A 57,671-nucleotide genomic window follows, 5' to 3' on the forward strand; every position below is an offset into this window, starting at 1 on the left:
ATACCCACGTCTTCAATCCCGTTGATCAGCACGATGTCGCCGGCTTCCGCGCCGTCCGACATCACACGCTCCAGACCGCGGAACGTCAGCACCTGATTGATCTTGCGCTTGAGGACTTCGCCTTCCGGACCAAAGCGCATCACCACTTGCTGACCCGGCTTGATGCGACCGCGCGTAATACGGCCAATACCGATACGGCCAACGAACGTCGAGTAGTCGAGCGAGCTGATCTGCAGTTGCAGCGGGGCGTCGACATCGGCTTCGCGGACCGGCACGTGTTCGAGAATCGCGTCGAACAGCGGGCGCATCGTGCCTTCGCGCACATCGGAGTCGAGGCTCGCGAAACCGTTCAGGGCCGACGCGTAGACGACCGGGAAGTCGAGCTGCTCGTCGGTGGCACCCAGCTTGTCCATCAGGTCGAACGTCTGGTTGATCACCCAATCCGGACGCGCGCCCGGACGGTCGATCTTGTTGACCACGACGATCGGCTTCAGACCGAGGCCGAGGGCCTTGCGGGTCACGAAGCGCGTTTGCGGCATCGGGCCTTCGACGGCGTCGACGAGCAACAGCACACTGTCGACCATCGAAAGCACACGCTCCACTTCACCGCCGAAGTCCGCGTGTCCCGGCGTGTCGACGATGTTGATGTGCGTGCCTTCGTATTCGACGGCGCAGTTTTTGGCGAGGATCGTGATGCCGCGCTCTTTTTCAATGTCGTTCGAGTCCATCACGCGTTCAGCAACTTGCTGGTTTTCGCGGAAGGTGCCCGACTGGCGCAGCAGTTGGTCGACGAGCGTGGTTTTGCCGTGGTCGACGTGCGCGATGATGGCGATATTACGGAGAGCGCGGGTCATGAAGAGGTGCTCGAAAAAAGCCTTTGGAGAATCCGCGATTCTACCACTTGCGCGTGTCTTACGTCATGGTCTTTCTGCAATGCAGCAACGGCCCCTGCGCGGGAACGTCGACGGCGTCGCATTCATCGAGATGCCACTCCCCTGCCATACCCCCTCGCCCCCCGCCACACATCCATTTAGAACGTTAGCTCCAATTTTGGTCGAAATATTTGCCTAGTCAACTATTGCATGGCCTTGAAATTTATTAAGTAACCGCTATAATCGTGACAAGTCAACTATTGCAGCAGCACGAAAATGATCGATCCGTCCGCTTCCTCTTCCGATGCCGCGCCGACGTCGCCGCCGGATGCCCCCCAGAGCGATCCTCCGCGCTGCGCCTACGACATCGACAACTCGCTGGGGTATCTTGTCTCCCGCGTGCGCCAGTTGATCCTGGCAGAGCTGACCAACGAAACGTCGCAATACGGCTTGACGAGCACCCAGGCGACCATGCTTTACAAGGTGGCCACGGGCAAGAGCAAGACGGCGGCCGATCTGGCTCGCGACTACTGTATCGACGCGAGTGCGGTGACGCGTCTTCTCGACCGGCTTGAAGCGCAAGGCTTGCTCGTGCGCGAGCGCAGCAAGATGGATCGCCGCACGGTGAACCTGAGTGCGACCGAAGCCGGATACGCCATGGCCGACCGGATGCCGGACATCTTCGTGCGTGCCGCCGATCATCTGATGCGCGGGTTCTCCGTAGAGGAAGTGGGTTTCCTGAAGAGCCTGCTGCGCCGCGTGATCGCCAACGGCGAAACCGGATGACAACGACGGCCCCCAGATTCCCCCAAAAAAGCATGTCGAGTCCACTACTCCTGGTACTCGCCATCACCCGGTTTCCGATTATTGTCGGTGCCTAACGTCACTCGTAAAGGCTTTGCGATGAAAGTGGCCTCACCGTTCCTCCCGCATCTGCGGGCCCGCTCCATCATTTCCGCCGTCTGCCTGGCGGCGATGACACTGGGGTTTGCCGGTTGCGCGAATTTTGCCGGCATCCACAGCGACAAGCAGATCAGTACCCCCGATCAGTATCAGACCCAGCGCAGCCTGCCCGCCGAGGGCGGCCAGTGGCCCGGCACGGATTGGGCACAGCGGTTCGGCGATCCGCAACTCGTCTCGCTGATCGACGAAGCGCTCGCCGGCAACCCCGATCTGGCCATGGCGGTCGCTCGTCTGAAGGGTGCGCAGGCGCAGACCGAAGGCGCCGCGGCCGCGCTGCTTCCGGCAGTCAATGCCTCGGGCAGCATCTATCGCGAGAAATTCACCGAAAACACGATCTACCCGCCGGGCTATGGTGGCACGTGGTTCACGCAGGGCGACTTGACGGCCTCGTTGTCGTGGGAACTCGACCTGTGGGGCAAGAACCGCTCGGCACGGGCACAAGCCACGTCGGCCGAACGCGCCGAAGAAGCCGAAGACCAGGAAGTGCGACTGGCGCTGGCCACCGCCGTGGCGCGTTCGTATAACCAGCTCGCCCAGCAATATGCACAGCATGACGTGCTCGATCGCATCGGCAAGCAACGCCAACGCCTCGGGCAACTGACGTCAGACCGTGTGCGGGCCGGTCTCGACACGCAAGTCGAGCAGAAGCAGGCCGAGAGCAACACCGCCGACATTCAGACGCAAATCGCCCAACTCGACGGCCAGATCCTGCTCACCCGCCATCAACTTGGCGTGTTGCTCGGCAAGGGGCCGGATCGCGGTCTGGCCATTGCGCGTCCGACGCTCGCGCAACTGGCGACACCCGCCCTGCCCGACAACCTGCCGCTCACGCTGCTCGGCCGTCGCCCCGATATCGTCTCGGCCCGCTGGGGCGTGGAAGCGCAGCTCAAGGGGATCGACGTCGCGAAGGCTCGCTTCTATCCGGACGTGAACCTGAACGCCGCCTTTGGCTTTTCCACCTTCGGACTGGGCAAGCTGATCGATCCGACCAGCCAGAACATCCAGTACGGTCCGGTCATTTCGCTGCCGATCTTCGATGGCGGGCGCCTGCGCGCCAACTTGAAGGGGCAGTACGCGGCCTATGAAAGCGCGGTGGCGAACTACGACTCGACGCTGAACAAGGCGCTCGGCGACATCGCGGATCGCATGTCGTCGATCCGCTCGGCGGACAAGCAAATGGTCTCGCAACGTGTGGCGCAAGACGCCGCGCAACGCGCCTACGACCTGGCCATCGACCGTTACAAGGCCGGTCTCACGCCGCAGTTGACCGTGCTCGCCGCCGAGTCGTCGCTGCTGGCGCAGGAACAGGCGCGCGTGAATATCGAAAGTGCGCGCCGCGACCAGCAGATCGGCTTGATCAAGGCGCTCGGCGGTGGCTTCGACGCCCAGGCGGCGGGTCTCGTCGTGGGGCAGGAACGCCCCGCCAAGGCCGAAGGCGACGCGGTGCAGACGCACTGAGCGGGCGCCGCACATCACACAGAACAGACAAGACAACGTCAAAGCACATTAAGAGATTAGTACGGAGCGAATGATGAGCGAGAACCAACAACAAACGCCTGCCCAGCCGGCTCAGGCCAATGGCAAGCGCCGCCGCATGATGCTGACGCTAACGGCCGTGATCGCGATCGCGGCCATCGCCTACGGCGCCTATTACGGGCTGTATGCGCGCTTCTATGAAGACACCGACGACGCTTATGTCGCGGGCAATGTGGTGCAAATCACCCCGCAGGTGCCGGGGACCGTGACCGGCGTGAAGGTCGACGACACGCAAATGGTCAAGGCAGGCCAGCCGCTGGTCACGCTCGACCCGACCGATGCCCGCGTCGCCCTGCTGCAAGCCGAGGCCAATCTGGCGCAAACCGTGCGTCAGGTGCGCACGTACTTCGTGAACAACGACGCCTATGCCGCCACCGTGGCCATGCGCGAATCCGAATTGGCCAAGACGCAGGCCGACGTGAAGCGCCGTGAAATGGCGATTGCGACGGGTGCCGTGTCGCGCGAAGAACTCGCCCACGCCCAGGACGCCGTGAAGACCGCACAGGCGTCACTCGAGCAAGCCCGCGCGCAGTGGGTGTCGAACCGGGCGCTGACGGACAAGACGTCGGTGACCACCCATCCGAACGTGCAGCAAGCCGCCGCCAAGGTACGCGCCGCGTATCTCGACTACGCCCGCACGTCGATCCCGGCGCCGGTCGACGGCTACGTGGCCAAGCGTTCCGTGCAAGTGGGTCAGCGCGTGGCGACGGGCGCGCCGCTCATGGCGCTGGTGCCGCTCAATCAAGTCTGGGTCGATGCCAACTTCAAGGAAGTGCAGATCGCGCATATGCGCGTCGGCCAACCGGTGACGCTCACGGCGGACGTGTACGGCTCGTCGGTGGAATACAAGGGCACCGTGGCGGGCTTCTCGGCAGGCACGGGCAGCGCGTTCTCGCTGCTGCCGGCACAAAACGCGACAGGCAACTGGATCAAGGTCGTGCAGCGTTTGCCGGTGCGTATCGCACTCGACCCGAAGCAGTTGCAGCAACATCCGCTGCGTGTCGGCCTGTCGATGCAGGTCAAGGTGGACGTGCGCAATACGGACGGCAAGGAACTGGGTGAAGCGCCGGCGCTGCCGGTGTACGCCACCGATGTGTACGACAAGGTGGGTCATGACGCCGACGACATCGTCGCCAAGATCATCACCGAAAACGCCGGTGCCGCGGCTGCCTCAGGCGCAAACGGCGCCAGCGACACGCGCAACCAGCCGGCTCGCGCACGCCCCCTGTAAAGCGGAGGGGGGTGGCCCCCACCCCCTTTGACATCTCATGGCAACTCAAAACGCTCCTGGCCCCCTGACGGGGAGCCAGTTGGTATTCGGCACCATCGCGTTGTCGCTCGCCACGTTCATGAACGTGCTCGACACCTCGATTGCCAACGTATCGATTCCCGCCATCTCCGGCGACCTTGGCGTCTCGTCGAGTCAGGGGACGTGGGTGATTACGTCGTTCGCCGTGGCCAACGCCATCTCGGTGCCACTCACAGGCTGGCTGACCGAGCGCTTCGGCGCGGTGCGGCTGTTCATTTCGTCGATCCTGCTGTTCGTGCTGGCATCGTGGCTGTGCGGCATGGCGCCCACGCTCGAATTCCTGCTGGCGGCCCGTGTGTTGCAAGGTGCGGTGGCCGGTCCGATGATCCCGCTCTCGCAATCGCTGCTGCTCTCCAGCTATCCGAGCGCGAAGAGTTCGATGGCGCTCGCGCTATGGGGCATGACGACGCTGGTCGCCCCCGTGATGGGCCCGATTCTCGGCGGCTGGATCTCGGACAACTACCATTGGCCCTGGATCTTCTATATCAACATCCCGGTCGGCATTGGCGCCGCTTACGCCACTTGGCTGATCTATGCCAAGCGTGAAACGCCCACGCAACGCAAGCCGATCGATACCGTCGGGCTGGCCTTGCTCGTGTTGTGGGTCGGGTCGCTGCAAGTGATGCTGGACAAAGGCAAGGAACTCGACTGGTTCAATTCGTCGACGATTGTCGTGCTGGCGCTGGTGGCGTTGGTGTCGTTCTGTTTCTTCGTCATCTGGGAAATTACCGAGGAACATCCGGTGGTCGATCTGACACTCTTCAAGCGGATCAACTTTACGGGTGGCGTGGTGGCGATCTCGGTGGGTTACGGCCTGTTCTTCGGGAACCTGGTGATTCTGCCGCAGTGGCTGCAGATCCATCTCGGCTATACCGCGACGGAGGCCGGCCTGGTGCTGGCACCGGTGGGCCTGTTCGCCATCCTGCTCTCGCCAGTGATCGGTAAAACGCTGCCCAAGCTCGATGCCCGTTGGGTCGTGACCGTCTCGTTCCTGCTGTTCGCGCTGGTGTTCCTCATGCGTTCGCACTTCAATACGCTCGTCGATACGCGCACGCTGATGATTCCGACGTTCCTGCAGGGCGTGCCGATGTCGATGTTCTTCATCCCGCTCACTGCGATCATCCTGTCAGGGTTGCCGCCGAGTCGCATTCCGGCGGCGGCGGGGCTGTCCAACTTCGTGCGGATCACGTGCGGTGCGGTGGGCACATCGATTGCGACGACCATGTGGGAGAACCGGATCACGCTGCACCATGCGCAGTTGACGGAGCATTTGACGCCCTACAACCCGACGTACAACGCGTCCGTGCAGACCCTGAATCAACTCGGCATGAGCACACCCCAGGCCAACGGTTACATCGACCGGCTGGTCACGCAGCAATCGGCGATGCTCGGCGCGAACGATATTTTCTGGATCTCGGCGCTGCTGTTCGTGCTGATGATCTCGATGGTATGGATCACGCGGCCGATGAAGGGGGGCGGCGGTGCCGACGCTGCGGCCGGCGCGCATTGAAGCGAAGTCTTCCCCAGTGTCTGGCCCTGCCCTGTGCAGCCGGACACCTCTCGAACCCCGCTGACGTTAGCGGGGTTTTTTTTGGCCACGCCGACGATGCGCGCAACACATAACAGTGAGGTTGATTCGCGACGCGCGTCGGCAACGACCACGCAATCGAAGTATGATGGCGCACTGCCCGACGCGATACCGGAATACCGCACGACGCTCGGGAATGTCACGTCCCCCAGCCAAAACCAACATCATGACGACCCCGCAGAACCCGAACGAACGCTCAGAAGTCACTTTCCGCTTTCTGGCCGAGCCGGCCGCCGTCAATTTCGGCGGCAAGGTGCATGGGGGCTCGCTGATGAAATGGATCGACGAAGTGGCCTATGCCTGCGCAGCCACCTGGTCGGGTCGCTATTGCGTGACGGTCAGTGTCGGCAACATCCGCTTCCGCCGTCCGATTCTGGTGGGCAATCTGGTGGAACTGCGTGCGCGTATCGTGGCCACCGGGCGCACCAGCATGCACATCCATGTCTCGGTGCACGCAGGCGACCCCAAGTGGGGCGAGCTGCGTCAGACGACCGATTGCCTGATGGTGTTCGTCGCCGTCGATGAGAGCAATCACCCGGTCGGCATTCCGTCGTTCGAACCGAAAACGGACGAGCAGAAAGCGTTGGCCAAGTACGCGATGGACGTCAAGGCAGCGCTCGACGCCATCGTGGAACTCAAGCCGGAGAACGTCGCCCACTGATGTCGACGGCGGTCGCCCGACCGCTGAATGGCGCGAGGGGCGCCCCTCGGGAACCGACGAGGCGCGCGAGCATGCGCCTCATCGCAACATCGGCTGGCCGCGACTGAACGGCGCCGACTGCGCTTGCTGCGATGACGTCGCTTACTGGGTCTTCAACAGCCGTTGCGGTGTGAGCAGCGCCTCGCCATCGAGTCGCGCAACGCCGAGCAACCGCACGGCGGCGTCGCCATCGGCTTCGGCATACACCTTCACCTCGATCGCCTCGGACGCCCCGGCGCACGCGCGCAGCGCCTGAGGACAGCGCGCCTCGTCCAGACGCAGACGTTGTCCGTGGCTGAAGCGCCTGGCGAGCGTTTCGTCGAGCCAGATCGTCGGCAGCGTCTCGAGCAACGCATCGACCGGTGCCAGCCTCTGCACACGTTGCGCGTGATCGAGCGCCCCCAAATCTCCCAGCGTCACGGCGCCGTCAAGCGTGAGCGGACCGACGGCCGTGCGGCGCAGCGCGCGCAAATGCGCGCCGCAGCCCAGCGCCTCACCGATATCTTCGGCCAACGTCCGCACGTAGGTGCCTTTGCTACAAGTCACGCGAAACGAGAACTCGGCGACGGCCGGCAACGCGCACGCTGTCATCTCCAACGCGTGAATCGTGACCGCACGCGCTTCGCGCTCGAGGGTCTGCCCCGCGCGCGCATATTCGTACAACGGCTTGCCGTCTCGCTTGAGTGCCGAATACATCGGCGGCACCTGCGAGATCGGGCCCGTGAAGCGTGGCAGCACCGCGCGAATCGCCGCTTCGTCCACCGTCACAGGGCGCGTTTGCAACACCTCGCCCTCGGCGTCGCCGGTGGTCGTGGTCTCGCCCAGACGCACCAGCGCTTCATAGGTCTTGTCGGCTTCGAGCAAGTCCTGCGAGAACTTCGTCGCCTCGCCGAAACAAAGCGGCAACAGACCGGTCGCCAACGGATCGAGCGTGCCGGTATGCCCCGCCTTCAACGCCTGTAACAATCGCTTGGCCCGGATCAGCGCGTCGTTGGACGACAGGCCCAGCGGCTTGTCCAGGAGCAACACGCCATCGAGCGCGAAACGGGGAAGTTTTTGGCGGGGTGCCTGCGAACGCGGGTCCGTCATGATGCGCAGAGTGCTTGAGAGAGTCTTGTGGGATACAACCCCTGGCACTCATCGCAAGTGCAAAGGTCGTGCCATACCGCCGGGCCGGCCCATCGGGCAGCCCGGCAGGGGGCATCGTCAATCGACGGACTTGCCGTCGTCTTCCTTGTCGCTGTGCGCGTCGTCTTCGACGACGCCGTCGTTCGCTTCGTCTCTCGCTCGCGTCGCGTTAGCCGTATCGATCAGTCGCGACATTTCGATCGCACGTTCGATCGACTGGTCGAAGTGGAAATGCAACGTCGGCACCGTGTGGATGTGCAGCCGCTTGAACAGCAGATTGCGCAGGTAGCCCGCTGCCTCGTTGAGCGCCTCGCCGGTCGCCTTCGGCTCACCGGTCAGCGTCGTGAAAAATACCTTTGCATGCGCATAGTCGGGTGTCACTTCCACGCTTTGCAGCGTCACCAGACCAATACGCGGGTCCTTCACTTCGCGCTGTATCAACTCCGACAGATCGCGCTGGATCTGATCGTTGATGCGAAGGTTTCGACCCGGAACGCCACGTTTCTTTGCCATAACATACTCGCTAGTAATGCAATGGCCCACGCCACCGGTTTCCCGGCCTGGTGGGCCATTCCACATTCATTGTGCAAATCGCGTTACAGCGAGCGCGCAACTTCCGTGATTTCGAACGCTTCCAGTTGGTCGCCTTCCGTGATGTCGTTGAAGTTCTTCACCGACAGACCGCACTCGAAGCCGGACTTGACTTCCTTCACGTCATCCTTGAAGCGCTTGAGCGAATCCAGCTCGCCCGTGAAGATGACAACGTTGTCGCGCAACACACGCACATGCGACGAACGCTTGACGAAGCCGTCCAGGACCATACAGCCGGCCACCGTACCGATCTTCGGCACACGGAACGTCTGACGCACTTCGACCGTACCGGTGATCTCTTCCTTCTTTTCCGGCGACAGCATGCCCGACATCGCCGCCTTCACTTCATCCACAGCATCATAGATGATGTTGTAGTAGCGAATATCGATACCGTTCGACTCGGCCAGCTTGCGTGCCAGCGCATCGGCGCGCGTGTTGAAGCCGATGATGACTGCCTTCGACGCCGTCGCCAGGTTGACGTCGCTTTCGCTGATGCCACCCACGGCAGCGTGCACGATCTGCACACGCACTTCCGGCGTCGAGAGCTTGTTGAGCGACTGCGCCAACGCTTCCTGCGAACCCTGCACGTCGGCCTTGATGATGAGCGGCAGCGACTTGACTTCGCCTTCGGCCATCTGCTCGAAAATGTTCTCGAGCTTCGCGGCCTGCTGCTTGGCCAACTTCACGTCGCGGAACTTGCCCTGACGGAACAGCGCGATTTCACGCGCCTTGCGTTCGTCCTGGACCACGAGCACTTCTTCACCCGCGCCCGGCACTTCCGACAGACCCTGAATTTCCACCGGGATCGACGGACCCGCTTCCTTCGCGTTCTTGCCGGTTTCGTCCAGCATCGCACGCACACGGCCGTAGGCCTGACCGGCCAGCACCATGTCGCCGCGACGCAGCGTGCCCGACTGCACCAGAATCGTCGCTACCGGACCCTTACCCTTGTCCAGCTTCGCTTCGATCACGATACCCTTGGCCGCGGCTTCCGCCGGCGCCTTCAGCTCCAGCACTTCGGCCTGCAACAGCACGTTCTCGAGCAGATCGTCGATGCCCGCACCCGTCTTCGCCGACACCGGCACGAACGGCGATTCGCCGCCGTATTCTTCCGGCACCACGCCCTCGGCCACGAGTTCCTGCTTCACGCGGTCCAGGTTCGCATCCGGCTTGTCGATCTTGTTGATCGCCACCACGATCGGCACACCGGCGGCCTTGGCGTGCGCAATGGCTTCCTTCGTCTGCGGCATCACACCATCGTCCGCCGCGACCACGAGAATCACGATGTCCGTGGCCTGCGCACCGCGAGCCCGCATGGCCGTAAAGGCTTCGTGACCCGGCGTGTCGAGGAACGTCACCGTACCGCGCGGCGTATCGACGTGATACGCACCAATGTGCTGCGTAATACCGCCGGCTTCACCCGCCGCCACCTTGGCGCGACGGATATAGTCCAGCAGCGAGGTCTTGCCGTGGTCGACGTGACCCATCACCGTCACCACCGGCGGACGCGGCAGCGCTTCGCCTTCCGTCGCATCGTTGCCCAGCGCCAGCAGCGTTTCCGGATCGTCCAGCTTTGCGGCGATCGCGCGGTGGCCAAGCTCCTCCACCACGATCATGGCCGTTTCCTGATCGAGCACCTGGTTGATGGTCACCATCTGGCCCATCTTCATCATCAGCTTGATGACTTCCGAGGCCTTCACCGACATCCGGTGCGCCAGATCGCCCACGCTGATCGTTTCCGGTACGTGAACATCACGCACGACCGGCTCGGTCGGGGCCTGGAACGACGAACGATCATCCTGCGAATGACGGTCGCCACGACGGCCGCCACGGCCACCGCCACGCCAACCATCCGAACCACCGCTCGTGTCGCCGCGCGTCTTCATGCCGCCGCGCTTGTTGCGGTTATCGGCATCCTTCTGCCAGGCGCCCGGCTTCTTGTCCTTCTTGTCGGCGGCACCCGCGGTCGTCGAGGCCGGGGCGGCTGCCGCCGGCTTCTTGTCCGCCGGCTTGGCCGACGCGGCACCTTCCGGCTTGGCCGGCTTGTGCAGGGTACCCTTCGCTTCCGGCTTGGCTGCAGCCGCCGGCGCGGCAGGTGCCGGCTCCGGCGCCTTGAGCACGCGACGCGGCGCGTTCAGCATTTCGCGAATGGCACGCGCTTCGGCTTCTGCCGCCGCACGGCGCTTGCGAATCGCTTCCTCTTCGGCACGAGCCTTGTCGGCCGCCGCGCTCGCCTTCTCGGCGGCCGCGCGCGCTTCCTCGCTGGCCTTGCGGGCCTGCTCGCGTTCGGCTTCGGCCTTGGCCGCTGCCGCCTTCTCGGCTTGCTCGGCCTTTTCGGCGTCGGCCTTGGACACCTTCTCGGCTTCGACGTCGACCTGGGCCTCCGCCTTCGCTTCGGCCTTCGCCTTCTGTTCGTCGGCCGCCTTGGCCGCCGCGGCGCGCTCCGCTTCCTCGCGCGCACGGCGCTCGGCGGCTTCCTTCTCTTCGCGCTCGCGACGCTCGGCTTCCTCGCGCTCCAGTTGTTCCTGGCGCAGCTTGAGCTCAGCCGCTTCCGCCGCCAGACGCTCCGCTTCGCGACGCGCGTCTTCTTCACGCTGGCGCAGGGCTTCGTCTTCGGCGGCAGCCGCCGCGCTCTCCGCGCCTTCCGCGACGTCGTCACGCTTGACGAAGGTGCGCTTCTTGCGCACTTCCACCTGAATCGTGCGCGCCTTACCGGTCGCGTCGGCTTGCTTGATTTCCGAGGTCTGGCGACGCGTCAGAGTAATCTTCTTTTTGTCGCCGTCGCCGGCGCCGTGCGAACGGCGCAGGTGCTCCAGCAGACGGGCCTTGTCGGCTTCCGTCAGGGAATCGTCGGCGCTGAGTTTTTCCACGCCGGCGGCTTTGAGTTGCTCCAGCAACACGCCGGCCGGCATTTTGAGTTCTGCAGCAAATTGGGCTACGTTGATGCTCGCCATTCAAACCTCTTCAAGCAAGGCCAGGCGCCTTGCGGTTAACTTCAAAGTTCACTGTTCCATATACATGCCAGGGCAGGTCATCATTGGAACCAGTGCTCTCGCGCTTTCATGATCAGGGCTTTCGCGGCTTCCTCGTCGACGCCGGTCATCTCGGTCAGTTCGTCGACGGCCAGCTCGGCCAGATCATCGCGCGTCTGAATTTCGTGCTCGGCCAGTTGGGCCAGCAACTCAGGCGACATACCGTCGAGGCTCTTGAGATCGAGCGCAACGCCCTCGACTTTCTCCTCGGTGGCAATCGCCTGTGTCAGCAGGGCGTCGCGCGCACGATTGCGCAGTTCATGCACCGTGTCCTCGTCGAACGCTTCGATCTCGAGCATTTCGTTCAAAGGCACGTAGGCGATCTCTTCCAGGCTCGAGAAACCTTCCTCGATCAGAATGTCCGCCATTTCTTCGTCCACATCGAGACGCTGCATGAACAGCGAGCGCAACGTGCCACGCTCCTCGTTCTGCTTCTCGGCCGACTCGTCCGGCGTCATGATGTTGATCTGCCAACCGGTCAGATCCGATGCGAGTCGCACGTTCTGACCGCTGCGACCGATCGCCACCGCCAGTTCGTTCTCGTCGACGACGACGTCCATGCTGTGCTTTTCTTCGTCCACGACGATCGACTGCACCGACGCCGGCGCAAGCGCGCCGATCACGAATTGCGCGGGGTCTTCCGACCACAGCACGATGTCGACGTTCTCGCCGCCAAGCTCGTTACGCACCGCCTGCACGCGCGTGCCGCGAATGCCCACGCAGGTGCCGATCGGATCGATACGCTTGTCATACGCCACCACGGCGATCTTGGCGCGCACACCCGGATCGCGAGCGGCCGACTTGATCTCCAGCAGACCTTGCTCGATTTCCGGCACTTCCATGCCGAACAGTTCGATCAGGAATTCCGGCGCCGTGCGCGAGAGCTCGATCTGCGGGCCGCGCGCCGTGCGGTCGACCTTCGCGATGTACGCGCGGACACGGTCGCCGATACGCAGATTTTCCTTCGGGATCAGTTGATCGCGACGCAGCAGCGCTTCGACACGCCCCGACTCGACGACCAGGTTGCCCTTGTCGAGACGCTTGACCGCACCGGTCATGATCTTCTCGCCGCGATCCAGGAAGTCCGTGAGGATCTGTTCGCGCTCGGCATCGCGGATGCGCTGCAGAATCACCTGCTTGGCCGCCTGCGCACCGATACGACCGAATTCGACCGACTCCACGGGTTCTTCCACGAACTCGCCGATCTCGATGGACGGGTCGTCTTCCTTGGCTTCGAACTCCAGAACCTGCTTGTCCGGCTCTTGCAGGCCCGCCTCGTCCGGCACCACGACCCAGCGACGGAAGCTCTCGTGCTCCCCCGACTCGCGGTCGATATGTACGCGAATGTCGACGTCCTCGGCATAGCGCTTCTTGGTGGCCGAGGCCAATGCTGCTTCAAGCGCGGCGAACACGACGTCCTTGTCGACGTTCTTTTCGCGCGCGAGCGCATCGACCAACAGCAATACTTCGCGACTCATCGTTTGCGACTCCTAAAATCAATCTGCGGCACTAGGCGCGCACGGTCAATATCCGCGAGGGTGAAGTCGAGCAGCGCCGGGCCGCCCTTGCCTTCGAACTCCAGGCTCAAGTTCTCACCTTGCGGCGCCTGCAGGATGCCGCGAAACTGCTTGCGACCTTCCAGCGGCACACGCAACGTAAGACTCACTTCCGCACCGGCAAAACGCTCGAAGTCACGCAGCTTGCGCAGCGGACGATCCAGCCCCGGTGACGACACTTCGAGTCGGTCGTAATTGACGTTCTCGACCATCAGGACATGCGAGAGCTGACGGCTCACCGTCTCGCAGTCATCGATCGCGATGCCTTCCGGCTTGTCGATGTACACGCGCAGCAAACCGCCGCCGGCGCGTTCAATATCGACCAGCTCGTAACCCAGGCCTTCGACCGTGGTCTCGATCAGTTCTGGCAATTGCAACTTTGCTCACCCTAGAAAAACTCGCGCGCATTAGCGGCGCCCGACAGGTCTGCGCGCCCCGCATGGGGCGCCGCACGATACCGGCCCTCGATCGTCCGGGCCGGCGTACCCGTGTCGGCACACCCACTCCCGAACGCGGCGGCATCGGCCGCGCGCAAAACGCTCGCGGCAAAAAAAAATGGGCGAAACGCCCATTTCTTACAGCCTCATTGCGCATGAGGTGCGTGCCGCAACAGGAGTTGCTGCACGCGGACCAGCTTATTCATTGATTTTATATGATTTTGGGCCGATTTGCAACGCTTGGCACCCCCAAAACCCGTCGGACAGGCGCCCTTGCCGCGTTGCCGCATGCAGGATGGACCCAACGAACGAATGTCCCCGTTATTTCGGACGCCAGGCCAGGGGCAACACACTGGCGCCCCTGCCTGCCGTCGTCCGCCCTGGGGGCGTTCCAACGAAATCAACGTGAACGGTTGCCGCCGCGATTGCCACGGTTGCCTTGATTGCCACCACCTGTATTGCCGCCGCCACTTCCACCCGCACGGTTGCCGCCACGACTGCGATTACCATTGACGTTACCGTTGCCGCCACCGTTACCGCCGCGCGACTGACCGCCAAAACCACCGCCGCCCGCCGACGAATTCCCACCGCCGAAACGTCGTCCCTCGCCTCGCGGCGAAGGCGTTTGCCCCGGGTAGCCGCCGCTCGGGCCAACGAAGGCCGTCAGCGGATTGGGCCGGGGACGACGCGACTGGCCCGGCTCGCGGCTGAACACGCCCAAGGCCGTCTGCATCGGGTCCGGTTGACGGCGCGGCTCTTTCGGCGCGCCGGCTTTGCCGCCACGACCACCCACACTGCCCTTGTCGTCCGAGCCGGTGCCCGGCATCTTCATGCCGACCGTCGCGAACAGGGAGCGCACCTGCGCCTCGTCCAGCTCTTCGTAACGGCCGCGCTTGAGACCGCGTGGCAGCGTCAGCGGGCCGTAACGCGTACGGATCAGACGACTCACCATCAGGCCCGCCGCATCGAACATGCGACGCACTTCGCGGTTGCGGCCTTCGGTCAACGCGACGTGATACCAGTGATTCGACCCTTCGCCACCGCCGTCCTGCAACCGCAGGAAATTGGCTTTGCCGTCGTCCAGCTCGATGCCGCGCAGCAGCTGCTGACGCGACGCCTCGCTCAATTGCCCCACGGTACGCACGGCATATTCACGCTCGATGCCATAACGCGGATGCATGAATCGGTTCGCCAGATCGCCCGACGTCGTGAGGATCAGCAAGCCTTCCGTGTTGAAGTCCAGGCGCCCAACGGCGAGCCACTTGGCCGTCTTCATCGGCGGCAAGCGGTCGAATACCGACGCACGGCCTTCCGGATCGGAATGGCTGACGATCTCGCCCGACGGCTTGTGATAGAGCAGCACGCGCGGCGGTTTGCTCGTGATGCGACGCTTGACGAGCTTGCCGTTGATGCGGACCTGATCGGTCGGCAGAATGCGCTGACCGATGTGCGCGGGCTCGGCGTTGACCGACACGCGTCCGGCGAGAATCAGCTCTTCCATCTCGCGACGCGATCCCATGCCGGCCTCGGCCAGCACTTTGTGCAGCTTGGGCGCCTCATCGTCCGGCGACAGGACACGACGGTCGGCCGGGCGGCGGCCGCGCTTGGCAGCCGCCTTGGCATCGCCTTCGGACTCGTCGCTATCGAAGCCACCCGACGTCACGAACGCGAACAGATCGTCGTCACCGCCCTTAGGCGCCTTGCCACCCTTGCCGCCCTTGCCGCCACCGACGCCTGCGCCGCCCCGGGCACCGCCCGTCGACTCCTTGCGGCCACGGCCCTTGGCACCCTGCGGCGCCCTGCCTGTCGGCGTCGCACCATGACCGCTGGCTGCGCTGCCATCGCCTTGCGCCGACTGCGCCGGCGGCGAGGACTGTGCGGCACCGTCACGCTTGCCGCTACGCGGCTTACGGGGTGCGGCATTGCGGCCTCGCGCCTGAGCGGCCGACGGTGCACCGTCGGCGCCCAATGCTTGAGCTTGCGGCGCATCGCCGTGCGGTTCCCCGCGTGGGGCGTCCGACGCGGCAGATTCACCTGCGCCGCCGTCCTCGCCTTCACGCTTGGATTGCTGAGCCGCCCGACGGCGGGCAATCAGACTGCGCGGACCACGGCGCAAGCCGCGGCGCGATGCTTTTTCGTCGCCGCCCTCGCCTTCCGGCGCACGGGCTTCGGCACCAGCATCGCGTGCGTGCAGGTCCTGGGATTCTTCGATTTGTTTCAACACAACCTCATTGGAAAACGGGATCGTCGCGGGCAGGCGTAAATGGCTGCCCCGATCCGTGTTCGCACCATGAATGCGCGGCAAATGCTTGCCGCGACTTCGTTCTTATCGCTAACGGCCCTGCTGGTGCGCGCGACGCGATGCGCCGACGCCTCAGGTGCCCGTGACGAGACTCTTGTCGTCCCCGTCGCTCTCGTCGTCATCTCCCTCACCGGACAGGGGCTGCCCGGTGGCGGGTTCGTTCGCTGCCGAGTCGGCAGCGTGCGGGGAAACCTCTTGTGTTACCGACGCCGCGGGATCTGCCGCCGACGTCGCTACATCCTGCGCATCTTGCGGCGGATCGTCGCCGACCGACACCGCAGACTCCGATTCTTCGGAAAATTCCTTGTCCTGCGCGACCTCCACCGACATTGCGGCACTGGAGGACACCGGCCCTTGATCTGCCTCGCCGTCGCCAGACTTCGCTTGCGTCGCATCGTCATGCACCGCGTCGACCTGCTCACTGACGTGCGCCGCGCCCGCGAGTTCCGCGAGCGATGCCCGTTCAGCGTCTACCGGCTCAATCTCCGCCGGCGCCTCGACCGGGACTGTCACCCCATCGTCGCCTTCGCCTTCCGCCATCACGGCGTCGAGCAACGCGTCTTCCGTCGGCCCGTCGCCCTCGCCCGGCGGCGGGCGCTGATCTTCGGGCAGCCCTTGTGCAAGCGGCAGGTCATCGGCACGCGCTTGCGCCAGACGTGCCAGCGCTTGCGCATCGGCGACAGGCACGTCATCGGACATCGCGTCATCCCCCGCGTCGGCCTCGGCACGTTCGCCGAATTCGATGTTCTGCTGCGCGAGCAAGTCGATCTGCGCCTGTGCGGCCGGATCTTCGAGCGGCGGCAACGCATCGAGCGCCCGCAGCCCCAGATCGTCGAGAAAGTCCTTGGTCGTGGCGTACAGACCCGGGCGTCCCGGCACATCTCGATGCCCGATCACCTCGATCCAGCCTCGATCCTCGAGTTGCTTGATGATCTGTGTGTTGACCGTCACGCCGCGAATCTCCTCGATATCGCCGCGCGTGACCGGTTGACGGTACGCGATGATCGCCAGCGTCTCCATCACCGCTCGCGAATACTTCGGCGGCTTCTCTGGATTCAGGCGATCAAGGTATTCACGCATGCGCGGACGGCTCTGGAAACGCCAGCCGGTGGCCAACGCCACCAATTCCACACCTCGGCCATCCCATTGCACGCGGATTTCCTCGAGCAGCGCGCGCACCGTGTCGCCAGACACGGCGTCATTGAAAAGCTTGCGCAGATCGCCGACCTTGAGCGGCTCCTGCGCGCAAATCAACGCGGTCTCGAGGACGAGTTTCGCCTCTTGGGTATTCATGTGCGACTAAGCAGACCGGGGGCTTGGCGACCCGGTATCAGGAATAAATGGATGCTTGGAACACGAGAAACGGTCGTAACCGCTTCGCATAAGCGCGCGCCCGATTGTGTTCGGTCGTAGTGACGGCGGCGCGACCTGAATGCTTCGAAACGACCTGCCGGGAAAACGCCCAGGCCGATTGTGCGGCGAGACGGACGTCCGGTATGTGCGCAATTATTACTGAAACACCGACGCCCGTAAAGCCTCGTCGACATTCCGACGTGCGGAAAGGGAAAACGATAGGTCAACGCACCATGATAGACTCTCCAAAAAACTTCAGGGGCCCTCATGACCACAGAAAACGGTCGCACTCCCATCGCTCAGCCCCGCTGTTCCACATGTTCGCTCGGGCAATTCTGCTTGCCGGTCGGCATTCCGGAACCCGAGCTGGAACGACTCGACGCACTGGTAAGCGAGCGCCGCCGCCTCAAGAAAGGCGACGTGCTGTACCACGCGAACGACGATCTGCACGCTGTCTACGGCATTCGCTTCGGTTCGCTCAAAAGTTGCGTCACGGCCCCCGACGGCCGCGAGCAAGTCGTCGGCTTCCACCTCCAGGGCGAACTCATCGGCCTTGACGCCGTGGCCGACCACCATCACCCGAGCACCGCCATCGCGCTCGAAGACAGCGAGCTGTGCATCGCCCGCTTCGGCGAACTGGAGACGTTGTCGCGTCAAGTGCCATCGCTCCAACGCCAGTTGCACCGCCTGATGAGTCAGGAAATCCGCAACGAGCACCAGCAACTGCTCGCGCTCGGCACCATGCGTGCCGAGGAACGTCTGGCCGTCTTCCTGCTCAACCTGTCCGAGCGGCTGTCCGCGCGCGGTTACTCCGCCCATGAATTCGTGCTGCGCATGAGCCGCGAAGAAATCGGAAGTTTCCTCGGCCTCAAGCTTGAAACCGTCAGCCGCCTGTTTTCACGCTTTGCACAAAACGGCATGATCGAAATCCGGCAGCGCCACGTCAAGATCATCGACGCCGCCGCGCTGCACGAACTCGCCGGCGTTCCCTGCTGACACCCGCCAACGGGGACGCACGAGCGTCCCCGCAGCCGAAGCTCCCGCCAGTGCGCCGTCACCCGCCATCCCTGCCTCGGATGTTACCGATACGCTAACGGCCCCGCCCCCGCGTCGTGTTGCGCCAGATCAAGCGTCGCGCGCGATGGCGCGATTTTGCCCTCCCGACGTTCGACAAGCCCCGGCAAACGCTCCATAATCGGCGCGTTCTCCAGGCGCCCCCATTGCCTGGCGCTCCACCCCGTCGGAGGCTGCCGTTATGCCCGCTGCCATTTTTCTAAGTCCGGAAGACGCCGAGCACGCCTACTACGAAGCGCTGCGCGCCGGCGATACCGATACGCTGATGGACGTCTGGTCGGAAGACGAGGAAATCGTCTGCATTCACCCGGCAGGGCCCCGCCACGTCGGCCCGGCGGCGGTTCGCGAGAGTTGGCAGCAGATCCTTGCCAAGGACGGATTGCACGTCACGGCCAGTCATCTCCAGGTAGCGCGCAATCCGCTGTGCGCGGTCCATAACGTGCTGGAACAGGTACAGGTCGAGACCCGTCCCGAAGCCCGTTACGCCTTCGTGCTCGCCACGAACGTTTACATGAAGGAAGCCGATGGCTGGCGCCTTGTGCTTCACCACGCCAGCCCGGCGATCGGTCACGAGGACGCCGGCGCACAACTCACGCGGCCCCATCACCTTCACTGACGCTTCGTCGCGTTACGGCCTCGATAGGCCAGCCGATGGGTCGTCGCCGTCATCCCAATACGGCGCCGGCCCAAAGCGCGCCTGCAGGAATTCGATCAGCGCATGGGTTTTCGGCGGCACGAACGCCCGGCTCGGGTACACGGCCCAGATCGCCACCTCCTCCGCGAGCGGATAGGCGGGCAACACCGGCACCAGCGCCCCGCTGCGCAGATGCGCGCCGACGTCCCACGTGGACTTGAGCGCAATGCCCAGGCCCGCCAAAACCGCGTCGCGCAGCACTTCCCCGTTATCCGACGCCAGACGCCCGCCGACACGCACGCTCAGCGGACCACCGGGCGTCACGAACCGCCAATCGCGCTGCTCCCCCAGGATCAGGCAGTCGTGCGCGGCAAGCTCGCCTGGGTGCTTCGGCGCGCCGCGCGCCGCGAGGTACGCGGGCGACGCACACAATGTCCGGCGATTCGGGGCGAGCTTGCGAGCAACGAGCGTCGAGTCACGCAACGCCCCGACGCGAATCGCGAGATCCATGCCGGCCTCGATCAGGTCGACAACCCGATCCGTGAGCCGGAAGTCCAGCGAAATCCCCGGATAGCGCGCCAGGAAGGCCGACAAGGCGGGGGAAACATGCTGACGCCCGAACGACGAGGAGCATGACACCCGCAAACGCCCCTGAGGCGCTGCGTGCCCCTGCCCAACGCTTGCCATCGCTTGCGCCTCGGCCGCGAGCAAGGTCTGCGCGTCTCGCAGAAAGGCTTCCCCCTCTTGCGTGAGCGCCACCCTGCGTGTCGTCCGATGCAGCAACCGTGCCCCGAGCACACCTTCGAGTTGTGTCAGGCGCGTACTGGCCGTGGCCGGAGACAGCCCTTGCTCGCGCCCCGCGGCCGACACATTCCCGAGCGCCGCCACGCGCACGAACAACGCCACGGTATCGAGATCCAATGCCATTTGATGGAATCTCCAAAAGATCTTTTCCGCATTATGCGAATTATCAAAGCAATCGACTAGCCTTAGTCTCTCGTTATCGCATCGGGGGTGTCGCCGGCGCACTGCCGGCTGCGCCCCGCCTATTCAGGAGAAAACAGATGAAAGCCGTCGGATTGACCCATTACCTGCCGATTGACGACCCGAAGTCGCTCGAAGACATCGAGCTGCCGACGCCAACACCCGCGGGGCGCGACCTGCTGGTCAAGGTCGAAGCGATTTCCGTGAACCCGGTCGACACCAAGGTTCGCGCCCCGAAAGATAAGGTCGAAGCCACGCCGCGCGTATTGGGGTGGGATGCGGCGGGCACCGTCGCAGCCGTCGGCCCGGACGTCACCCTCTTCAAGGTTGGCGACCCGGTGTACTACGCGGGCAGCATCACGCGCCCAGGCGCGAACAGCGAGTTCCATCTTGTCGACGAACGCATCGTCGGCCACATGCCCACGTCGCTCGACTTCGCGGGCGCCGCTGCTTTGCCACTCACGACGATCACGGCGTGGGAAGCCCTTTTCGACCGCCTTGGCATCGCTCCCGACGGCGGCGATGAGGGCAAGTCGATCCTCATCGTCGGCGGTGCCGGCGGCGTCGGCTCGATTGCCATTCAGCTCGCGCGACGCCTTGCCCATCTGCACATCGTCGCTACCGCGTCGCGCCCGGCATCGGCCGACTGGTGTCGTCAACTCGGTGCGCAACACGTGATCGACCATACCCAGGACATTCCGGCGCAGCTGCAGTCGATCGGCATGCCACAGGTGGATTTCGTACTGTGCCTGAACGACACCGACGCGCATTTCCCCGCCATGGCGCAGGTCGTCGCCCCACAAGGCAAGATCTGCTCCATCGTGGAGAATGCGGGTCCGCTCGACATCGGTCTGCTCAAAAACAAGAGCGCCACGTTCGTCTGGGAGTTCATGTTCACGCGCGCCATGTTCGCAACGCCGGACATGATCGCGCAGCACACGCTGCTGACCGAAGTGGCACGCCGGGTCGATGCAGGTACGCTGCGCACGACGGTGGGCGAGGTCCTGGGCCCGATCAACGCGGTGAACCTGCGCCGCGCCCACGCGCAGCTCGAAGGCGGACGCACCATCGGCAAACTCGTGCTCGCCGGATTCTGACCGGCGCGCAGGGCGCGCATGGTTCCCGCCGTGCGCGCCGGCAACGAAAAACGGCGCTTGCCCTTCACAGGCAAGCGCCGTTTTTATGCGCTCTCGCGGCAGTACCGCCCGCCCGTCAATTGCCCGACGGCAGCGTGCCCTCGGGCAGCGCGAGCGCCTCGGTCGGATGCACGATCTCGCCGCCCAGCGCATTCACCCCGGCAATCAGTCGCTCGAACGCCGCGCCAACCAGTGCGGGGTCGCCCTTCACGCCCAGGTCGATATGTCGGCGCGCGTAGATCGCGCCACGTTGCGCGTCGCCCACGCTGGGCAGACTGAACACTTTCACGCCGCCATATTCGGCTTCGATGGCCTCCATGAGCGGCGTCAATGTCGACTCGGCCAACCCGAACACCAGCACCGATCGCTCGGCGTGCTTCGTCAGGTGATGCAACTCGGCGTAGTCCGTGTCGAGCACCCACGCCATCATCGGCCACGCCATGACCGGGAATCCCGGCATGAAGTGATGCCGCTCGACCGAGAACCCCGGAATCTTGTTGTAGGGATTCGGCAGCACGCGCGCGCCGACCGGAAACTCGCCCATCTTCAGACGATGCCGGTTATCGGGCTGGCTCATGTCCGCACGTCCGTCGGGACTGGTGTCGGCGATGCGCTCCATGATGAGCGCCTCGGCTTCCGGCGTGAGCACGAGCGGGACATTGAGTGCCGCCGCGGCGCACTGACGCGTGTGATCGTCGGGCGTCGCCCCGATGCCGCCGGTGACGAAAACGATATCCTCGCTCGCAAACGTGCGTCGCAGCGTGGCCGTGATGCGCTCAGGGTCGTCACCCACATATTCGGCCCAGCCGAGTTGCATGCCGCGCTCGGTGAGCAGTTCGACGATCTTGGGGAGATGTTTGTCTTGACGGCGCCCGGAGAGAATCTCGTCGCCGATGATGATGATGCCGACCGCCATGATGCTTCCTTTATCTTGTCGTCAGGGCCTGGGGGGGGGGAAGCGCGCGGCGCCGCCCGGCGGCAGCGCGCAGTCACACGATTGTGCCACTTTCACGGCGAACCGTTCGACGACCCTCGCCCCGGCGGCAACGCAGGCGGCAGGTCCTCGCTCTCTCGCGACGGCGGGCTCGCCACAGGCAACAGCGTTGCCCCGAGCATCGGCTCGTGACGCGCCGCCTCGGCCGCGCGCAATCGCGACAATGCCCGCAGGCAATAGTGCGCGAACCACAACGCTGAAAATATGAAGATCACCACGTACAGCCAAATCGCCAGCAGCGCGATGACCGGGAACATCACGATCATGATGACCGACGACACCCACAGCAGCGTCGGCAATGAGCCGAGCAGCCCGGTTGCCACGCCGATTACCAGCAGTGGCAGACGCCGCTCGCGCACGATCCGGCGACGCTCCTCGGCGCTCGCGTGATACGCCAGCGCGTCGTACGTCATTACGCGATACGTCAGCCAGCCCCATAACAACGGCGGCACGATAGCGAAGAACGGCGGCACGAGCCACAGCGGCAGCGTGAGCAGCGCGGCGACGAGAAAGACCACGGTGGCGCCCAGCGACTGACCGAGACTGCCCCAGAACGAGCCGCCCTGCCGCGCTTCCAAATGAATGTAGTGGCGACGCGAGAGGTGACGCAACACCGCGGGCATCGACCACCCCGCGATGAGCAGCAGCGCCGTGACCACGATCAGCGGGATGAGCAGCGCGACGAGAATGAACGGCGCGAGCGCCATGCGCACGCTATCGATGCCGAAATAGCCGAAGAAGCGGTAGATCCATTGCGTGAACTGCCACTGTTCGAGCCAGACGCGCAGAAAATCGGTGAACGGCACCCAGCCGAACCAGATCACGGCGCCCCAGATCAGGCCGGAGACCACAAAGGGCATGGCGGTGAGCCACAGCATGCGCGGATGCAACAGGCTCACGAGCGCGCGGCCCAGCGCGCGAAGAATGTCATTCATGCAGTATCGATACGGTCGGTGCCGTCAGGACGAGAATCGGAATCCATCGCGTTGAGGAACGTGCGCCCCGAGCGGAGACGCTCGGTCGGTGTGACGCCCTCGTCGCGATGTCCCGATGTTACAGCACCGGGGCGCGGTCGAAGAAATAGATCCCGTGAGGGGATCGTCCGACCGGAATGGTGTTGATCAGCTTGCGCTGCGTCATATCGATGATGCCGACCTTGCGGGCCCAACGGAACGTCACCCACAGCGTCTTCCGGTCGGCCGAGAGTTCCATGTCGTCCGGTCCCGGCAGCAGGCCGGTGATGTTGCCGACGTTCGTGAGCGCCTCCTGATCGACGATGCTGATCGTGCTCGACACGCGATTCGAAATCAGTACGTGCCTGCCATCGGCGAGCGATCGGAAGTTGTGCGCCCCCTTGCCCGTCGGGATCGTCTTGATCACCTTCTGATTGCGCCAGTCGACCACGGCGGCATAGTCCGCGCCGGTCATTCCCACGAGCAGGTATTTGTCCCCCGGCGTGAGCCACACCCCTGCCGGACTGTCGCCCACCTTCATCGTCCAGAGCACTTTCTGAGTGGCCAGATCGATGGCGGCGATCTCGTTGGACTGCTGCAACGAGATAAAGACAAGTTTGCTGTCCTGCGTGAAGACCAGGTGGCTCGGCATCTTCTTGAGGGGAATGCGCTGCGCCACGCTCAGGTTCTTGCCGTCATAGCGATACACGTCCACGCGATCCAGTCGCAGGGCGTTGGCGACGAACCACTTCTTGTCCGGCGAGAAGCCAATCTGGTAGGGGTCCTCGACGTTCTCGATCTTGCGCTGGACCTGTCCCGTCTTCGGGTCGAGGAAGATGAGGTTGTTGCCGACCGAATTCGCCACGATGAGCGACTGATTGTCGGGCGTGGCCATGAGATGATGCGGCTCCTTGCCAACCGGGAACGTCTGGATGACCTTCTGCGTCGCCTTGTCGATCAGGCTGACGCTGGCGTCGGCCGAGTTGAGCACGACCACGACACTGTCGGGCGCCGGCGCCGCAGCCGTGGCCGGCGCAGCGAGCGCCGCCAGACCGAAGGAAGCCACCAGACCGGCAGCGATCAGCAGTCTGCGCATTGCAGCGTCTCTCGGGAGAAAATTAGGCAGGAAAAGTGGCGAAAACGGCGCGTGGACCGCCCGTTCTCGATACGTCGTAGCGACTCGCCATTGTAGGCCGGGAACACCCCGTCAACGCGCGTCCGGCGCACCTTTTTTTACGTATCGAAACATAATTTCGACACTTTCTGACGTAGCGCAAACCGGCAAGCGGATGTCCCATCGAAATGGTGTCGGGGGTTGGCGTCGGGGCCGAACGCCGTCATTGCACGCGTGGGTTGGCATCCCCCGAATCAGCTTGGTCGCCAAGTCCGCGACGCTCGCCGGGATCAACGAGATCGCAGCGCTCGCAGCGCTCGCAGCCATCGTTGCGCACGACGGCCGCGCCCTCAGCACGTCAGCGCTGCAACGCCTCCCAAACCTTGTGCAGACGCTTGACCGACACCGGCATGGGCGTGCGCAACTCCTGCGCGAATAGCGAGACGCGCAACTCCTCGAGCAGCCAGCGGAACTCCTCGAGTCGCGCGTCGCCCTGATCGCGGCGTTGCGACGTCGCCCGCTGCCAGTTCTGCAGCAACGGCCCCAGTTCGCTCATGGCGCGGGCGTCGCGGGTCGGATCCGCCTTGAGCTTGTCGATACGTCCGGCCATCGCCTTCAGATAGCGCGGGAAATGCGCCAGTTGCGCGTACGGCGTGTCGATCAGGAACCGCTTGCCGATCAGCCGTTGCAACTGTGCCGTCAGATCCGCATACGCCTGCGCGAACGGCTTGGCCTGGGTCAGCTTCTTCTGCAAGGTCGCGTACTCGGTGAGAATCTGTCCGGCCAGCCGCGCGATCTCCTGCGCGAGCAGCGTGAGGCGTCCCCGCCCCTCGTCCTTGCGCGCGACGAACGACGCGTTATCGCTCGGCCAAGGCAACTGAAGGCACGCACGCTCCAGCGCCAGATCGACGATCTGCTCCCGCAGTGCTTCTTGCGTCCCCAGGTTCATGTACTGCATCGCCATCTGCTGCAGGCCCGGGATGTTCTTCTCCAGATACTTCACCTGCTCGCGCAGTTGAATCGCGAAGAGCCGACGCAGACCCGCGCGATGCTGCCGTTGCGCTTCGTGCGGATCGTCGAACACTTCGAGATCGCAGTGATCGCCGCGCTCGACCAAGGCCGGGTAGCCGAACAACGTCTGACCGCCGCGACGGATTTCCAGCATCTCGGGCAGTTCGCCGAAGCTCCACGTCGTGAGGTTGTCGTAGCGGCCGGGCTCGACAGCGGCCGCTGAAGGCGCTGCCTGCGTGCCCGCCCGTCCCGCACCACGCGCCTCGCCGCGCGCCGCCGGCGACGTCGTCGCCGATGCACCATGTGCGTCGGGCTCGACGGCGGAACCACGGGTCGGCGTCGCGCCACTCTTCGCCGCCAACTGCTGAAATGTGCGCTGCGCCTGCTGACCGAGTTCGGCACGCAGTTGCGGGAGATTGCGTCCCATGCCGAGTTGACGCCCGTGTTCGTCGATCACCTTGAAGTTCATCGACAGGTGCGCCGGAAGCATTTCGAACTTGAAGTCACTGGACTTGAGCATGACGCCGGTCTGTTCGCGCGCGTCGGCGATGAGGGCATCGAGCAGCGCGCCCTGTCCGAACGTCGCCCGGTCGACGAAGCCGGCCGCAAACTCGGGCAACGGTACGAAGTGACGCCGCAGCTTCTGCGGCAGCGACTTCATCAGCAGGTGCGCCTTCTCTTTGAGCATGCCCGGCACCAGCCATTCGCAGCGGCGCGCGTCGACCTGATTGAGCGCGTAGAGCGGCACGGCGAGCGTTACGCCATCGCGCGGCGAGCCCGGTTCGAAGTGATAGCTGAGCACCATGTCGATGCCCGCAATGGCCGTCTTCTTCGGGAACAAGTCGGTCGTGACGCCCGCTGCCTCGTGACGCATCAGATCGTCGCGCACGAGGTAGAGCAGCTTCGGCGAGCCCTTGGCCGTTTCGCGATACCAGTGCTCGAAGCTCGCGCCGTCGTAGAGATCGGCGGGGACATGGGCATCGTAATACGCGTAGATCAGTTCGTCGTCGACAAGCACGTCCTGGCGGCGCGACTTGTGTTCGAGCTGCTCGATGTCGGCGATCAGCTTGCGATTGTGGGCGTAGAACGGGAGCTTGGTCTCCCATTCGCCTTCCACGAGCGCACTGCGCAGGAAGATTTCGCGGGCGCGACGCGGATCGCGCGGGCCGAAGTTCATCCGTCGGCGCGCATAGATCGTCAGGCCATAGAGCATGCCGCGTTCGTACGCCACGACTTGCGCGGCCTTCTTCTCCCAATGCGCGTCGGAGAGCGACGTCTTCACCAAGTGCTTGCCGACACGTTCGATCCACTCCGGCTCGATCCGGGCGATGCATCGTGCGTAGAGCCGGCTCGTCTCGACGAGTTCGCCGGCCATCACCCAGCGCCCGGCCTTCTTCACGAGCGACGATCCCGGCCAGATGTGGAACTTGATGCCATGCGCGCCGAGGAAATGCGGATCGTCGTCGGCCTTGCAGCCGATGTTGCCGAGCAGGCCCGCGAGCAAGGCAAGATGCACCTGCTCGTAAGTCGCCTCCGACGCGTTGATGCGCCATCCCTGTTCGCGCACGACGGTGAGCAACTGGCTATGCACGTCGCGCCATTCGCGCAGGCGCAATTGCGACAGGAAGTTGTCGCGGCAGGCTTGTCCGAGCAGCCGGTTCGACTTCTTGTGCGCGATCGCCTCTTCGAACCACTGCCAGATCTTGAGCCACGAGAGGAATTCGGAGCGTTCGTCGGCAAACTTGCGATGGGCGTTGTCGGCGGCGTCCTGCGCTTCGAGCGGGCGGTCACGCGGATCCTGCACGGCCAGCGCACTCGCGATGATGAGGACTTCGCGCAGCGACTGCTGGTCGCGCGCCGCCAGAATCATGCGGCCCACGCGGGGATCGAGCGGCAGACGCGCCAGTTCGCGCCCAAGCGGGGTGAGCTGGTTGGTGTCGTCGACCGCACCGAGTTCGCCCAACAGTTGATAGCCGTCGGCAACGGCCCGGCCGGGCGGCGGTTCGATGAACGGGAATTCCTCGACCTTGGCGAGCCGCAGCGACTGCATGCGCAGAATGACGGCGGCAAGCGACGAGCGCAGGATTTCCGGATCGGTGAAGCGCGCGCGCGCCTGGAAGTCGGCTTCGTCGTACAGACGAATACACACGCCGTCGGCCACGCGGCCGCAGCGCCCCGCGCGCTGGTTGGCGGCGGCCTGCGAGATCGGCTCGATCTGTAGTTGTTCGACCTTGTTGCGGTACGAGTATCGCTTGACGCGCGCGGTACCGGCATCGACCACGTAGCGAACACCCGGCACCGTGAGCGAGGTTTCCGCCACGTTGGTGGCCAGCACGATACGGCGCGCGTTGGACGGTTTGAACACACGCTCCTGCTCGGGGCCCGAGAGCCGTGCGAAGAGCGGCAGAATTTCGGTGTGCGGCGGATGATGCTTGCGCAACGACTCGGCCGCCTCGCGGATTTCGCGCTCGCCGGGCAGGAAGACGAGCACGTCGCCGGCGCCTTCGCGGCACAGTTCGTCGACGGCGTCGACGATCCCGTCCATCAGGTCCCGTTCGCGATCGCGCGCGCTGGCGCGGCTGCCTTCGCGCCCCAGCGCGTTCGCGATGCGCGCATCGTCCTGGATCGGGCGGTAGCGCACTTCAACGGGGTACAGGCGCCCGCTCACTTCGATGACCGGCGCTGGGCGCAGGTGGTCGCCCTCGCCCGTGCCGAAATGGCGGGCGAAGCGATCGGCGTCGATGGTGGCCGACGTGATGATGACTTTCAGGTCGGGCCGACGCGGCAGCAACTGCTTGAGGTAGCCGAGCAGAAAGTCGATGTTCAGGCTGCGCTCGTGCGCCTCGTCAATGATGAGAGTGTCGTACGCGCGCAACAGCGGATCGGTCTGCGTCTCGGCGAGCAGAATGCCGTCGGTCATCAGTTTGACGGACGCGCCGTGGGACAAGGTGTCGTTGAAGCGCACCTTGAAGCCGACGATGTCGCCAAGCGGGGTGTTGAGTTCGTCGGCGATGCGGCGCGCGGTGGCCGACGCGGCGATCCGACGTGGTTGGGTGTGGCCGATCAGGCCGGTGCCGCCCGCGCCAAGCCCGCGGCCGAGCGCGAGGCAGATTTTGGGAAGCTGAGTGGTCTTGCCCGAGCCGGTCTCGCCGCTCACGATGACGACCTGATGGCCGGCGATGGCGCGCGCAATCTCGTCGCGCCGGCCGGAGACGGGCAGCGCCTCGGGAAAGACGATGTCGGGAAGCGGATTGGCGGCGGCCTGGCGCGCCGCGAGGCGTTCGGCGTCGCGCGCGGCGCGCTCGGCCGGCGTCGTGCGTCGCCCCGCTGCCGGGTTCGGGCCGCCGGCCTGCCCCGTGTTCGCGGGTTTGGGCAGCCTGGCGGGCTTTGGAGTCGACGCGGTGACCGTGGGTTGGGCGCGCGTATGCCCCGGAGCCATCACTTTCGGCTTCGGGGGCGGAGATTGTCGATTTCGTTCATCACTTGCCATGGGCGCGCATTATATAATCTGCGGATGTTTGCGCACGTACACTCATGCTGACCGAACCCGACCCCGCCCTACAAGACGAAGAGACCGCCCACCAAGCCCAGTTCGTGGACTGGCTGCGATCGGTCGCCCCTTATATCCATGCGTTCCGCGACAAGACCTTCGTGGTCGCCTTCGGTGGCGAACTCGTCGCGGCGGGCGGACTCGACACCCTGATTCAGGATGTCGCGCTGCTGTGCGCGATGGGCATGCATATCGTGCTGGTGCACGGTTCGCGACCGCAGGTCGAGGAGCAGATGCGCCTGCGACATATCGAGTCGCACTTCGCCCAGCAGTTGCGCATTACCGACGCGGCCGCGCTCGAAGCGGTGAAGGAAGCGGCCGGGGAACTGCGGCTGGACATCGAAGCGTCGATCAGCCAGGGGCTGCCGAACACGCCCATGGGCAATGCGCGCATCAGCGTCGTGTCGGGCAACTTCGTGACGGGGCGCCCGGTGGGCATCGTGGACGGCGTGGATTTTCAGCACACCGGCGTGGTTCGCAAGGTCGATGCCGAGTCGATTCGCCTGTCGCTGGCGAGCGGCAAGATCGTGCTGCTCTCCCCGCTGGGCTTCTCGCCGACCGGTCAGTCGTTCAATCTGACGATGGAAGATGTGGCGTCGTCGGCGGCCATCGCGCTGCGTGCCGACAAGCTGATTTTCATCACGGAAACGCCCGGCGTCATGAACGAGTACAACGAGTTGCAGCACGAACTCACCCTCGAAGACGCCCAGCGCCTGCAGTCGCAAGGTACGCTCGACCGCGATTCGGCGTTCTATCTTAAGTACGCGACGCGCGCCTGCCGGGCGGGTGTCGGCCGTGCCCACATCGTGCCCTTCGCGCTCGACGGCAGCATGCTGCTCGAACTGTTCTCGCACGACGGCGTGGGCACCATGATCTCGTACGAGAACCTGGAGAGCCTGCGCGAAGCGACGATCGACGACGTCGGCGGCATTCTGCAGCTCATCGAACCGCTGGAGGCAGACGGCACGCTGGTGCGACGCGGTCGCAACCAGCTGGAGCGCGACATCGATCACTTCTCGGTCATCGAGCACGATGGTCGCCTGTTCGGCTGCGCGGCACTCTATTCGTATCCGATGGAACGCATCGGGGAGATGGCCTGCCTGACCGTCGACCCGGAAGCGCAAGGCTCCGGGGACGGCGAACGCCTGCTCAAACACATCGAGCAACGCGCCCGTGCCCGCGGTCTGGATCGCCTGTTCGTTCTCACCACGCGCACCGAGCACTGGTTCCTCAAGCGCGGCTTCGTCAAGGCAGGCGTCGACGATCTGCCGGCCGACCGCCGACGCCTGTATAACTGGCAACGCCGCTCGCTGGTGCTCATCAAGAAGCTGTAACGAAGGGCAGGCAGGCGGCGCACGCCCAAGGCCCCCTTGTGTCTCGCGCCGTTGTCCCCATCTACCGCTCTCGGCCGCAGCGCGCTTTTTCGTCGCATGTCGATTCCCCCAAAGGGTTTCGACTCAAGCGCCCAACATTCATTCACGCCCCAACCAGATCACGAAGGAGTTCCCCATGGCTCGCATGATTCAATGCGTCAAACTCGGCAAAGAAGCCGAAGGTCTCGATTTCCCCCCCATGCCCGGCGAACTTGGCAAACGCCTCTGGGAAAGCGTCTCGAAAGAAGCCTGGGCCGGCTGGCTCAAGCAACAAACCATGCTGATCAATGAAAATCGCCTGAATATGGCCGATCCGCGCGCCCGCCAATACCTCGTCAAGCAAACCGAAAAGTATTTCTTCGGAGACGGCGCCGATGTCGCTCAAGGCTATGTGCCGCCGCCCTCTGAGTAAGCGCCTCCCCCCCGACGGATCGGGGCCCCTTTCCGCCGCTCAGACATAAACCCAACTCGCTGCAGAAAGGGGCCCCGATCCGTCCCCGCATACGCCCTATGGCACCATGCCACCGGCGTCGGGAAACAGGCAGGCGAATAGGCTCGTATGCTTTTTTTCTCGATTGGGATCTGCTGGATGTGCTGGTCAGGCGGGCGTCGTGCCACCCACGGCCGCCTTGCCAGCCGAAGCCGCTCCGCAGTGGTGGCAGAAATGCGCGAACGCGTTTTTGCGCGCATCGCACACACCGCAATGGTCAAACAGGCAAATGCCACAGTGCACGCAGTAATCGCGATTCGGATCGTCCAATTTCACCGGACGCTCACACCCCGGACACACCGACTTCGCCAACCGCGCCTGCGCCAGATCGTACGACAACGTCTTGCGACGCTCTTCGTCCGGTAACTGCTCCTCCGCCCTCTGCCTCGCCAGGTATCGCTGCAACGACACGATGGCGTAGCGTCCGATCATCACCGTGAGCACAATGCCCACGAGGTACCGCACATATCCACCGTAGTCCGGCAAGTACGGCACCAGCTCTACGAAGAACGCAAACAGCGCGAAGAAGATGAAGCCCCACACGAATGGCCACCACGTGCTTTTGCGCTGGCGCACAAAGAGCCATCCCGCCACCACCAGCAATGGCAGCGTAAGCGCAAGCCGAATGCCGAATACTTTCAAATCCTGCGCACGCTGGATCGCCGCAAGCTTTTCTCCCGCCGCCGTGTTCAGCGCATAGCGCGCCATGCGCGCCGACTGCACCGCGCGCTGGGCATCCAGCTGTTTTGCCTCGAGGGCATCGACTTGCGTCTGGACGTCGCGCTGCGCCGCCTTCAAGGCATCGAGCGCCTGCGTGCGCGCAACAAGCTCCGTATCCTGACTGGCCTGCGCCGTCGCCGTACGCGTGGCCACCCAATCGTTGAACGACTCTCGCGCACTGCGATACGCCGTACTCCGCGCCTTGAGCTGCAAACGCGCCGTCTCCAACCGGCTCTCGACATCTTCGAGCTGTGTCTGCGCCTGCTTGATGGCGGCGTCGGCACCGGCCGCCTGCCCGCGATCGACGAACGAGTCGAGCGTCGGCGCAGGCGCTACGCCCGGCAATTTGTCGACGACGAGCCCGCCCAGGCCAATGAGGAACGCCGCAAATAACACGGCGATCAGCCACAGGCCACGGCGGAACCAGGTTTCGGGAAGACGACGCGATCCAGCCATCCTGCCCTCCCGGGATCAGTTGTGGTAGTCGAGCGTGCGCACGCCTTGCGGCGTACCCATGAGCGTGATGTCCGCGCCGCGCTGTGCGAAGAGCCCTACGGTCACGACGCCCGGGATCTGGTTGACCTGCGCCTCGAACGCCACCGGATCGAGGATCTGCAGCCCGTGGACGTCAAGAATCGCACACCCATTGTCGGTCATGTACGGGCTGCCGTCGGCACGCACCCGCGCCTGCGGCTTGCCACCCAGCGCCGTCAGCGCACGGGCGACGCTCGCCTGCGCCATCGGGATCACTTCGACCGGCAGCGGAAAGACGCCAAGCACGGCAACTTCCTTGGACGCGTCGACGACGCACACGAATTCCTTCGCCACCGAGGCGACGATCTTCTCGCGCGTGAGCGCCCCGCCGCCGCCCTTGATCATGTGGCCAAGCGCGTTGATCTCGTCGGCACCGTCGACGTAGACCGGCAGGCTGTCGATCTGGTTGAGGTCGAAGACTTCGATGCCATGTTTGCGCAGACGCTCGGTGCTGGCCTCGGAACTGGAGACGGCACCGCGATAGCGGCCCTTGTGGACGGCGAGCGCGTCGATAAAGCAGTTCGCGGTGGACCCGGTGCCCACGCCGATCACGCTGCCCTCGGGCACGTGCTGGTTCACATAGTCGGCGGCGGCCTCGCCGACCAAGCGCTTGAGTTCGTCCTGGGTCATGGGGATTTCCGGCAAAGTTTGGTAAAGTCGGAAGTTTACCGGAGTCAGGCGGGCCGCGCCGTTTTTCATCGCCCGGTCGCATCCCGGACTTCATGTCACGCAGTGCATTTCTCGCAAGGCCGCTCTCATGAATCAGCTCGACCAGCTCAAACGCCACACGATCGTTGTTGCCGACACCGGCGACTTCCAGGCGATGGACGCCTACAAGCCGCAAGACGCCACGACCAACCCGTCGCTGATTCTCGGTGCCGTCCAGAAGGACGCCTACCGCCCGATGCTCACCCGCATCGTCAGTGAACACCGCGCGGAATCCACCGCGGAGATCATCGACCGTCTGCTGATTGCCTTCGGGCGGGAGATTCTGGACATCGTGCCGGGTCGCGTGTCGACGGAAGTGGACGCGCGACTGTCGTTCGATACGGCCGGCACGGTGGTCCGTGCGCGCAAGCTCATCGCCATGTATGAGGCGCAAGGCATCGAGCGCGACCGCGTGCTCATCAAGATTGCTTCGACGTGGGAAGGCATTCGCGCGGCCGAGATTCTCGAGCGCGACGGAATTCGCTGCAACATGACGCTGCTGTTTTCGCTGGTGCAAGCGGCGGCCTGCGCCGAGGCAGGCGCCCGGCTGATTTCGCCGTTTGTCGGTCGAATCTACGATTGGTACAAGAAGTCGGCGGGTGCGAACTGGGTCGAGGCGGACAACGCGGGAGAGAACGATCCGGGCGTGCGCTCGGTGGCCGCCATCTATCGCTATTACAAGCACTTCGGCCATGACACGGAAGTCATGGGTGCGAGCTTCCGCTCGACCGGGCAGATCCTGGCATTGGCAGGCTGCGATCTGCTGACGATCAGCCCCGCCCTGCTCGAACAACTCCGCACGACACAGAGCGAAGTGCCTCGACGGCTCGACGCGAAGGACGCCCGCGCCGCGAGCATCGATCGCGTGAAAACGGATGAGCCGTCGTTCCGCTTTGCGCTCAACGACGATGCCATGGCGACCGAAAAACTCGCGGAAGGGATCCGCGCGTTTGCCGCCGATGCGATCAAGCTGGAAGCGCTGATCGACGCGGCACGCTAAACGACCCCTGCGACGTGCCCGGCAATCTTGCGCCGGGCGTCGCTGGCCTGGCTTCGCGCCGCTGACCTCACGTCCTTGACGTCGTCCCCTCGGCGTGAAGTCGCTCACTTCACGTTTGTCACTTGGCGCCTTTGGCCGCCACTGCGCGCTGGCGTACCGCTTCGTACAGGCAGACGGCGCTCGCTACCGAAACGTTCAGGCTTTCGCAGCCGCCCGCCATCGGAATACTCATCAGCTCGTCGCAGTGCTCGCGCACCAGTCGGCGCATGCCCTCGCCTTCCGCCCCCATGACAATCGCCATCGGTCCGGTGAGCTTGGTGCGGTAGATGTCGGCAGGGGCGTCGTCGGAGGTGCCGACCACCCAGATACCACGCTCCTGCAATTCCCGAAGCGTGCGCGAGAGGTTCGTCACCATGATGTAAGGCACGGTTTCCGCCGCACCGCTGGCCACCTTGGCGGCGGTCGCATTCAGACCGACGGCGCGGTCTTTCGGTGCGATGACCGCGTGCGCCCCGGCCCCGTCGGCCACACGCAGGCACGCGCCGAGGTTGTGCGGATCGGTCACGCCGTCGAGCACGAGCAGCAGCGGCGGCCCGGAGATGCCATCGAGCAATTCGTCGAGGTTCAGCGCCAGCGACACTTCCTGAGCACGCGCAACCACGCCTTGATGGCGCGACGAACCGGCCATGCCGTCCAGGCGCTTGCCGTCGGCCTGAATGACCTTGACCTTTACGCCCGGGGCGCCCTTGAGCGACTCAACGTGCTTCAGGAAGTCCGTCATGCGGCGATCGCGCCGGCTCGGATCGTAGTAAATCTCTTCGACGCTACCGGCATCGTGGCGCAGACGCGCCGTCACGGCATGAAAGCCGAACAGCAGTTTCAATTGACTCATTTCACATCCTCAAAATAGCGTGTGCCGGCACGGCCGCCGACAACGGGCGCCGCACAAAGCACGACGGCGGCGGAGCCCGCATGGGCCACCGCCGCCGCAATCCATCGCGGACCCCTGTTGCCGGTCACCGCCGGCACAAGGCGCCCATCTTACTGCAAACCCTCCGCCGCGCTGCGCGAATCAACGACGCGGCTTCTTCGCCGGACCTCCTGGACGCTTCACCGGCGCCTTGCCGCCTCCCGACTTCGCTGGCGAGGTGGCGCCTCGCTCAGCCCGCTCAGCCCGCGCGGCATTCACTTTTACGGACTTCGGCTTGGCGGCGTGCTTGCCCGCCGGGGCCAGTTGCACGCCGTTGAGCAGCGCACCGCCCTTGGGCATCTGGCGAATGCCCGGCCGGGCTGCGGCGGAACCCGCCGAACCGGCCAGTCCTGGCGCACCGGCGGCGGGGGCCGGCACCGGTGCGCCGCCGCGCTCGGTGCGACCCGACGTTTTCGCCAGCGTGCGCGCGTTGACTTCGCGCACAAGACGGAAGTCGATCTTGCGCGCGTCCAGGTCTACACGGCTCACCTGCACGCGCACGCGGTCGGTCAGTCGATAGCGGATGCCGGTGCGCTCGCCGCGCAGTTCGTGGCGGACTTCGTCGAACTGGAAGTAATCGCTGCCGAGCTCCGTGACGTGCACGAGGCCTTCGATAAAGAGATCGTCGAGCTGCACGAAGATGCCGAACGAGGTGACGGCGCTGACGGTGCCGCCGTACTCCTCGCCGAGCTTGTCGCGCATGAAGTAGCACTTGAGCCACGCTTCGACGTCGCGCGAGGCTTCGTCGGCACGACGCTCATTCGCCGAGCAATGCAGGCCCAGCTCGTCCCAGATGGCATCGTGCTTCTTGGTGCCTGCGGCCTTCTTGGCTTTCCCGGCGGCGGAGTCGTCGGCCTTCTGGAGCTTGCGCGCGTGCGGCGAGAGGCCGGTCGTCATTTCCACACCCGCCGGGACTTCGGGCTCGTACTTCTTGCCCGCCAGAATCGCCTTGATGGCACGGTGCGTGAGCAGGTCCGGGTAGCGGCGAATCGGGCTGGTGAAGTGCGCGTAGGCGGGATACGCCAGCCCGAAGTGGCCGATGTTGTCCGGACTGTAGACGGCTTGCTGCATCGAGCGCAGGAGCATCGTCTGGAGCATGGGTGCGTCGGGGCGCGACTCGATCTGCGTCATCAGGTCCGCGTAATCGGACGTTGCAGGCTCGTCGCCACCGCCGAGCGACAGCCCGAGCGTCTTGAGGAACGTGCGCAGCACCTGGAGTCGTTCGCCCGACGGACCGGCGTGAATCCGGTACAGGCCCGCCTGCTTGTGACGCTTGAGGAGGTCGGCGGCGCACACGTTGGCCGTGAGCATGCATTCCTCGATGAGACGGTGAGCATCGTTGCGCGTGCGCGGCAGGATCTGTTCGATCTTGCCTTGCGCGTTGCAGACGATATACGTCTCGGTCGAATCGAATTCAATGGCCCCACGCGTCTTGCGCGCTTTCGCGAGCACTTTGTACAGCTCGTACAGGTTCTGCAGATGCGGCAGCAGCGCGGCGCGGCGTTGGGCTTCGGGGCCTTTGGTGTTGCCGAGAACGGCGGCCACTTCGGTGTAGGTCAGGCGCGCGGCCGAGTGGATCACGGCCGGATAGAACTGATAGGCCTTGACTTCGCCGTTCGGGGCGACGAGGGCGTCGCACACGAGGACACAGCGATCCACGTCGGGATTGAGCGAGCACAAGCCGTTCGAGAGCTTTTCCGGCAGCATCGGAATGACGCGTCGCGGGAAGTAGACCGATGTGCTGCGCGTCAGGGCGTCCGCGTCGAGGGGGCCGCCGGAAGTCACATAATGCGAGACGTCGGCGATGGCGACGATCAGGCGGAAGCCATCGCTGCGGCCGACCTTGGCCGGCTCGCAGTACACGGCATCGTCGAAGTCGCGCGCATCTTCTCCGTCGATGGTGACGAGCGGCACGTCGCGCAAATCGATGCGGTGACGCAGATCAGGCGCACGCACTTCATCGGGCAGCGCCCCGGCAGCGGCGAGCGCTTCGGCGGAGAACTGGTGGGGCACGCCGTACTTGCGCACGGCGATTTCGATTTCCATGCCGGGGTCGTCGATGTCGCCAAGGACTTCCGAGACGCGGCCGATGGGCTGGCTATAGCGGCTGGGGTAATCGGTAAGTTCGACGGACACGACCTGACCGACCTTGGCCTTGCCCTGGGCGCGCGGCGGGATCAGGATGTCATGGCCGATGCGCTTGTCTTCCGGGGCGACGACCATCACGCCGTTTTCGTTGAGCAGGCGACCGATGACGTGCGTGTTGGCACGGCTCACCACTTCAACGATATGCCCTTCCGGACGGCCTCGGCGATCGTAGCCGGCAACGCGCAGAAGGACGCGGTCGTTGTGCATGACCTTCTTCATCTCTTCGCTGGGAAGGAAGAGGTCGTCGCCGCCCTCGTCGCGCACGGCGAAACCGTAGCCGTCGCGGTGACCGATGACACGGCCGGCGATGAAGTTCGAGGGGTGGGTCAGTTGATAATAGCCGTGGCGGTCGAGGCGAATCTGGTCATCGCGCTCCATGGCGGCGAGGCGCTTGAAGAAGCCTTCGCGCTCCTGCTTTTTGATCGCCAGGGCTTCGGCGATATCGTTGGCGGACAGCGCGGCATCGGCGGTGCGCAGGACACCGAGGATTTCTTCGCGGCTCGGAATCGGATAGGGATATTTGCTCAAAGGTCGGTAGCGTTGCTGTGCCGGTTGAGTCCGGCCGAGGGGCACATCTGGCGCCCGACGGTCCGTGGTGTTGTGCGTCGCGCGAAAACGCGGGGTCGCACAGTCAGGGACAATCATACGGCAAACCTCGCGAAAACTGCCACCTATGCGGAATTTGAGCGTGGGCTTGCAGGCGGGTGAGAAAAAAGAAAAATTATTCCACCCAAGTGTTGACAGTGCCGCACGGCGTACGCATAATCTCACTTCTTCGCGGCGAGCAAGCAGTCAGCAAGTCGACGAGGCCCAGATGGCGGAATTGGTAGACGCACTAGTTTCAGGTACTAGCGGGTAACACCGTGGAGGTTCGAGTCCTCTTCTGGGCACCAAAAATTCAAGAAAGCCGATGATCGAAAGATCATCGGCTTTTTTCATGCGCGCTCGCCCACCGTCCGCCCCTCCCCCTCCCTTCCCGAGCGCCGACGCCGGTACAGCGCACTGCCAACCATCGATGCCGATCGATCGGAGACCGAGCACGATGTGCGTCACCGCGCGAGCGATTCGCAAAACATGTCGCGCGCGCGTCACGCCACACGCGCCCTCCGTCCAGACGTCGAGCGAAATCGGTAGAATTTGCCTCATAAAAAATTGAATATTGCTCAACGGCCATCCAAGGGGTTGGGCGTGCCGCGCGTGTAGCGCGTATTCGATTTCGGTTGCTTGATACTTGTTGGGAATGACATGCCTGCCTTCACTCGCGGTGAGCTTGCCGATTTGAACGTCTTTGTCACGATCTGCCGCCGGCAGAGTTTTCGGGAGGCCGCCACCGAACTGGGGGTAACGACCTCGGCCCTGAGTCACGCGATGCGCAATCTGGAAGCGCGCCTGGGCGTGAAGTTGCTGAACCGCACAAGTCGCTCCGTGTCGCCAACGGCCGCGGGCGCCGCACTGGCGAAGGAGCTGGAACAGGGCCTCGAGCAGATTGCCTCGGCCATTGGCGCATTGGACCGCTACCGTGCGTCGCCGGCCGGGCGTTTGCGACTGAATGTGCCGCGCGATGCGGCGCGGTTGCTGCTGGATCCGATTCTGCCGCGATTCGTGGCGTCGTATCCGGACATCGAATTGGATGTCACGGTGGACGATCGGATGCTCGACATCGTGGCGGAAGGTTTCGACGCCGGGATGCGGTATGGCGACACGGTGCCGGGCGACATGATCGCAACGCCGCTCACGCGCGCGCTGAAGTGGATCGTGGTCGGGTCGCCCGCGTACCTCGCGCGGCATGGCCGACCGAAGGTGCCGCAGGATCTGATGTCGCACAATTGCATCCGGATGCGCCTGGGCGACAACACGCTCTACAAGTGGGAGCTGGGCAATGGGCCAACGGCGATCGAACTGGATGTGCCGGGGGCGCTTAGCATCAACGAGAGCGACGGCGTGATTGCGGCGGCAACGGGCGGCCTGGGGTTGGCCTACGTGTTGGAGCGAAACGTGTCGCAGGCACTGTCCAGCGGCACGCTCGAAGCCGTGTTGACGGACTGGGCCGTCGACGGGCCGCCCCTGTCGATGTATTACCCGAGCCGACGTCAAACGCTTCCGGGATTGCGCCATTTGATCGACATGATTCGCTCGGAGCATATGGGCCACGCCGCCTAACGTGGCGGCGCCCCCGATAAGGTAGGTCGTCCCCCGATTTATCATTTTTTGCCGCAAATCGCTTGACAGTATGTAAGCCCCTCGGCATAATCTTGCTTCTTCGTAGCAAGCAGCAAGCGAGCTGACGAAGCCCAGATGGCGGAATTGGTAGACGCACTAGTTTCAGGTACTAGCGGGTAACACCGTGGAGGTTCGAGTCCTCTTCTGGGCACCAAAAATTTAAGAAAGCCGATGATCGAAAGATCATCGGCTTTTTTCATGCATGCCCGGACGGAGATCGCATCATCGAGCTAGATCGTTTACTGCAATCGCAGGGCTTCGGCAGTCGCAAGATGTGCCGCAAACTCATTGTCACCGGTGCCTTTGCCATCGACGGCGTGGTGCACGACAATCCGCGCGAGTCGTTGGACCCGCAAGGTCTGCAATTCACGCTCGACGGCGAGCCGTGGGAATATCGCGAACACGTCTACGTGCTGCTCAACAAGCCGCAAGGCTACGAGTGCTCCACGAGCCCGACGCATCACGAAGGCGTGCATTCGCTACTCCCGTTGCCGATGGCCGTGCGCGGCGTGCAGCCGGCCGGTCGCCTCGACCAGGATACAACCGGCATGCTGCTGCTCTCCGACGACGGTGCGTTCCTGCATGCCATGATGTCACCGCGTCGCCACGTGCCCAAGCGGTACGTGGCCACGACCAAGCATCCGGTCACCGACGACATGTTGCAGGCCTTGCGCGACGGCGTATTGCTGCGCGACGAGACGGAGCCGCTCGCCGCGACGGATGTCATGCGTGCCTCGTCTCACGAGATTGCCATGACGATCACGCAGGGCAAATACCATCAGGTCAAACGGATGGTCGCCGCCGCAGGCAATCGAGTGGAAGGGCTGGTCAGAATCGCGATCGGCGGTCTGCCGATGGGCAATCTCGCGTTGGGCGAATGGCGCTACCTGGCGCCGGACGAACTGTTGTCGCTACCGTACGAAGTGCCCGCCGCCGGCAAATGAGCGCCGCGGGTTGGCGTTGACGTTGACGTTGACGTTGAAGGCGACAATAGCGGTGATCCGACCCGCGCGGGTCGGATGTGTCAGCTCTGGCGGCCTTCGAGCGTGAATTGCGCGCCCTTGTCCTGGCCGAGCGTCTTGACGAGATACGGCAGCGTTGTCTTGAGGGTGTCCTGCAACATATACGGCGGGTTCACAATGAACATGCCGCTACCGTGCAGGCCCATACCGCCCGGCACCGGATTGCACACCGTCAGCGACGCATTCACCCAGTTCTTGATCGGCTGCCCGTTGATCGTGAGCCGCTTCATGCGCTCCGGCAACTGCGCCGCCTCACGACGCTGCACCAGCGGATACCACACGGCATACATCCCCGTCGGAAAGCGGTCGAGTCCCTCCTGCACGGTCTGCGTAGCACGCGTGTAATCGCGCTTGTCTTCGTACGACGGATCGATCAGCGTGAACGCCCGGCGCGATGCCGGCGGCAGAATCGTCTTGAGCCCCGCAAACCCGTCGGCACCAAAAATCATCGTACGACGCGCCACTTCCCGCCCTTGCGCCTCGAAGTTTTCGCGCAGCACGTCCTGTTCGGTCGGATGCATCTCGAACAACCGCAACCGATCGCGATCCCCAAGCAGTTGCAGCGCAAAGAACGGCGAGCCCGGGTAATAGCGCAGCTTGCCGTCCGGATTGAATTCGCGCACCAACGTCACGTAGTCTGCGAGCGGCGGCGGCAGATCGTCGCGCGTCCAGAGACGGCCGATACCGGTCTCGAACTCACCGGTCTTGTCGGCCCATTTGCCGTCGAGCGCGTAACCGCCTGCGCCCGCATGCGTGTCGATGTACCAGAACGCTACGTCCTTCTGGCGCATGTAATCGATGCATTCAACGGCGATAAAGTGTTTCAGCACGTCGGCGTGGTTGCCGGCGTGAAAGGCGTGGCGGTAGCTGAACATTAGGCAGATCCTGATTCGTCAGGCGCGATTGTAGCCGACGACGCGCCCACACGGCGTTTCCGGGCTTGCACGCTGCCGCTTTGACTCGCCGCCAACGCCTTCGCTTTCACCGCCTTGTGACGCGGACAGGCGACCAGATGATCGTTCACCAGACCCGCCGCCTGCATGAATGAATAGCAGATCGTCGAGCCCACGAAGGTAAAGCCCGCTTTCTTCAGCGCCTTGCTCATCGCATCGGAGACGGCGGTGCTCGCCGGCACCTCGCCAAGCGCTGTCCAGCGGTTCTGCAACGGTTCGCCGCCCACAAACTGCCAGACAAAGTCGCTGAATCGCGTGCCCGCGGCCTCCATCGCCAGGTAGGCCCTCGCCCCCTTGATCACGCCGGCGATCTTGAGACGGTTGCGCACGATCCCGGCATCCGCCAGCAAGCGAGCCTCGTCCTCCGGCCCGAACGCCGCAATGCGCACCGGATCGAAGTGATCGAACGCCAGCCGGTAGTTATCGCGCTTTTTAAGGATGGTGGACCATGAGAGCCCCGCCTGCGCGCCTTCGAGCATCAACAGCTCGAACAACGCGCGCGAATCGCGCAGCGGCACCCCCCACTCTTCGTCGTGATACTGACGATACTGCTCGAAGCCATCGCTCCACGGACATCGTTCCATTGGTCTCTCGATAGTTGCGTCCGCGCGCTAGTGGCGCGGACAGGTGCAGACGAATGGGACAAGTGTGCCAGCAAACGCACGCGAAGCGAACCGCGCAGCCCGTGCCACGCGTGACTTTGCGCCGACGGACTATGCCGAGACGGAATTTTCCGGGCCGAACGCCGGACATCCGTCGCCCTGAGCGATGGACAGGAAAGCCATCCGCTACACGCTCAGTCGAGCCAGCGCGTGTCGTAGGCGTGCACTTCCTGCGTCTGCTCGCCCAGGCCGTCGATACCCAGGTGCATCACGTCCCCCGGTTTGAGGAACACCGGCGGCTTCTGCCCCAGGCCAACGCCCGGTGGCGTGCCGGTGGTCACGAGATCACCCGGCTTGAGCGTGGCGAACTGGCTCATGTAATGCACGAGATACGCCACGCTGAAGATCATCTTCGACGTGTGGCCCGTCTGACGGCGCACACCGTTCACGTCGAGCCACAGGCCCAGTTGTTGCGGATCGCGAATCTCGTCGGTCGTCACGAGCCACGGGCCGACCGGACCGAACGTGTCGAAGCCCTTGCCCTTGTCCCACGTGCCGCCGCGCTCGATCTGGAACTCGCGCTCGGAGACGTCATTCACGAGGCAGTAGCCCGCCACGTAGTCGAGCGCGCTCTCGAGCGGTACATACCGTGCCGTCTTGCCGATCACGAAGCCCAGCTCGACTTCCCAATCGCCCTTGACGGCGTTCTTGGGCAGCACCACGGGGTCGTTCGGGCCGTTCAGGCAGTTCTCCCACTTGGTGAAGAGCACCGGCTCGGACGGCGCGTCCAAACCCGCTTCCGCCGCGTGGTCGCTGTAGTTCAGACCGACGGCCAGGAACTTGCCCACCCCCGAGAACGGCACGCCCAGACGCCCCGGCGACTTCACCACGGGCAACGTCGCTGGATCCAGCGCGCGCAATGTCGCCAGCCCCTGAGGACTCAACGTCTCGGGCGTAATGTCGGCCAGCACTCCGGAGAGGTCTCGCACATTGCCGTCGCCATCGAGCAGGCCCGGCTTTTCCTGCCCCTTCGGGCCGAAACGCAGCAGTTTCAAAACAGTTCTCCGTGTGCCGCGACAGAAGTGAGCAACAGCGTTACCCGTCGACAGCTTGGTGGTAAAAGGAATGCACGAGACACTACGCCGGTCGCCCCCAACGCGTCAATGGCGGCGCGGCGATCAAAGCGACGAAGTTCGGATGCGTTGTTCACGACCTCGACTTCCTCGACGGACTCGAACGCAGTATCAACGGCGTGGTCGAGGAAGATCGTTTGTCCGTGGGCCTCTCGACAGACCGGCATGGCCTGGCTCGCAACGTGGCGTGTCAATGGCGTCTGTTGTCGGGGTGTCACTTTTCTGAGACTATGGCTCGCCGCCTCGACATTCTCACCGAGGCAAGGTTCTCGCCGTTGCTGGATCTGCTGTCCCTCGCGCCCTGCCCGTTCCCCGAATTCTGGAGTCTCCGACGATGTCCTCCTCAAAGACCGCCATGCTGGGCCACTGGACCATGTACACGCCGATCGTGGCCCTTGTCGTGCTCGGCCTCGCCGGTTGGCTGCCCTATGGCGCCTCGCTGGCGGTGTGTGCCGCCGCTTTGGCCGGCGCCGTATTCTCCGCCGTGCATCACGCCGAAACGGTCGCCCATAAGGTTGGCGAGCCGTTCGGCACCTTGGTGCTGGCCGTGGCCGTGACCATCATCGAAGTGGCGCTGATCGTCTCGGTGATGCTCTCGGGAGGACCGGACAAGGCGGGATTGGCCCGCGACACGGTGTTCGCGGCCATCATGATCGTCTCGACCGGGATCGTCGGGCTGTGCCTGCTCTTCGGCGGGGTGCGTCATCACACGCAGGGCTTTCATGTCGAAGGCGCGAGTGCCGCGCTCGCGGTGCTGTGCGCCCTGTCGGTGCTCACACTGGTGCTGCCGAACTACACCAGCTCAGTACTCGGCCCGGGACTCACGGCGTCGCAACTGGCCTTCGAGGGCATGATTTCGCTCGTGCTGTATATGGTGTTCGTGTTCGTGCAGACAGTGCGTCATCGCGATTACTTCCTGTCCAAAGCGCCGAGTGAGGAAGTGCATGTGGCACCGCCGTCGGGCCGCACGGCCGTGCTGAGCCTGGGGCTGCTGGTCGTGGCGTTGCTGGCCGTGGTCGGCCTGGCGAAAAAGCTCTCTCCCGCCGTCGAACAAGCGGTCGCCGAGGCCGGCGCGCCGAAAGCGGTCGTCGGTATCGTGATTGCCGCGCTGGTATTGTTGCCGGAAGGGCTGGCCGCCTTGCGCGCCGCACGTGCGAACAAGCTGCAGACAAGCCTGAATCTGGCGCTCGGCTCAGCGCTGGCGAGTATCGGGCTGACGATTCCAACCGTGGCGGCCGTCTCGCTCGTGCTCGATCAGCACATCGAATTGGGGCTTGCGCCAAAGGAGACCGTGCTGCTTGCCGTGACGCTGCTTGTTGGCGTGATCACGCTCGGTACCGGACGCACAACCGTGCTGCACGGCGCCGTCCATCTGGTGCTGTTCGCCGCCTTCCTGTTTCTGGCGATCGTTCCCTGACCCGCGGGGTGAGCAGACGCGCTCAGGCCTTGTCGGCGCCCTGCTTTGTCGCGTCGTTGCCGGTCGTGCCGGCAGCGTCGACGGCCGTCGCGTCTTCCGAAGCGGTGCCGAGCAACGCGCCCAGCAGCTTGCTGCCGGCGGCATTGCGCTTGTTTTGCGAGCCGACCTGTTTGCCGCCTTGCGGGCCGCGGCGCACGCCGGCGCCGATCTTCAAGCCCTTGCGCTTCTGAATTTCAAATTTCGTCTGTGTCATGATGCTGTCCGTGGTGGGCTTGCCCTCAGGCAGGCCGTGTGAAATTCTGGGGGTTCAGAGATCGATGCCGAGGCTGCCGTCTTCGGCCAACGTCTTCGCCAGCGCGTGAGCGGCTTCGAGCGCGTCGTTCGCCCAGCGATAGGCCTCAGGCGTGGTGTGGGTCAGCGGCGGGTCCAGCGTTTCGATGACGTCGTCCACGTCGCGCCAGCCGGTGAAATGCACCACGCCGTGGTATTGCCCGTCCGGCGCGGGCGACGTCTCCGCCCAATAGTAAAAGTCCTCCGCCAGCAGGCAACCTTCGAAACTCATGTCGATCCCGTGAAAAGGCGGCATCGTAGCACGTCGCACGGCGTGCGGCATACCGGCGCTAGGCAGTAGAATACTGCGGCACGGCACCCCACGACTCTAGTTACCGACATCACGATGTTTACCGGAATTGTTCAAGGCACGGCCACGCTCTCGTCCATCGACGATCGCGACGGCATGCGCACCCTCGAGCTGGCGTTCCCCGAAGGCTTTTGCGAAGACCTGACGCTCGGGGCCAGCGTCTCGGTCGACGGCGTTTGCCTGACGGTCACGCAATTGCTCTCGCCCACCAGCGCGTCGTTCGACGTGATTCTGCAGAGCCTGAACGTCACGACGCTCGGCGGCTTCGGCGCGGGCGCACAGGTCAACGTCGAACGCGCCGCCAAGGACGGCGCCGAAATCGGTGGCCATCCGCTCTCGGGCCATATCGACTTCTCGACGGACATCCTCAGCGTGCGCACGTCGGACACCAACCGCGTGCTGCGCATCGCGATTCCCGAAGCGTTCCGCAAGTATGTCTTCGCGAAGGGATATATCGCGATCAACGGCGCGAGCCTGACGGTCTCGGAGGTCAATCGGCAGGAAGGCTGGTTCGAAGTGTGGCTGATTCCCGAGACACGCCGCATGACGACGTTCGAAGACAAGCTCGCCGGCACACGCGTCAACATCGAGATCGAGCGGAGCACGCAGGTGGTGGTCGACACGGTGCGCGAAGCCGTTCAGGAAAGTCTCGGCCGTCTGCAACCGGTGCTTGAGGCGCTGCTCAAGGAAAAGGGCCTCTCGCTCGACGATTTCGTGTCGGTGCCGCAGTTGCCCGCCGGCAATGCCAGCGACAAACCGGCTCCCAAAGACTGAGCCTGCCGAACATCACTGAAGGACATTCATGCAACTCGCCACCTGGAACGTCAATTCGCTCAAGGTTCGTCTCGGTCATGTGCAGGACTGGCTGCGCAGCAACCCGGTCGACGTTCTGTGTCTTCAGGAACTGAAGCTGACCGATGAGAACTTCCCGATTACCGAGATCGCCGCGCTCGGTTACACATCGCACTTCACCGGCCAGAAGACGTATAACGGCGTCGCAATGCTCGTCAACCACGCGAAAGTGGGAGAGGCGACCGATCTGGTCAAGAACCTGCCGAATTTTGCCGACGAGCAGCAGCGTCTGATTACCGCAACGATCGGCGGCGTACGCGTGGTCTGCGGTTACTTCCCGAATGGACAAGCCGTCGATTCGGACAAGTTCGTCTACAAGCTGAACTGGCTCGACGCACTCACGCACTGGCTCTCCGACGAATTGGAGCGTCATCCGCGACTCGCACTGCTCGGTGACTACAACATCGCCCCCGAAGACCGCGACGTACACGATCCCGCGAAATGGGAAGGTCAGAATTTGGTGTCGCCGCAGGAGCGCCAGGCGTTCGCACGTCTGCAAGGACTCGGGCTGCGCGATACGTTCCGCATGTTCGATCAGCCAGAGAAGACGTTCAGTTGGTGGGACTATCGCATGGGCGCGTTCCGACGCAACGCGGGGCTACGCATCGACCACATTCTCGTCTCATCCGCATTGGCCGAGCGCTGCACCGGATGTGAGATCGATCGCGTACCCCGAACGTGGGAACAGCCGTCGGATCACACACCTGTCATTGCCACCTTCAAGGACTGACGCGCGTCCCGACACGTCCTGGGCACTGCGCTCCGCGCGCTACGCGCACGCCATGCGAACGGCACCCGATTCAGGTGCCGTTTTTTCCATCGAAGGCTTTTCGGATCATTGGCCGCTGCGCGGATCCGTCAGGCGCGACTCATAGACAAAACAGCGAATCGCCGCCTTGTTTCGCGTGTCCATCTGCGTGAACTCCAAACCATAGGCCCACGTCCCATCAACCCGCGGACCTTCCACGCTGCGAACCGCTGCCATACCGAGAATCGCCACCACATCGGCACCGATCGGCACACGGAACTGCAACGCGACGAGATGACAGCCTTCCGGCAGCGGCGCCTTCACTACGATTCCCGCGCCATCCGCGCTGATATCGCGCACGAGTACGAGCCACTCAGGTGTGTCCTGCGGGTCGGCAAGCATGCGGGTGAACGAGACACGCGACGTCTCGTCCAGTGGCGACAGTCGCGCCACCAGCCGCGTATCGACGCGAGGTGTACGGCGCACGGGCGTCTCGCGCACCTGCGAAGGACGCGAAAGCACCACATAGTCAAACGGCCCCTGATGCACGCTGTGTACATCGCAATTGAATTCGTACAGGTTGTCGCCCGGGAATGTCCATAGCGCAAGCCGGTCACCCGCCGTCACCGGTCGACGCGTGTCGCCCGAAGCGGGCGGCGTGATGATCAGCATACCGTTGGGCGCACGACCGATCAGGCGAGCGCGTACGCGCGGGCGCTCGGCGTCCGGAGAGACACGCACCTGTATCCACGCGCCGACCGGCAACGGCACCGGCAACCCCTGCAGGTACACGGCCGACGCGCCCGTCCCCAGCGGCGATACGGAATTTGCGGCCTCCGGGCGCCCCGCCGCCTCGCCCGTTGTCGCCCCCTCGGGAAGCGGCCGGTGCGGCGCGAACGTGGTGAATAGCCAGTCGAGATCGGCCTCGGACGGCAAACGCTCGCCCGCCGCCAGCAGCGGTGTGCCATCGGCGTCGAACAATGGCCAGGAGAGCGGAACGTGGGCGTCAAGCTCGCGACGATTCACAGCCACGAACCCCGGATAGCCTGACGCGATACCAGTCGAGTCCATGATGCCTGGGAGAGTATGAAACCCTTGATTGCCTGAGAACAGGGCGTTGACCTTCCCGTATCCCAGCGCACAGGGCCGCCGCTTGGGCAGTCCCGCTTCGCAATGGCATCCGCAGCCAACACCCAACAAAAGTCGCCAACGGCCGGCGCATGACGCGTCCGGCCGTCCGAAAAGCGTCACCGCGAAGGGCGACGCTTGGCGTGCAAACACGTTTTACCACGAAAGACGACATGCCCTGACGGTGAAACATCGGGCAAAAACCGGCTCATTCCTGATTAATCCCCTTCGATTCCGACGGGCGCACCGACATTGCCCTCCCCCGAAAGCATCCACCGACGAATCGCCGCCGCCGGGAGCGGTAGACGGATCGCCCAGAACCAAGGCAGCGTTTGACGGCACGCCTGCGCCAACCCCGGCAGCTGTGCGATCTCCGGGCATGTCAGCCAGTCGGCCAGCCGCTCTGCCAGTCCTTCCACCGAACTCGTCTCGCCAGCCAGACATTCGCGCAGCGCCAGCGCTTGCGGCAAGTTACGCGACGCGACGTCTCCTCGCAGTGTTTCGTTAAGGGCCGCGAGCGCGTAATCGCGATAGGCCCTCATCTCATCCGCCGGCACCCCCTCACTTGACGGCGCCACCGAGGCGCCTTTCGCGATCGACCACGGCCGGCGCCATTCCGGTTGGGTCGCCAGCCAACCCAGTCCGGCCACGACAGACACCCATCGAACGTGCCGCGCCATGACGACGCTCAACGGCGGCTCGCCAGCGGGCATGACGACCGGAATCTCGCGAAAAACATCGTCGATATCGGCATGTCCTGCCCGCCGCAACCGCACATGGTTCGATGAGCGCGACGAACTGACCACGGCGTCGAGTCGGTCGGACGTACGCAATGGCGTCGGCACGGCCGGCCTTGTCGCCGTGCTGACGGCCGAGTGCCACGGATCCCACGCCCCGTGACATGCCGCCTCGGCGCGGCTAGCTCCGCCCGTGCCCAACCAACGCCCGACGAGCCGGACGAAGGGCTCGAGCGGATGCTCCACTGGCCAAAGCCCGGCAAGAAAGCCGAACTCCCTGAGCAGCCCCTGAAGTTGCGCCATGCTGCCCGGGACAAAATCGTCGGGCGACGCCGCATCGCGCACGACAACCCGCGTACCGAGCCATCGCCAGCCCGGCAGCGTCTCAAAAGCGAGCGACACGTCGCCCTCCGTCGCCGGAAGACCCGCCCCCGCCTCCAGCACACTCTCCAGAAGGTGCCTGGGCAGACGTGCCGCAACGCCGCCGTCGGCCCCGATCAGCACGACGTAAGCGGCATCAAATGCGTCGACCCCGTCGGCTGAAAGCGCCACATGCAGTTGCGGCGGCAACGCGTCGAACCACGCGGACCGCAGCGCCTGCGCACGGGCATCGCCAACCCCATCCACGCCGTCCTCGGCCCAGTAAAGGGTTTGGCACATCGCCCCGGCGAGCGGCCATACGGCCTGCGGCGATGCCGCGCCACAGTGCCGGTGCAACGCGGTCATGAGCGACGCGGTGCCCCATTGCGCACGCGCGCGTGACCAGCGCGTGTCCGTCAGTTCGTGAAGCGTCCGCTTGAGCCATTGCGCTCGCACTTCGGCAAAGCCCTCATGCTCGCCAATGCCGCCCGCCTCAATGCCCGACACGAGCAAACGGCCGAGCCAGTCGCTGCGCTGCACCGACTCGGGCAGGCGCTCGAGCCGCGGTGCCATCTCGCGCCCCTTGTGCATGAGGCCCGGCGGGCGGGCAACTGCGACCAGCAATTGCATGAAAACGCTTGCGCGCGCCGCGGGCTGATCGAGCGGGAACGTCATCAACGATTGCACGACGCCTTCGAGTTCGGACGGCGTCAGGCGACGCAGCCACGCGGCGTCCAGACGAACCCGGGCGCCCTGCCACTGCGTGCCGGCCAGATGGCAGCCGGCCCCGATGCGCACGCCCTTCAGGCTTGCGCCGCAGAACCGGGCATGGCCCAAATCGCAGGCCTCGAACGACGCACCATTGAGCTTTGCCCCGCGCGCGTCCCACCCAAGGAGTTCGCATTGGCGGAATTCGGCGCTCCGCAGATCGGCGCCGATGGCTTGCCCGTTGCGCATGGCCACCGACGTCCATTGCGAGCGTTTGGCCTTGGCGCCAATCCATTTCGCGCCATGTGCGGTGCCCCCGGTAAAGCACGCGTGCTGCAGTTTGGCCCGATGGAACGAGGCGCCGTTCAGACGCCCCTGCGCAAAGTGCAACCCCTGGCACCGCGCTTCGCTCAGGTCGCTGCCGCACATCACCGTGTGCCGAAGGTCGGCGCAACGAAGATCGGCCGCCACGAACCGCGCGCCGCTCACATCCGCCGCATGAAAACAGGCACCGCGCAAATCGGCCCCGTCGAAGTCGGCATTGACCTGGTTCGAATACGCAAACCCCGCGTTCGCCAACGATGCCCCGGTCCACCATGTCCCACTGAATTGTCCGCCGCCAAACTGAGCGCCCGGCGCGATCACGCCGCGCAAGTCGCCGTTCGGCATCGACAGATCAGGCAGCACGGCATTGCGCAGATTCGACAGCGTTAGCGCGACATTCAGTACGGCAACCGGCCATTCATGCATGGGCAAACGCGCGCAGGCCTGCACATCGGAAGTCGCGTCATCGGTCGACGACAGCCAGTGCCATCGGGGGGCGACCGCGGTCTGGCCATCGGGCGCCGCGCACCACTTCACCAGATCGCGCGCCACCGCGCCGACCCGCGCGCCGTCAAGCAGATGCGAGAAGCGGGTGCGCCATGCCTGCCGCAGCGCACTCTTGTCGAATAGCAAGTCGGCGCTCTCGGCGGACGACACGCCAAGCGGGGTCGTATCGCTCGCGAATCGAACCGCGGCATCGGCGCTCCCTGCGCTCCCGTCGAGCCTGTGCGCCAGCCAGGCCACTTGCAGTGAAATCACGCGACGCTCGTCCGCGTTCGCGCGCAGCACCGCGTGGCGCAGCCCGTCGGGCGGCGGCGCACTGCGTGCCGCCAGTTCGGACGACGTCAATGCGCGGTCGCTCGCAATACCGCCCTCGATCGGGCGGGCAGCGACGGATGTTTGGGCCCCACCCGATATCCCGCTCTGAACCGGCATCATGCGTCACTCCTTGGCGCGCGCTCATGGGCGCGCGCAAAAAGCCACCATGTTGCCGAAGGAATGCGGCCCTGCGCGCCGGGGAATTTCCGATTCGGTGCTCGAGCCCGTCAGGCGGGACGGTCGTGTCAGCCCAGGCAGAGTGCCAGCGCGGCCCGCCAGTCGGGCGCGCGAACGCCGAAAGTCCGTGCGAGCTTGTCGTTGTCGAGGACCGAATACGCCGGGCGCTTGGCCGGCAATGGATAGGCAGAAGTCGGAATCGCCACAACGTTCGGACGCTTCTGCGCTGCGCTCAGGTCGAGAATCGCTTCGGTGAACCCGTGCCAGGTCGTCTGCCCTGCGGCCGTCAGGTGGTACAAACCGCCATGTTCGCGCCAGAAGTCGGCGTCACCTCCGTTCCGTCCGAACCCCTGCACCAACACCTGCGACGTCAGTTCGGCGATCGTGCGGCACCACGTCGGCGCCCCGTGCTGGTCGGCCACGATCCGCAATTCGTCGCGCTCGCGGGCAAGTCGTTGAACGGTGAGCAGGAAGTTCGCGCCGCGCGCTCCATACACCCAGCTCGTGCGCAGCACCAGATGATTCGCACCGCTCGCCGCGATGGCCGCTTCGCCTGCCAGCTTGGTGCGGCCGTACGCGTTCTGTGGGTTCGTGGGTTCGTCCTCGCGATAGGGCGTGGACGACGTACCGTCGAAGACGTAGTCAGTGGAAAAGTGAACGACGAGTGCGCCGGTGCGCTTGGCCGCTTCGGCCATGATGCCGGGCACGACCGCGTTCACCTGATACGCGGCGGCCTCGTCCGTCTCGGCACGATCGACCGCCGTGTAGGCCGCCGGATTGACGATCAGATCCGGTGAGAAGTCGCGCAGGGTGCGCACCACGCTGTCGGTGTCGAGCAGGTCCATCTCGTCGCGCCCGGGAGCGTGAACGTCGCCCAAACCTTGCAGGCTGCGTGCCAGCTCCCAGCCCACCTGTCCGGTGGCACCCGTCAACAGGATGCGTCTTGCCATGGTAATGCTCCCTTGTGGCCGAATCGTCAAACCTGGGAGCCTACCGTGATTGGCGTCAGGTTTCCAGCCCGAGTTCCTGAATCTTGCGCGTGATGGTGTTCCGGCCGATGCCAAGGCGGCTTGCCGCCTCGACCTTGCGTCCGCGCGTGAAGTCGAGCGCCTCGTTGATCAACGCCGTCTCGAACCGGCGCGTCAATTGATCCATCACGTCGGGCGACGCAGAACGAAGCAGGCGCGCCACTTCGCGGCGCAAGAGCGGCTCCCAGCTGTCCGCTCCGGTGCCGTCTCCCGTCGCGCCGACATTGCCCGCGACCGCAGCGGCACCGCCAGCCCCCGCGATCCCGCCGACAGCCGACAGCCCCGCGTCTACGCCGCCATAACCCGCGATGGCCGGCACCGGGGCGGTGGTCCCGGTTGCCGCCTGGGGCGTCGCGGCGGGGTAGGCAGGCAAGCTAGCCGACGCCCCCACCCCGGTCCCTGGCGCCGCTGCCAGCGTCTGGAACTCCGGCGGCAGATCCTTGATCTCCACCGTCTGCGCCGGGGCCATGACCGTCAGCCAGTTGCTCAGGTTTTCCAGTTGACGCACGTTGCCCGGAAACGGGAAGCGCGTCAGATGCGCCAGCGCGGCCTCGCTGATGCGTTTCGTCTCGACGCCCAGATCGCGCGCACTCTTCTGCAGGAAGTGACGCACCAGCAGCGGGATATCCTCATTGCGCTCGCGCAGTGACGGCAAACGCAAGCGAATCACATTCAGTCGGTGATACAGATCTTCGCGAAACAGACCCTGCCGCACACGATCTTCCAGATTCTGGTGCGTGGCCGCGATCACGCGGACATTCGCCTTGATCGGACTATGGCCGCCGACGCGGTAGTAATTACCGTCCGACAGCACGCGCAGCAAACGCGTTTGCAGATCGAGTGGCATGTCGCCGATTTCGTCGAGGAACAGCGTGCCGCTCTCGGCCTGCTCGAAGCGCCCGCGCCGCGTGGCCTGCGCACCGGTGAACGCCCCGCGCTCATGGCCAAACAGTTCGGATTCCAGCAGATCCTTCGGAATTGCCGCCGTGTTGAGCGCGATGAATGGCCCGCCGGCGCGCGGCGAGTGGCGGTGCAGTGCCCGCGCGACCAGTTCCTTGCCGGAGCCCGATTCGCCGGTGATAAGCACCGTGGCGCTCGAATGCGAGAGACGACCGATCGCTCGGAACACGTCTTGCATGGCGCTCGCCTGCCCGAGAATTTCCGGCTCTTCGGTGATGCGTTCGTCGTCCGTCGCCTCGCGCAGGCTTTCCTCGACCGCGCGCAGAATCAGCTCGACCGCGCGATCAACGTCGAACGGCTTGGCGAGATATTCGAACGCACCGCCCTGAAAGGCCGCGACGGCGCTGTCCAGATCCGAGAACGCCGTCATGATGATGACCGGCAGTCCGGGATGTCGTTGTTTGACCGTCTGCAGCAGTTCGAGCCCGGAGCCGCCCGCCATGCGGATGTCCGAGACCAGCACCTGCGGCGAGTCGTGTTCGAGTGCCGCGCTGGCTTCGCGCGGACCGGTAAAGCTGCGCACCGGCAGATTGGCTCGCGAGAGCGCCTTTTCGAGCACCCATCGAATCGATTGGTCGTCGTCTACTATCCAGATCGGCTTCATTGTTCACCGTTTAACGTCTATGCCCGGCCGCAGGTGCTACGGCCGACGGCGTGAGGGCCGCTTCAGCCCAGGGGCAGCAGGATTCGGAAATCCGTCCGTCCGGGCCGGCTTTCGCATTCGATCAAACCCTCGTGGCGCTGCACGAACGACTGCGCCAGTGTGAGTCCCAGACCGCTCCCCCCTTCGCGCCCGGAGACGAGCGGATAGAAAATGCGGTCACGAATGTCGGCGGGAATGCCTGGCCCGTTGTCGATCACATGCAATTCCAATGCCAGCTTGTGCAAACGTTTGGCAATCGTGATCTTTCGCGCCACTCGCGTGCGCAGGACGATGCGCGCATCGCCGCGTGCAATCTGCCCGCGCAGCGCTTCGGCACCATTGCGCACGATGTTGAGCAGGGCTTGAATGAGTTGTTCCTTGTCGCCACGAAAGTCGGGCAGGCTCACATCGTAGTCGCGCTCGATCGACAGCCCCTGCGGAAACTCGGCGAGCACCACCGACCGCACGCGCTCGCATACCTCATGGATGTTGACGTCGGTGGCAATGAACGGATGACGGTGCGGCTCGAGCAGGCGGTCGACCAGCGTCTGAAGTCTGTCGGACTCCTTGATGATGACCTGCGTGTACTCGCGCAGCTCACGCTGATCCAGCTCGAACTCCAGCAACTGCGCCGCGCCGCGAATCCCGCCCAGCGGGTTCTTGATTTCGTGCGCCAGGTTGCGGATAAGCTGTTTGTTCATCAGCGCCTGATCGATGATGCGCTCTTCACGCTCGTTCTTGATCTTCTGTTCGTTCTCGATCAGCTCGACGATCACGAAATCGGGGGCGGCCTCGGGGGCGGCAACAATCGCATGCGTGTGCAGAGGCTCCTGCGCGGTGCGCTCGAGCACCAAATCGAGGCGCGTCGTCTGAAAGCGGTTGGCGATGAGATCGGCCATCGTCGACGCGAGCACCTCGCCGTTCGTGAAGACGTCGTTCCACGTCATTTGCGACAGCGAACGGCGCGAAAGCGCGAGCAGCGCCTCGGCGGCCGGGTTGGCAAACACGACACGCAGTGATTGCTTCTCAAGCACCAGCAAGACGGTCGGCAACGCTTCGAGACCGGGCAACACGCCCGTCGCCGCGAGCCTGGCTTCCCACGGATCGACGCCCGGCGGCAACGCAGTCGTATGGCCGGCGGCGTCGGGGGTCATCTCGGCGGCATGGGGATCTTCCGCGGCAGCGGCGTGCTCGGCGCGCTTCGTCTGCCCTTTCCCACCGGCACGGACACTGTTCATTAAGGATCGAGGCGAGAGGTTCATGGCTGGCTACGTGGCGAATGCGCGCTGCGGATAAAAAAGGGGGACGGCCGCGGCCATCCCCCTTGCCTGTCGAGCATGACGGTCGGCCGCTGGCGTTCCGTCATGCCGGCGCATTCCCTGCGCAGCGATTCAATTACAGCGAGTAGTACAGTTCGAACTCGAGCGGGTGCGTGGTCATGGCGATACGACGCGCTTCGTCCGTCTTCAACGCGATGTACGAATCGAGCATGCCATCCGTGAACACGCCACCACGGGTCAGGAACTCGCGGTCTTCGTTCAGGTATTCCAGCGCCTGTTCGAGGCTCGAGCACACGGTCGGGATCTTTGCGTCTTCTTCCGGCGGCAGGTCGTACAGGTTCTTGTCGGCAGCTTCGCCCGGGTGGATCTTGTTCTGCACGCCATCCAGACCCGCCATCAGCATGGCCGAGAAGGCCAGGTACGGGTTGGCCATCGGATCCGGGAAGCGCGCTTCGATGCGGCGACCCTTCGGGTTGGCAACGTACGGAATGCGGATCGAGGCCGAACGGTTACGGGCCGAGTAGGCCAGCTTCACCGGTGCTTCGAAGTGCGGCACCAGACGCTTGTACGAGTTGGTCGACGGGTTCGTGATCGCGTTCAGGGCACGTGCGTGCTTGATAATGCCGCCGATGTAATACAGCGCGAACTCCGACAGACCACCGTAGCCGTTACCGGCGAACAGGTTCTGACCATCCTTCCAGACCGACTGGTGGATGTGCATGCCCGAGCCGTTGTCGCCCACGATCGGCTTCGGCATGAACGTTGCCGTCTTGCCGTAGCTGTGTGCCACGTTGTGCACCACGTACTTCAGAATCTGCGTCCAGTCGGCGCGCTCGACCAGCGTCGAGAACTTCGTGCCGATTTCGTTCTGGCCCTGACCCGCCACTTCGTGGTGGTGCACTTCGACCGGCACGCCCAGTTGCTCGAGCAACAGGCACATTTCCGAGCGCATGTCCTGGAACGAATCGACCGGTGCGACCGGGAAGTAACCGCCCTTCACGCCCGGACGGTGGCCGGTGTTGCCGCCTTCGAAGTCCTTCGCCGACGACCACGGGGCTTCTTCAGAATTCACGCGGACGAACGAGCCGGACATGTCCGTGCTCCACTGCACCGAGTCGAAAATGAAGAATTCCGGCTCCGGACCGAAGAAGGCGGTGTCGCCCAGGCCCGTGCTCTTCAGGTAGGCTTCAGCGCGCTTGGCGATGGAACGCGGATCGCGGTCGTAGCCCTTGCCATCGGCCGGCTCGATCACGTCGCAGGTCAGCACCAGCGTGTTTTCTTCGTAGAACGGGTCGATATAGGCAGTGTTCGCGTCCGGCACGAGCAGCATGTCCGAGGCTTCGATGCCCTTCCAGCCAGCAATCGACGAACCGTCGAAAGCGTGGCCGCTCTCGAACTTGTCAGCGTCGAAGTGCGACACCGGCACCGAGACGTGTTGTTCCTTGCCGCGCGTATCGGTAAAGCGGAAGTCGACGAACTTGACGTCTTCTTCCTTAACCAGATTCATCACATCTGCCACAGATTTGCTCATGCTATCTCCCGAAAGATTCAATCTGGCGCTGCTGGCGCTTATCGCCCGCGTCGCCGTACCGTCTTAACGAACTCCGTGTTCGGATTCGCCAGTGATAAGCAGGAAGCGTGCCAACAACCCATCACCCTGCCCTCCCTGACCCTCGCCCTCTGATTTCTAAGCGAATATTCCATTCTGGTGCGTCCAGCCTGGAATCCCCGCTCACGGGCCACAATTCCCCGATTCGGTGCAACGCGCACCGAAACATCACTGCATTGGTGCATTTTGCGATTATGCACTTTTTTGGTGCCCGCCACCGATCGGCGCGAACCGAAATTGTGCGTCGCCCTGCACCGCCATCACGCGCGGCCAAACACTGGCTGCGCGCCGGCCAATCCCGATGCCACGCAACACGTAACGCGCCTCGCGCACGAAGGGCACGCTAGAATAAAGCACAATCATCGTTCAACGAGATCACAGCCCCATGACAAGCGCCAAAGCCATTCTCGAGCAAGCCTCCCAACGCCGCGCGAGCGCTCAGCTCGCCTACGCAGGCGCCGTGACGCCGGACGAAGCCCTGGCACTGCTTGGCGCCGATGCCAACGTTCGCCTGATCGACGTGCGCACGCGCGCCGAACTCGACTGGGTCGGCCGCCCGCAGGTACCCGATGGTCAATACGCCAACGTCGAATGGGTTCGATACCCAGGAGGCGTGCCCAACGAACACTTCCTCGAGCAACTCGCTTCCCAGACGCCGGACAAGACCACGCCGCTGTTGTTTCTGTGTCGCAGCGCCGCCCGCTCGAAGGCCGCGGCCAAGGTCGCCTATGAAGCCGGTTACACGCAGTCGTTCGACATTCTCGAAGGCTTCGAGGGCGACAAGGACAAGGCCGGCCATCGAAAGACGGTGAGCGGCTGGTGCTTTCGTGGACTGCCTTGGCTCGGCGCCTGAGTGGGCATTTCTGTGTGCAAATGAGCGCACAGGAGCCCCCGTCGAGGCGCGCGCGTCGGCACGTTTCCAGACAACGCTGAACGTCTCAATCGCGAGGAAACACTGAGATGGAGTGGACCCCTTTACTTACGTTCGCCCTCGCCCTGTTCGTCGGCGCCGGCACGCCCGGGCCGGGCATCGCGGCCATTGTGGCGCGCGTGCTCGGACGCGGTACGCAGGGCGCCATCGCGTTCACAACAGGCGTGGCGATCGGCGATGTCGTGTGGCTGACGCTTGCCGTGCTGGGCGTCGCCGCACTGGCCCATACCTTCGCGGGCGTGTTTCTCGCGATCAAATACGCCGGCGCCGCCTACTTGCTCTACCTGGCCTGGAAGATGTGGCACGCACCGGTCACCGCGCCCGCGGAACCGATGGCCGCCGCGCCGCGCGAGCAATCGTGGCGTCTGTTTCTCGGAGGACTGTCGGTCACGATGGGCAACCCGAAGGTCGTCGTGTTCTACTTCGCCCTGCTGCCCAATCTGCTCGATCTGCAACGGGTGACAGCGCTCGGCTACCTCGAAATCGTGGGCGTTACGCTGAGCGTTCTCGCGCTCGTGTTCGGCAGCTACATCGCGCTCGCTGCCCGCGCGCGCCGACTGCTCAGTTCGGCGCGCGCCGTGCGACGTCTGAATCGCGCGACCGGCACGGTGATGGCCGGC

At 64.3% G+C, this 57,671-nt stretch carries 46 protein-coding genes and 2 tRNA genes (2 of these 48 only partly in view); 20 read left to right on the forward strand and 28 right to left on the reverse strand.

Annotated elements, in window-relative coordinates:
- Positions 1–854, reverse strand: partial view of a translational GTPase TypA gene (gene typA / locus PanNE5_RS20170; RefSeq protein WP_017232304.1) — the start only. 967 nt of this gene lie to the left of the window's left edge; the window shows 854 of its 1,821 coding nt (coding positions 1–854); its start codon is at positions 852–854; its stop codon lies beyond the left edge, outside the window.
- A gap of 294 nt (positions 855–1,148) precedes the next feature.
- Between typA and PanNE5_RS20175 the strand changes: the two genes are divergently transcribed.
- The 5 genes from PanNE5_RS20175 (at position 1,149) to PanNE5_RS20195 (ending at position 6,929) form a co-directional block, all read left to right on the forward strand.
- Positions 1,149–1,658, forward strand: a complete 510-nt coding sequence (locus tag PanNE5_RS20175; protein WP_261938710.1) for a MarR family winged helix-turn-helix transcriptional regulator — start codon at positions 1,149–1,151, stop codon at positions 1,656–1,658.
- A gap of 117 nt (positions 1,659–1,775) precedes the next feature.
- Positions 1,776–3,293: an efflux transporter outer membrane subunit gene (locus PanNE5_RS20180; protein ID WP_017232306.1), complete on the forward strand. Its 1,518-nt coding sequence runs from the start codon at positions 1,776–1,778 to the stop codon at positions 3,291–3,293.
- Between the two features lie 73 nt (positions 3,294–3,366).
- On the forward strand, positions 3,367–4,602 hold the full coding sequence (locus tag PanNE5_RS20185; RefSeq protein ID WP_130025737.1) for an HlyD family efflux transporter periplasmic adaptor subunit: 1,236 nt from the start codon (positions 3,367–3,369) through the stop codon (positions 4,600–4,602).
- A 37-nt stretch (positions 4,603–4,639) separates the two neighbouring features.
- Positions 4,640–6,190, forward strand: coding sequence for a DHA2 family efflux MFS transporter permease subunit (locus PanNE5_RS20190; protein WP_026131667.1), 1,551 nt, complete (start codon positions 4,640–4,642; stop codon positions 6,188–6,190).
- Between the two features lie 244 nt (positions 6,191–6,434).
- Positions 6,435–6,929, forward strand: a complete 495-nt coding sequence (locus PanNE5_RS20195; protein WP_130025735.1) for an acyl-CoA thioesterase — start codon at positions 6,435–6,437, stop codon at positions 6,927–6,929.
- Between the two features lie 141 nt (positions 6,930–7,070).
- Here PanNE5_RS20195 and truB read toward each other — a convergent pair whose 3' ends face one another.
- The 7 genes from truB to scpB form a co-directional block, all read right to left on the reverse strand.
- A complete protein-coding gene (truB, locus tag PanNE5_RS20200; protein ID WP_261938711.1) occupies positions 7,071–8,057 on the reverse strand; it encodes a tRNA pseudouridine(55) synthase TruB in 987 nt (328 codons plus the stop codon).
- 117 nt (positions 8,058–8,174) lie between these two features.
- The gene (gene rbfA / locus PanNE5_RS20205) at positions 8,175–8,609 is read right to left on the reverse strand and encodes a 30S ribosome-binding factor RbfA (protein ID WP_261938712.1); all 435 of its coding nucleotides are present in this window, start codon (positions 8,607–8,609) and stop codon (positions 8,175–8,177) included.
- 83 nt (positions 8,610–8,692) lie between these two features.
- Positions 8,693–11,641 (reverse strand): translation initiation factor IF-2, encoded by a 2,949-nt coding sequence (gene infB / locus PanNE5_RS20210; RefSeq protein WP_150563587.1) that lies wholly within the window; start codon positions 11,639–11,641, stop codon positions 8,693–8,695.
- An 80-nt stretch (positions 11,642–11,721) separates the two neighbouring features.
- The gene (gene nusA, locus PanNE5_RS20215) at positions 11,722–13,197 is read right to left on the reverse strand and encodes a transcription termination factor NusA (protein WP_017231556.1); all 1,476 of its coding nucleotides are present in this window, start codon (positions 13,195–13,197) and stop codon (positions 11,722–11,724) included.
- Positions 13,194–13,652, reverse strand: a complete 459-nt coding sequence (rimP, locus tag PanNE5_RS20220) for a ribosome maturation factor RimP (protein ID WP_017231557.1) — start codon at positions 13,650–13,652, stop codon at positions 13,194–13,196. The genes nusA and rimP overlap by 4 nt, the downstream gene beginning before the upstream one ends.
- Before the next feature lie 460 nt (positions 13,653–14,112).
- Positions 14,113–15,933 carry a pseudouridine synthase gene (locus tag PanNE5_RS20225; protein WP_410007548.1) on the reverse strand — a complete coding sequence of 607 codons (1,821 nt, stop codon included), beginning with the start codon at positions 15,931–15,933 and terminating at the stop codon, positions 14,113–14,115.
- A 153-nt stretch (positions 15,934–16,086) separates the two neighbouring features.
- The gene (gene scpB, locus PanNE5_RS20230) at positions 16,087–17,307 is read right to left on the reverse strand and encodes an SMC-Scp complex subunit ScpB (protein ID WP_017231384.1); all 1,221 of its coding nucleotides are present in this window, start codon (positions 17,305–17,307) and stop codon (positions 16,087–16,089) included.
- Positions 17,308–17,634: 327 nt separating this feature from the next.
- Here scpB and fnr point away from each other — a divergent pair, with 327 nt between their 5' ends.
- Together fnr and PanNE5_RS20240 are read left to right on the forward strand one after the other, a co-directional pair.
- Complete coding sequence (gene fnr, locus PanNE5_RS20235; RefSeq protein WP_150563590.1) at positions 17,635–18,363, forward strand: fumarate/nitrate reduction transcriptional regulator Fnr; 729 nt, start codon at positions 17,635–17,637, stop codon at positions 18,361–18,363.
- A gap of 271 nt (positions 18,364–18,634) precedes the next feature.
- Positions 18,635–19,057, forward strand: a complete 423-nt coding sequence (locus tag PanNE5_RS20240; RefSeq protein ID WP_051060029.1) for a YybH family protein — start codon at positions 18,635–18,637, stop codon at positions 19,055–19,057.
- Between the two features lie 12 nt (positions 19,058–19,069).
- Here PanNE5_RS20240 and PanNE5_RS20245 read toward each other — a convergent pair whose 3' ends face one another.
- On the reverse strand, positions 19,070–20,002 hold the full coding sequence (locus PanNE5_RS20245) for a LysR family transcriptional regulator (protein ID WP_150563591.1): 933 nt from the start codon (positions 20,000–20,002) through the stop codon (positions 19,070–19,072).
- A gap of 137 nt (positions 20,003–20,139) precedes the next feature.
- Between PanNE5_RS20245 and PanNE5_RS20250 the strand changes: the two genes are divergently transcribed.
- Positions 20,140–21,156: a zinc-binding alcohol dehydrogenase family protein gene (locus PanNE5_RS20250; protein ID WP_017231388.1), complete on the forward strand. Its 1,017-nt coding sequence runs from the start codon at positions 20,140–20,142 to the stop codon at positions 21,154–21,156.
- 115 nt (positions 21,157–21,271) lie between these two features.
- Here the strand turns inward: PanNE5_RS20250 and PanNE5_RS20255 are convergent, their stop codons facing one another.
- The 4 genes from PanNE5_RS20255 to hrpA all read right to left on the reverse strand — a co-directional run bounded on the left by PanNE5_RS20255 (position 21,272) and on the right by hrpA (position 28,706).
- Positions 21,272–22,111, reverse strand: coding sequence for a competence/damage-inducible protein A (locus tag PanNE5_RS20255; protein ID WP_017231389.1), 840 nt, complete (start codon positions 22,109–22,111; stop codon positions 21,272–21,274).
- A gap of 92 nt (positions 22,112–22,203) precedes the next feature.
- Entirely contained in the window at positions 22,204–23,124 is a 921-nt protein-coding gene (locus tag PanNE5_RS20260) for an EI24 domain-containing protein (protein WP_017231390.1), read from the reverse strand.
- 118 nt (positions 23,125–23,242) lie between these two features.
- On the reverse strand, positions 23,243–24,238 hold the full coding sequence (locus tag PanNE5_RS20265; RefSeq protein WP_261938713.1) for a YncE family protein: 996 nt from the start codon (positions 24,236–24,238) through the stop codon (positions 23,243–23,245).
- A 376-nt stretch (positions 24,239–24,614) separates the two neighbouring features.
- Positions 24,615–28,706, reverse strand: coding sequence for an ATP-dependent RNA helicase HrpA (gene hrpA / locus PanNE5_RS20270; RefSeq protein ID WP_261938714.1), 4,092 nt, complete (start codon positions 28,704–28,706; stop codon positions 24,615–24,617).
- A 95-nt stretch (positions 28,707–28,801) separates the two neighbouring features.
- Here hrpA and argA point away from each other — a divergent pair, with 95 nt between their 5' ends.
- Both argA and PanNE5_RS20280 read left to right on the forward strand, forming a co-directional pair.
- Complete coding sequence (gene argA / locus PanNE5_RS20275) at positions 28,802–30,151, forward strand: amino-acid N-acetyltransferase (protein WP_130025723.1); 1,350 nt, start codon at positions 28,802–28,804, stop codon at positions 30,149–30,151.
- A gap of 175 nt (positions 30,152–30,326) precedes the next feature.
- Positions 30,327–30,602, forward strand: coding sequence for an oxidative damage protection protein (locus PanNE5_RS20280; protein WP_017235753.1), 276 nt, complete (start codon positions 30,327–30,329; stop codon positions 30,600–30,602).
- A gap of 186 nt (positions 30,603–30,788) precedes the next feature.
- On the opposite strand, the gene PanNE5_RS20285 is transcribed toward PanNE5_RS20280, so the two are convergent.
- Both PanNE5_RS20285 and rpiA read right to left on the reverse strand, forming a co-directional pair.
- On the reverse strand, positions 30,789–31,856 hold the full coding sequence (locus PanNE5_RS20285) for a hypothetical protein (protein WP_017235752.1): 1,068 nt from the start codon (positions 31,854–31,856) through the stop codon (positions 30,789–30,791).
- Positions 31,857–31,871: 15 nt separating this feature from the next.
- Positions 31,872–32,564, reverse strand: a complete 693-nt coding sequence (rpiA, locus tag PanNE5_RS20290; protein ID WP_150563596.1) for a ribose-5-phosphate isomerase RpiA — start codon at positions 32,562–32,564, stop codon at positions 31,872–31,874.
- Between the two features lie 127 nt (positions 32,565–32,691).
- Between rpiA and tal the strand changes: the two genes are divergently transcribed.
- Positions 32,692–33,642, forward strand: a complete 951-nt coding sequence (tal, locus tag PanNE5_RS20295) for a transaldolase (protein ID WP_017235750.1) — start codon at positions 32,692–32,694, stop codon at positions 33,640–33,642.
- A 118-nt stretch (positions 33,643–33,760) separates the two neighbouring features.
- On the opposite strand, the gene rlmB is transcribed toward tal, so the two are convergent.
- Complete coding sequence (rlmB, locus tag PanNE5_RS20300; RefSeq protein ID WP_017235749.1) at positions 33,761–34,534, reverse strand: 23S rRNA (guanosine(2251)-2'-O)-methyltransferase RlmB; 774 nt, start codon at positions 34,532–34,534, stop codon at positions 33,761–33,763.
- Between the two features lie 180 nt (positions 34,535–34,714).
- On the reverse strand, positions 34,715–37,288 hold the full coding sequence (gene rnr / locus PanNE5_RS20305) for a ribonuclease R (protein ID WP_261938715.1): 2,574 nt from the start codon (positions 37,286–37,288) through the stop codon (positions 34,715–34,717).
- Positions 37,289–37,568: 280 nt separating this feature from the next.
- Here rnr and PanNE5_RS20310 point away from each other — a divergent pair.
- The 4 genes from PanNE5_RS20310 (at position 37,569) to PanNE5_RS20325 (ending at position 39,924) form a co-directional block, all read left to right on the forward strand.
- Positions 37,569–37,653 (forward strand) — tRNA-Leu (locus PanNE5_RS20310).
- Positions 37,654–38,005: 352 nt separating this feature from the next.
- Positions 38,006–38,920: a LysR family transcriptional regulator gene (locus PanNE5_RS20315; RefSeq protein WP_017232019.1), complete on the forward strand. Its 915-nt coding sequence runs from the start codon at positions 38,006–38,008 to the stop codon at positions 38,918–38,920.
- A 129-nt stretch (positions 38,921–39,049) separates the two neighbouring features.
- A tRNA-Leu gene (locus PanNE5_RS20320) sits at positions 39,050–39,134 on the forward strand.
- 70 nt (positions 39,135–39,204) lie between these two features.
- Positions 39,205–39,924 carry a pseudouridine synthase gene (locus tag PanNE5_RS20325; RefSeq protein WP_026131869.1) on the forward strand — a complete coding sequence of 240 codons (720 nt, stop codon included), beginning with the start codon at positions 39,205–39,207 and terminating at the stop codon, positions 39,922–39,924.
- Positions 39,925–40,004: 80 nt separating this feature from the next.
- Here the strand turns inward: PanNE5_RS20325 and PanNE5_RS20330 are convergent, their stop codons facing one another.
- From PanNE5_RS20330 to PanNE5_RS20340, 3 genes are all read right to left on the reverse strand, one after another.
- Positions 40,005–40,877 (reverse strand): 23S rRNA (adenine(2030)-N(6))-methyltransferase RlmJ, encoded by an 873-nt coding sequence (locus PanNE5_RS20330; RefSeq protein ID WP_017233530.1) that lies wholly within the window; start codon positions 40,875–40,877, stop codon positions 40,005–40,007.
- On the reverse strand, positions 40,877–41,539 hold the full coding sequence (locus PanNE5_RS20335; RefSeq protein WP_017233529.1) for a DNA-3-methyladenine glycosylase I: 663 nt from the start codon (positions 41,537–41,539) through the stop codon (positions 40,877–40,879). The genes PanNE5_RS20330 and PanNE5_RS20335 overlap by 1 nt, the downstream gene beginning before the upstream one ends.
- 212 nt (positions 41,540–41,751) lie before the next feature.
- Positions 41,752–42,612: a fumarylacetoacetate hydrolase family protein gene (locus PanNE5_RS20340; protein ID WP_150563601.1), complete on the reverse strand. Its 861-nt coding sequence runs from the start codon at positions 42,610–42,612 to the stop codon at positions 41,752–41,754.
- Between the two features lie 412 nt (positions 42,613–43,024).
- Here PanNE5_RS20340 and PanNE5_RS20345 point away from each other — a divergent pair, with 412 nt between their 5' ends.
- On the forward strand, positions 43,025–44,107 hold the full coding sequence (locus tag PanNE5_RS20345) for a calcium:proton antiporter (RefSeq protein WP_026131867.1): 1,083 nt from the start codon (positions 43,025–43,027) through the stop codon (positions 44,105–44,107).
- 22 nt (positions 44,108–44,129) lie between these two features.
- Here PanNE5_RS20345 and PanNE5_RS20350 read toward each other — a convergent pair whose 3' ends face one another.
- The gene (locus tag PanNE5_RS20350) at positions 44,130–44,360 is read right to left on the reverse strand and encodes a hypothetical protein (RefSeq protein WP_017233526.1); all 231 of its coding nucleotides are present in this window, start codon (positions 44,358–44,360) and stop codon (positions 44,130–44,132) included.
- Between the two features lie 54 nt (positions 44,361–44,414).
- Entirely contained in the window at positions 44,415–44,669 is a 255-nt protein-coding gene (locus PanNE5_RS20355; protein ID WP_150563603.1) for a hypothetical protein, read from the reverse strand.
- Positions 44,670–44,783: 114 nt separating this feature from the next.
- Here PanNE5_RS20355 and PanNE5_RS20360 point away from each other — a divergent pair, with 114 nt between their 5' ends.
- Complete coding sequence (locus PanNE5_RS20360) at positions 44,784–45,521, forward strand: riboflavin synthase subunit alpha (RefSeq protein ID WP_261938716.1); 738 nt, start codon at positions 44,784–44,786, stop codon at positions 45,519–45,521.
- Between the two features lie 28 nt (positions 45,522–45,549).
- On the forward strand, positions 45,550–46,329 hold the full coding sequence (xth, locus tag PanNE5_RS20365; protein ID WP_017233523.1) for an exodeoxyribonuclease III: 780 nt from the start codon (positions 45,550–45,552) through the stop codon (positions 46,327–46,329).
- A gap of 105 nt (positions 46,330–46,434) precedes the next feature.
- Here xth and PanNE5_RS20370 read toward each other — a convergent pair whose 3' ends face one another.
- From PanNE5_RS20370 to glnA, 6 genes are all read right to left on the reverse strand, one after another.
- The gene (locus PanNE5_RS20370; RefSeq protein WP_261938717.1) at positions 46,435–47,418 is read right to left on the reverse strand and encodes a flagellar brake protein; all 984 of its coding nucleotides are present in this window, start codon (positions 47,416–47,418) and stop codon (positions 46,435–46,437) included.
- Between the two features lie 275 nt (positions 47,419–47,693).
- On the reverse strand, positions 47,694–50,543 hold the full coding sequence (locus PanNE5_RS20375; RefSeq protein ID WP_261938718.1) for a pentapeptide repeat-containing protein: 2,850 nt from the start codon (positions 50,541–50,543) through the stop codon (positions 47,694–47,696).
- Positions 50,544–50,668: 125 nt separating this feature from the next.
- On the reverse strand, positions 50,669–51,550 hold the full coding sequence (gene rfbD / locus PanNE5_RS20380) for a dTDP-4-dehydrorhamnose reductase (RefSeq protein WP_017233520.1): 882 nt from the start codon (positions 51,548–51,550) through the stop codon (positions 50,669–50,671).
- Positions 51,551–51,605: 55 nt separating this feature from the next.
- On the reverse strand, positions 51,606–53,192 hold the full coding sequence (gene ntrC / locus PanNE5_RS20385; RefSeq protein WP_261938719.1) for a nitrogen regulation protein NR(I): 1,587 nt from the start codon (positions 53,190–53,192) through the stop codon (positions 51,606–51,608).
- Positions 53,193–53,254: 62 nt separating this feature from the next.
- Positions 53,255–54,385, reverse strand: a complete 1,131-nt coding sequence (glnL, locus tag PanNE5_RS20390) for a nitrogen regulation protein NR(II) (RefSeq protein WP_157211433.1) — start codon at positions 54,383–54,385, stop codon at positions 53,255–53,257.
- A gap of 241 nt (positions 54,386–54,626) precedes the next feature.
- Positions 54,627–56,042: a type I glutamate--ammonia ligase gene (glnA, locus tag PanNE5_RS20395; RefSeq protein WP_017233517.1), complete on the reverse strand. Its 1,416-nt coding sequence runs from the start codon at positions 56,040–56,042 to the stop codon at positions 54,627–54,629.
- Positions 56,043–56,505: 463 nt separating this feature from the next.
- Here glnA and PanNE5_RS20400 point away from each other — a divergent pair, with 463 nt between their 5' ends.
- Together PanNE5_RS20400 and PanNE5_RS20405 are read left to right on the forward strand one after the other, a co-directional pair.
- Positions 56,506–56,973 (forward strand): rhodanese-like domain-containing protein, encoded by a 468-nt coding sequence (locus tag PanNE5_RS20400; protein WP_150563608.1) that lies wholly within the window; start codon positions 56,506–56,508, stop codon positions 56,971–56,973.
- Positions 56,974–57,080: 107 nt separating this feature from the next.
- Positions 57,081–57,671: the 5' portion of a LysE family translocator gene (locus PanNE5_RS20405; protein ID WP_017233514.1), read on the forward strand. The gene runs 27 nt beyond the window's last position; the window shows 591 of its 618 coding nt (coding positions 1–591); the start codon lies at positions 57,081–57,083; its stop codon lies off the right edge, out of view.

It is taken from the genome of Pandoraea sp. NE5 (assembly GCF_024363545.1).
Classification (GTDB): domain Bacteria; phylum Pseudomonadota; class Gammaproteobacteria; order Burkholderiales; family Burkholderiaceae; genus Pandoraea; species Pandoraea cepalis.

What these genes read in the sequence shown, in the direction of transcription:
- PanNE5_RS20345 (WP_026131867.1), top strand. Translation starts at nt 43,025, where the DNA reads ATGTCCTCCTCAAAGACCGCCATGCTGGGCCACTGGACCATGTACACG.
- PanNE5_RS20355 (WP_150563603.1), bottom strand. Translation starts at nt 44,669, where the DNA reads ATGAGTTTCGAAGGTTGCCTGCTGGCGGAGGACTTTTACTATTGGGCG.
- PanNE5_RS20375 (WP_261938718.1), bottom strand. Translation starts at nt 50,543, where the DNA reads ATGATGCCGGTTCAGAGCGGGATATCGGGTGGGGCCCAAACATCCGTC.
- PanNE5_RS20335 (WP_017233529.1), bottom strand. Translation starts at nt 41,539, where the DNA reads ATGGAACGATGTCCGTGGAGCGATGGCTTCGAGCAGTATCGTCAGTAT.
- PanNE5_RS20370 (WP_261938717.1), bottom strand. Translation starts at nt 47,418, where the DNA reads ATGGACTCGACTGGTATCGCGTCAGGCTATCCGGGGTTCGTGGCTGTG.
- PanNE5_RS20285 (WP_017235752.1), bottom strand. Translation starts at nt 31,856, where the DNA reads ATGGCTGGATCGCGTCGTCTTCCCGAAACCTGGTTCCGCCGTGGCCTG.
- PanNE5_RS20350 (WP_017233526.1), bottom strand. Translation starts at nt 44,360, where the DNA reads ATGACACAGACGAAATTTGAAATTCAGAAGCGCAAGGGCTTGAAGATC.
- rfbD (WP_017233520.1), bottom strand. Translation starts at nt 51,550, where the DNA reads ATGGCAAGACGCATCCTGTTGACGGGTGCCACCGGACAGGTGGGCTGG.
- PanNE5_RS20330 (WP_017233530.1), bottom strand. Translation starts at nt 40,877, where the DNA reads ATGTTCAGCTACCGCCACGCCTTTCACGCCGGCAACCACGCCGACGTG.
- PanNE5_RS20195 (WP_130025735.1), top strand. Translation starts at nt 6,435, where the DNA reads ATGACGACCCCGCAGAACCCGAACGAACGCTCAGAAGTCACTTTCCGC.
- PanNE5_RS20280 (WP_017235753.1), top strand. Translation starts at nt 30,327, where the DNA reads ATGGCTCGCATGATTCAATGCGTCAAACTCGGCAAAGAAGCCGAAGGT.
- PanNE5_RS20400 (WP_150563608.1), top strand. Translation starts at nt 56,506, where the DNA reads ATGACAAGCGCCAAAGCCATTCTCGAGCAAGCCTCCCAACGCCGCGCG.
- glnL (WP_157211433.1), bottom strand. Translation starts at nt 54,385, where the DNA reads ATGACCCCCGACGCCGCCGGCCATACGACTGCGTTGCCGCCGGGCGTC.
- PanNE5_RS20360 (WP_261938716.1), top strand. Translation starts at nt 44,784, where the DNA reads ATGTTTACCGGAATTGTTCAAGGCACGGCCACGCTCTCGTCCATCGAC.
- PanNE5_RS20250 (WP_017231388.1), top strand. Translation starts at nt 20,140, where the DNA reads ATGAAAGCCGTCGGATTGACCCATTACCTGCCGATTGACGACCCGAAG.
- glnA (WP_017233517.1), bottom strand. Translation starts at nt 56,042, where the DNA reads ATGAGCAAATCTGTGGCAGATGTGATGAATCTGGTTAAGGAAGAAGAC.
- PanNE5_RS20260 (WP_017231390.1), bottom strand. Translation starts at nt 23,124, where the DNA reads ATGAATGACATTCTTCGCGCGCTGGGCCGCGCGCTCGTGAGCCTGTTG.
- rbfA (WP_261938712.1), bottom strand. Translation starts at nt 8,609, where the DNA reads ATGGCAAAGAAACGTGGCGTTCCGGGTCGAAACCTTCGCATCAACGAT.
- scpB (WP_017231384.1), bottom strand. Translation starts at nt 17,307, where the DNA reads ATGAATACCCAAGAGGCGAAACTCGTCCTCGAGACCGCGTTGATTTGC.
- PanNE5_RS20315 (WP_017232019.1), top strand. Translation starts at nt 38,006, where the DNA reads ATGCCTGCCTTCACTCGCGGTGAGCTTGCCGATTTGAACGTCTTTGTC.
- PanNE5_RS20190 (WP_026131667.1), top strand. Translation starts at nt 4,640, where the DNA reads ATGGCAACTCAAAACGCTCCTGGCCCCCTGACGGGGAGCCAGTTGGTA.
- tal (WP_017235750.1), top strand. Translation starts at nt 32,692, where the DNA reads ATGAATCAGCTCGACCAGCTCAAACGCCACACGATCGTTGTTGCCGAC.
- nusA (WP_017231556.1), bottom strand. Translation starts at nt 13,197, where the DNA reads ATGAGTCGCGAAGTATTGCTGTTGGTCGATGCGCTCGCGCGCGAAAAG.
- PanNE5_RS20180 (WP_017232306.1), top strand. Translation starts at nt 1,776, where the DNA reads ATGAAAGTGGCCTCACCGTTCCTCCCGCATCTGCGGGCCCGCTCCATC.
- argA (WP_130025723.1), top strand. Translation starts at nt 28,802, where the DNA reads ATGCTGACCGAACCCGACCCCGCCCTACAAGACGAAGAGACCGCCCAC.
- infB (WP_150563587.1), bottom strand. Translation starts at nt 11,641, where the DNA reads ATGGCGAGCATCAACGTAGCCCAATTTGCTGCAGAACTCAAAATGCCG.
- ntrC (WP_261938719.1), bottom strand. Translation starts at nt 53,192, where the DNA reads ATGAAGCCGATCTGGATAGTAGACGACGACCAATCGATTCGATGGGTG.
- PanNE5_RS20255 (WP_017231389.1), bottom strand. Translation starts at nt 22,111, where the DNA reads ATGGCGGTCGGCATCATCATCATCGGCGACGAGATTCTCTCCGGGCGC.
- rpiA (WP_150563596.1), bottom strand. Translation starts at nt 32,564, where the DNA reads ATGACCCAGGACGAACTCAAGCGCTTGGTCGGCGAGGCCGCCGCCGAC.
- PanNE5_RS20245 (WP_150563591.1), bottom strand. Translation starts at nt 20,002, where the DNA reads ATGGCATTGGATCTCGATACCGTGGCGTTGTTCGTGCGCGTGGCGGCG.
- fnr (WP_150563590.1), top strand. Translation starts at nt 17,635, where the DNA reads ATGACCACAGAAAACGGTCGCACTCCCATCGCTCAGCCCCGCTGTTCC.
- truB (WP_261938711.1), bottom strand. Translation starts at nt 8,057, where the DNA reads ATGACGGACCCGCGTTCGCAGGCACCCCGCCAAAAACTTCCCCGTTTC.
- hrpA (WP_261938714.1), bottom strand. Translation starts at nt 28,706, where the DNA reads ATGGCTCCGGGGCATACGCGCGCCCAACCCACGGTCACCGCGTCGACT.
- xth (WP_017233523.1), top strand. Translation starts at nt 45,550, where the DNA reads ATGCAACTCGCCACCTGGAACGTCAATTCGCTCAAGGTTCGTCTCGGT.
- rlmB (WP_017235749.1), bottom strand. Translation starts at nt 34,534, where the DNA reads ATGAGTCAATTGAAACTGCTGTTCGGCTTTCATGCCGTGACGGCGCGT.
- PanNE5_RS20265 (WP_261938713.1), bottom strand. Translation starts at nt 24,238, where the DNA reads ATGCGCAGACTGCTGATCGCTGCCGGTCTGGTGGCTTCCTTCGGTCTG.
- PanNE5_RS20175 (WP_261938710.1), top strand. Translation starts at nt 1,149, where the DNA reads ATGATCGATCCGTCCGCTTCCTCTTCCGATGCCGCGCCGACGTCGCCG.
- PanNE5_RS20185 (WP_130025737.1), top strand. Translation starts at nt 3,367, where the DNA reads ATGAGCGAGAACCAACAACAAACGCCTGCCCAGCCGGCTCAGGCCAAT.